This window comes from Bradyrhizobium sp. AUGA SZCCT0169, assembly GCF_018130085.1.
GTDB lineage: Bacteria > Pseudomonadota > Alphaproteobacteria > Rhizobiales > Xanthobacteraceae > Bradyrhizobium.
Map to the genome: position 1 here is coordinate 1 of NZ_JAFCMC010000007.1, position 57,272 is coordinate 57,272.

Annotated in this window: 47 protein-coding genes and 3 pseudogenes; 21 read left to right on the top strand and 29 right to left on the bottom strand. The window is 62.8% G+C overall.

Annotation, left to right across the window (positions count from 1 at the left end; translation table 11 throughout):
• Positions 1-233 (bottom strand): BadF/BadG/BcrA/BcrD ATPase family protein (locus JQ609_RS10805; protein ID WP_283813841.1); only part of this gene is annotated, 233 nt, incomplete at its 3' end.
• A 117-nt stretch (positions 234-350) separates the two neighbouring features.
• On the opposite strand from JQ609_RS10805, the gene nagA reads away from it, so the two are divergent.
• The gene (gene nagA / locus JQ609_RS10810; RefSeq protein ID WP_212273404.1) at positions 351-1,532 is read left to right on the top strand and encodes an N-acetylglucosamine-6-phosphate deacetylase; all 1,182 of its coding nucleotides are present in this window, start codon (positions 351-353) and stop codon (positions 1,530-1,532) included.
• A complete protein-coding gene (locus JQ609_RS10815) occupies positions 1,533-2,735 on the top strand; it encodes an aspartate kinase (protein WP_212273405.1) in 1,203 nt (400 codons plus the stop codon). It abuts the gene before it with no gap.
• 231 nt (positions 2,736-2,966) lie between these two features.
• Here JQ609_RS10815 and JQ609_RS35520 read toward each other — a convergent pair whose 3' ends face one another.
• The gene (locus JQ609_RS35520) at positions 2,967-3,089 is read right to left on the bottom strand and encodes a hypothetical protein (RefSeq protein WP_283813845.1); all 123 of its coding nucleotides are present in this window, start codon (positions 3,087-3,089) and stop codon (positions 2,967-2,969) included.
• Positions 3,090-3,510: 421 nt separating this feature from the next.
• Here JQ609_RS35520 and JQ609_RS10820 point away from each other — a divergent pair.
• The 3 genes and pseudogenes from JQ609_RS10820 to JQ609_RS10830 form a co-directional block, all read left to right on the top strand.
• Positions 3,511-4,006 (top strand): annotated as a pseudogene (locus JQ609_RS10820) (transposase); the annotation flags it as partial.
• A 278-nt stretch (positions 4,007-4,284) separates the two neighbouring features.
• On the top strand, positions 4,285-5,340 hold the full coding sequence (locus tag JQ609_RS10825; protein ID WP_212273406.1) for a hypothetical protein: 1,056 nt from the start codon (positions 4,285-4,287) through the stop codon (positions 5,338-5,340).
• Between the two features lies 1 nt (position 5,341).
• Positions 5,342-8,365 (top strand): response regulator, encoded by a 3,024-nt coding sequence (locus tag JQ609_RS10830; protein ID WP_212273407.1) that lies wholly within the window; start codon positions 5,342-5,344, stop codon positions 8,363-8,365.
• A gap of 962 nt (positions 8,366-9,327) precedes the next feature.
• Here the strand turns inward: JQ609_RS10830 and JQ609_RS10835 are convergent.
• Positions 9,328-10,218: a LysR family transcriptional regulator gene (locus tag JQ609_RS10835; protein WP_212273408.1), complete on the bottom strand. Its 891-nt coding sequence runs from the start codon at positions 10,216-10,218 to the stop codon at positions 9,328-9,330.
• 102 nt (positions 10,219-10,320) lie between these two features.
• Between JQ609_RS10835 and JQ609_RS10840 the strand changes: the two genes are divergently transcribed.
• From JQ609_RS10840 to JQ609_RS10865, 6 genes and pseudogenes are all read left to right on the top strand, one after another.
• A complete protein-coding gene (locus tag JQ609_RS10840) occupies positions 10,321-11,190 on the top strand; it encodes an SDR family oxidoreductase (protein ID WP_212273409.1) in 870 nt (289 codons plus the stop codon).
• A gap of 42 nt (positions 11,191-11,232) precedes the next feature.
• A pseudogene (locus tag JQ609_RS10845) lies at positions 11,233-11,705 on the top strand (AtaL-like protein).
• A gap of 61 nt (positions 11,706-11,766) precedes the next feature.
• Entirely contained in the window at positions 11,767-11,934 is a 168-nt protein-coding gene (locus tag JQ609_RS10850; protein WP_212273410.1) for a hypothetical protein, read from the top strand.
• Between the two features lie 967 nt (positions 11,935-12,901).
• Positions 12,902-14,743: a M48 family metallopeptidase gene (locus JQ609_RS10855; protein ID WP_212273411.1), complete on the top strand. Its 1,842-nt coding sequence runs from the start codon at positions 12,902-12,904 to the stop codon at positions 14,741-14,743.
• 214 nt (positions 14,744-14,957) lie between these two features.
• Positions 14,958-15,614, top strand: a complete 657-nt coding sequence (locus tag JQ609_RS10860) for a L,D-transpeptidase (RefSeq protein ID WP_212273412.1) — start codon at positions 14,958-14,960, stop codon at positions 15,612-15,614.
• Positions 15,611-17,113, top strand: coding sequence for a L,D-transpeptidase family protein (locus tag JQ609_RS10865; RefSeq protein ID WP_212273413.1), 1,503 nt, complete (start codon positions 15,611-15,613; stop codon positions 17,111-17,113). The genes JQ609_RS10860 and JQ609_RS10865 overlap by 4 nt, the downstream gene beginning before the upstream one ends.
• A gap of 30 nt (positions 17,114-17,143) precedes the next feature.
• Here the strand turns inward: JQ609_RS10865 and JQ609_RS10870 are convergent, their stop codons facing one another.
• From JQ609_RS10870 to JQ609_RS10890, 5 genes are all read right to left on the bottom strand, one after another.
• Positions 17,144-17,788, bottom strand: coding sequence for a hypothetical protein (locus tag JQ609_RS10870; RefSeq protein ID WP_249127855.1), 645 nt, complete (start codon positions 17,786-17,788; stop codon positions 17,144-17,146).
• Positions 17,788-18,312 (bottom strand): c-type cytochrome, encoded by a 525-nt coding sequence (locus tag JQ609_RS10875; RefSeq protein WP_212273550.1) that lies wholly within the window; start codon positions 18,310-18,312, stop codon positions 17,788-17,790. The genes JQ609_RS10870 and JQ609_RS10875 overlap by 1 nt, the downstream gene beginning before the upstream one ends.
• Positions 18,313-18,404: 92 nt before the next feature.
• Positions 18,405-20,192, bottom strand: a complete 1,788-nt coding sequence (locus tag JQ609_RS10880) for a PQQ-dependent dehydrogenase, methanol/ethanol family (protein WP_212273414.1) — start codon at positions 20,190-20,192, stop codon at positions 18,405-18,407.
• Positions 20,193-20,354: 162 nt separating this feature from the next.
• Positions 20,355-20,849: a copper chaperone PCu(A)C gene (locus tag JQ609_RS10885; protein WP_212273415.1), complete on the bottom strand. Its 495-nt coding sequence runs from the start codon at positions 20,847-20,849 to the stop codon at positions 20,355-20,357.
• Between the two features lie 204 nt (positions 20,850-21,053).
• Positions 21,054-21,311 (bottom strand): hypothetical protein, encoded by a 258-nt coding sequence (locus JQ609_RS10890; RefSeq protein ID WP_212208559.1) that lies wholly within the window; start codon positions 21,309-21,311, stop codon positions 21,054-21,056.
• 130 nt (positions 21,312-21,441) lie between these two features.
• Here JQ609_RS10890 and JQ609_RS10895 point away from each other — a divergent pair, with 130 nt between their 5' ends.
• Entirely contained in the window at positions 21,442-22,935 is a 1,494-nt protein-coding gene (locus JQ609_RS10895; protein ID WP_212273416.1) for a diguanylate cyclase, read from the top strand.
• A 266-nt stretch (positions 22,936-23,201) separates the two neighbouring features.
• On the opposite strand, the gene JQ609_RS10900 is transcribed toward JQ609_RS10895, so the two are convergent.
• Positions 23,202-24,080 (bottom strand): UTP--glucose-1-phosphate uridylyltransferase, encoded by an 879-nt coding sequence (locus JQ609_RS10900; protein WP_212208561.1) that lies wholly within the window; start codon positions 24,078-24,080, stop codon positions 23,202-23,204.
• Positions 24,081-24,305: 225 nt separating this feature from the next.
• Here JQ609_RS10900 and JQ609_RS10905 point away from each other — a divergent pair, with 225 nt between their 5' ends.
• Both JQ609_RS10905 and JQ609_RS10910 read left to right on the top strand, forming a co-directional pair.
• Positions 24,306-25,730, top strand: a complete 1,425-nt coding sequence (locus JQ609_RS10905; RefSeq protein ID WP_212273417.1) for a lytic murein transglycosylase — start codon at positions 24,306-24,308, stop codon at positions 25,728-25,730.
• 158 nt (positions 25,731-25,888) lie between these two features.
• Positions 25,889-27,628: an SGNH family hydrolase gene (locus JQ609_RS10910; protein WP_212273418.1), complete on the top strand. Its 1,740-nt coding sequence runs from the start codon at positions 25,889-25,891 to the stop codon at positions 27,626-27,628.
• 229 nt (positions 27,629-27,857) lie between these two features.
• Here JQ609_RS10910 and JQ609_RS10915 read toward each other — a convergent pair whose 3' ends face one another.
• Genes JQ609_RS10915 through JQ609_RS10925 form a run of 3 tightly spaced genes read right to left on the bottom strand, consistent with a single transcriptional unit; the run spans position 27,858 to position 29,646 of the window.
• Positions 27,858-28,256, bottom strand: a complete 399-nt coding sequence (locus JQ609_RS10915; protein ID WP_212273419.1) for a CsbD family protein — start codon at positions 28,254-28,256, stop codon at positions 27,858-27,860.
• Positions 28,257-28,315: 59 nt separating this feature from the next.
• Positions 28,316-29,050, bottom strand: coding sequence for an SDR family NAD(P)-dependent oxidoreductase (locus JQ609_RS10920; protein WP_212273420.1), 735 nt, complete (start codon positions 29,048-29,050; stop codon positions 28,316-28,318).
• A 14-nt stretch (positions 29,051-29,064) separates the two neighbouring features.
• The gene (locus tag JQ609_RS10925) at positions 29,065-29,646 is read right to left on the bottom strand and encodes a GNAT family N-acetyltransferase (protein WP_312014835.1); all 582 of its coding nucleotides are present in this window, start codon (positions 29,644-29,646) and stop codon (positions 29,065-29,067) included.
• A 107-nt stretch (positions 29,647-29,753) separates the two neighbouring features.
• Here JQ609_RS10925 and JQ609_RS10930 point away from each other — a divergent pair, with 107 nt between their 5' ends.
• Together JQ609_RS10930 and JQ609_RS10935 are read left to right on the top strand one after the other, a co-directional pair.
• Positions 29,754-30,533 (top strand): SDR family NAD(P)-dependent oxidoreductase, encoded by a 780-nt coding sequence (locus JQ609_RS10930; protein ID WP_212273421.1) that lies wholly within the window; start codon positions 29,754-29,756, stop codon positions 30,531-30,533.
• Positions 30,534-30,738: 205 nt separating this feature from the next.
• Positions 30,739-31,629 carry a TauD/TfdA family dioxygenase gene (locus tag JQ609_RS10935; RefSeq protein WP_212273422.1) on the top strand — a complete coding sequence of 297 codons (891 nt, stop codon included), beginning with the start codon at positions 30,739-30,741 and terminating at the stop codon, positions 31,627-31,629.
• Positions 31,630-31,792: 163 nt separating this feature from the next.
• Here JQ609_RS10935 and JQ609_RS10940 read toward each other — a convergent pair whose 3' ends face one another.
• The 3 genes from JQ609_RS10940 to JQ609_RS10950 form a co-directional block, all read right to left on the bottom strand.
• Positions 31,793-32,728 carry a GTP-binding protein gene (locus JQ609_RS10940; RefSeq protein ID WP_212273423.1) on the bottom strand — a complete coding sequence of 312 codons (936 nt, stop codon included), beginning with the start codon at positions 32,726-32,728 and terminating at the stop codon, positions 31,793-31,795.
• Between the two features lies 1 nt (position 32,729).
• A complete protein-coding gene (locus JQ609_RS10945) occupies positions 32,730-34,220 on the bottom strand; it encodes an amidohydrolase family protein (protein ID WP_212273424.1) in 1,491 nt (496 codons plus the stop codon).
• Positions 34,221-34,556: 336 nt separating this feature from the next.
• Positions 34,557-35,219 carry a YqgE/AlgH family protein gene (locus tag JQ609_RS10950; protein ID WP_212273425.1) on the bottom strand — a complete coding sequence of 221 codons (663 nt, stop codon included), beginning with the start codon at positions 35,217-35,219 and terminating at the stop codon, positions 34,557-34,559.
• Between the two features lie 135 nt (positions 35,220-35,354).
• Between JQ609_RS10950 and JQ609_RS10955 the strand changes: the two genes are divergently transcribed.
• Entirely contained in the window at positions 35,355-36,194 is an 840-nt protein-coding gene (locus JQ609_RS10955; protein WP_212208572.1) for a protein-disulfide reductase DsbD domain-containing protein, read from the top strand.
• Positions 36,195-36,448: 254 nt separating this feature from the next.
• Positions 36,449-37,825: a polysaccharide biosynthesis C-terminal domain-containing protein gene (locus JQ609_RS10960; RefSeq protein ID WP_212208573.1), complete on the top strand. Its 1,377-nt coding sequence runs from the start codon at positions 36,449-36,451 to the stop codon at positions 37,823-37,825.
• A 238-nt stretch (positions 37,826-38,063) separates the two neighbouring features.
• Here the strand turns inward: JQ609_RS10960 and JQ609_RS10965 are convergent, their stop codons facing one another.
• The 12 genes from JQ609_RS10965 to cysG all read right to left on the bottom strand — a co-directional run bounded on the left by JQ609_RS10965 (position 38,064) and on the right by cysG (position 49,557).
• Positions 38,064-38,852: a 3-hydroxybutyrate dehydrogenase gene (locus JQ609_RS10965; protein WP_192736915.1), complete on the bottom strand. Its 789-nt coding sequence runs from the start codon at positions 38,850-38,852 to the stop codon at positions 38,064-38,066.
• Between the two features lie 5 nt (positions 38,853-38,857).
• Positions 38,858-40,036 (bottom strand): DUF3734 domain-containing protein, encoded by a 1,179-nt coding sequence (locus JQ609_RS10970; protein WP_212273426.1) that lies wholly within the window; start codon positions 40,034-40,036, stop codon positions 38,858-38,860.
• Positions 40,037-40,222: 186 nt separating this feature from the next.
• Positions 40,223-40,720: a CAP domain-containing protein gene (locus JQ609_RS10975; protein WP_192736918.1), complete on the bottom strand. Its 498-nt coding sequence runs from the start codon at positions 40,718-40,720 to the stop codon at positions 40,223-40,225.
• A gap of 184 nt (positions 40,721-40,904) precedes the next feature.
• The gene (locus JQ609_RS10980; RefSeq protein WP_212273427.1) at positions 40,905-41,954 is read right to left on the bottom strand and encodes a sulfate/molybdate ABC transporter ATP-binding protein; all 1,050 of its coding nucleotides are present in this window, start codon (positions 41,952-41,954) and stop codon (positions 40,905-40,907) included.
• The gene (gene cysW, locus JQ609_RS10985; protein ID WP_212208576.1) at positions 41,944-42,906 is read right to left on the bottom strand and encodes a sulfate ABC transporter permease subunit CysW; all 963 of its coding nucleotides are present in this window, start codon (positions 42,904-42,906) and stop codon (positions 41,944-41,946) included. The genes JQ609_RS10980 and cysW overlap by 11 nt, the downstream gene beginning before the upstream one ends.
• 7 nt (positions 42,907-42,913) lie before the next feature.
• Positions 42,914-43,720, bottom strand: a complete 807-nt coding sequence (cysT, locus tag JQ609_RS10990; protein WP_283813791.1) for a sulfate ABC transporter permease subunit CysT — start codon at positions 43,718-43,720, stop codon at positions 42,914-42,916.
• Between the two features lie 76 nt (positions 43,721-43,796).
• Positions 43,797-44,798: a sulfate ABC transporter substrate-binding protein gene (locus JQ609_RS10995; protein ID WP_212273428.1), complete on the bottom strand. Its 1,002-nt coding sequence runs from the start codon at positions 44,796-44,798 to the stop codon at positions 43,797-43,799.
• Between the two features lie 110 nt (positions 44,799-44,908).
• Positions 44,909-45,640 carry a phosphoadenylyl-sulfate reductase gene (locus tag JQ609_RS11000; protein WP_212273429.1) on the bottom strand — a complete coding sequence of 244 codons (732 nt, stop codon included), beginning with the start codon at positions 45,638-45,640 and terminating at the stop codon, positions 44,909-44,911.
• Positions 45,637-46,152, bottom strand: a complete 516-nt coding sequence (locus JQ609_RS11005; protein WP_212208579.1) for a DUF934 domain-containing protein — start codon at positions 46,150-46,152, stop codon at positions 45,637-45,639. Before JQ609_RS11005 ends, JQ609_RS11000 begins: the two co-directional genes overlap by 4 nt.
• Positions 46,139-47,794, bottom strand: coding sequence for a nitrite/sulfite reductase (locus JQ609_RS11010; protein WP_212270104.1), 1,656 nt, complete (start codon positions 47,792-47,794; stop codon positions 46,139-46,141). The genes JQ609_RS11005 and JQ609_RS11010 overlap by 14 nt, the downstream gene beginning before the upstream one ends.
• 12 nt (positions 47,795-47,806) lie before the next feature.
• Complete coding sequence (locus tag JQ609_RS11015; protein WP_192737192.1) at positions 47,807-48,124, bottom strand: DUF2849 domain-containing protein; 318 nt, start codon at positions 48,122-48,124, stop codon at positions 47,807-47,809.
• Positions 48,121-49,557 (bottom strand): siroheme synthase CysG, encoded by a 1,437-nt coding sequence (cysG, locus tag JQ609_RS11020; protein ID WP_212273430.1) that lies wholly within the window; start codon positions 49,555-49,557, stop codon positions 48,121-48,123. Before cysG ends, JQ609_RS11015 begins: the two co-directional genes overlap by 4 nt.
• Positions 49,558-49,811: 254 nt before the next feature.
• On the opposite strand from cysG, the gene cysD reads away from it, so the two are divergent.
• Together cysD and cysC are read left to right on the top strand one after the other, a co-directional pair.
• Positions 49,812-50,606: a sulfate adenylyltransferase subunit CysD gene (gene cysD, locus JQ609_RS11025; protein WP_192737217.1), complete on the top strand. Its 795-nt coding sequence runs from the start codon at positions 49,812-49,814 to the stop codon at positions 50,604-50,606.
• 24 nt (positions 50,607-50,630) lie between these two features.
• On the top strand, positions 50,631-52,547 hold the full coding sequence (cysC, locus tag JQ609_RS11030) for an adenylyl-sulfate kinase (protein WP_212273431.1): 1,917 nt from the start codon (positions 50,631-50,633) through the stop codon (positions 52,545-52,547).
• A 164-nt stretch (positions 52,548-52,711) separates the two neighbouring features.
• Here cysC and JQ609_RS35010 read toward each other — a convergent pair.
• A pseudogene (locus JQ609_RS35010) lies at positions 52,712-52,944 on the bottom strand (transposase); the annotation flags it as partial.
• A 154-nt stretch (positions 52,945-53,098) separates the two neighbouring features.
• On the opposite strand from JQ609_RS35010, the gene JQ609_RS11035 reads away from it, so the two are divergent.
• On the top strand, positions 53,099-55,267 hold the full coding sequence (locus tag JQ609_RS11035) for a malate synthase G (protein WP_212273432.1): 2,169 nt from the start codon (positions 53,099-53,101) through the stop codon (positions 55,265-55,267).
• A 62-nt stretch (positions 55,268-55,329) separates the two neighbouring features.
• Here JQ609_RS11035 and JQ609_RS11040 read toward each other — a convergent pair whose 3' ends face one another.
• Positions 55,330-57,018: a methyl-accepting chemotaxis protein gene (locus JQ609_RS11040; protein WP_212273433.1), complete on the bottom strand. Its 1,689-nt coding sequence runs from the start codon at positions 57,016-57,018 to the stop codon at positions 55,330-55,332.
• Between the last annotated feature and the right edge of the window lie 254 nt (positions 57,019-57,272).

Below are 57,272 nucleotides of genomic sequence, written 5' to 3' on the forward strand. Positions count from 1 at the left end.
AGGCCAATTCCGGCGTGCATCCGCGCGAAATCCTCGCCCGTCAGTCCGGCCTGTGCGGCTGCCGCTTCAGTGGCCTCAAAAATGGCCCGCCAGACCTTCTCGGCGCCAATCCGCGTCGCGGCAGGCCCCGAGCTCGCCTCACCGAGCACCCTGCCGCTTTCGTCCTCGATCCGTGCGCGGCACCGGGTTCCGCCCCCATCAATGCCGAGATACGTGGTACCTTTTGCTGCCATGAAAACTTAACGCAAAGGTTCCGCTCCGGGTCCACCCAAAACACCCGGCTGGACATACGAAGTCTTGTAGCGGGCTCGCCTCACGAGGCCGCAACTGTCATTCTCGGATCAATGCTGATGGGCCACGATGGTTCTTCCTCTTTTACGATTGCGGCGCAGCACATCTTTGATGGCACCGAGCTGCGCGGGGCGGGATCGGTCGGAATTTCGAATGGCCTGATTGAAAGCGTTAGCCTAAGTGACGCCGCCTCCCGCGCGTCCATCCAATTGCCGTCAGATGCGATCCTTGCACCCGGATTCGTCGACATCCAGGTCAACGGAGGCGGAGGCGTTCTTCTCAACGACCAGCCAACGGAAGCCGGCGTGCGGCGCATCGTCGAAGCGCATCGCCTGGCGGGGACCACGGGCTGCTTGCCGACCCTCATCAGCGATCGCACCGAGGTCATCGAGCGATTGGCCGCAGTCGCCCAGGCTTGCCTGAAGGTTCCCGGCGTTCTCGGCTTTCATCTGGAAGGACCGGCCCTCAACAGGTCGCGCAAGGGCATTCATCCGGAGGCCGAGATCCGTGTGCCCGACCGGCGCGATCTCGCCGCGCTCAAGAGTTTTGGGGAAGGCGGCCGCTCCGTTGTGACCTTGGCCCCGGAATGCGTGCCTGCATCCATGATCGATGAATTGATCGGCGCCGGATTGCGTATCGCGGCTGGCCACAGCGACGCCACCGCGGCCGAAATCGGACAGGCGGTCGATCGCGGTGTCTCGGGGGTGACCCATCTGTTCAACGCCATGTCGCAGTTGAATGCCCGGGAGCCGGGCCTGGTGGGCGCCGCGCTCGGGGATGACCGGCTGTTTGCAGGGATCATCTGCGACGGCATCCACGTTGACCGCGCCGGCTTGCGTGTTGCCTTCCGCTGCAAGGGCCGCGATCGATTGATGCTTGTCACCGACGCCATGCCATTGGCAGGCACGAACGACCGGCAATTCATGCTTCACGGAAGGCAGATCACATTGCACGAAAATCGCCTGACTGGCCCGAATGGCATACTCGCGGGCGCTCACCTCACCATGATCGAGGCGGTGCGCAACGCTGTTGCGCTGCTCGAAATCTCCCTTGTCGATTCTCTTATCATGGCCTCTCGGACGCCCGCGGCGTTTCTGGGCTTGGACGCCGAGCTTGGACGGATCGCGCCCGGATACCGCGCGGACCTTGTCGCCTTCAAACCGAACTTTGAAGTCGTCGGCACATGGATAGGCGGGGTCTGTTCGATGGGCGAGGCGAGCGAGGATTCCCAGCGAGGTTAGATGCGTAACCATCTCACTATCGTGCAAAAATATGGCGGTGCCTGTCTTGAAACACCGGCGAAAATTCGCGCGGTTGCGCGCAGTCTCGCCGATCTGCGTGGCCGCGGTCATCGTGTTGTGGCGATTGTCTCCGCCATGGGTAAGACCACCGACCAGCTGATTAAGATGGCTTATGAGATAAGCCCTGCTCCCAATCGCCGTGAACTCGACATGCTGCTAACGACCGGCGAACGAATCAGCATGTCCCTGATGAGCATGGCGCTTTCCGATCTCGGTGTGCCCGCGATCAGCTTCACCGGCAGCCAGGCCGGCGTGATGACAGACGGCTCCCATTCCTCCGCACGCATTCTGGATGTACGGCCTGTTCGCGTCCGGGAGGAACTTGATCATGGGCGTGTTGTGGTGTTGGCAGGATTTCAAGGCGTGCACCCGGCGACCAGGGAAATCACCACGCTCGGCCGGGGTGGCAGCGACACCACGGCCGTTGCGATGGCCGCGGCGCTGAAGGCCGAACGTTGTGAAATCATCAAAGAAGTCGACGGAATTTGCTCGGCCGATCCGCGCATCGTGCCTGACGCAAAGCCCCTGCGGCGAGTGGACTTCGCATCCCTGTCCGAAATGTGCTTCTGGGGAGCAAACGTCCTGCATTTTCGCAGCGTAGAGCTGGCGCAAAGTCAGGACGTGCGCCTGGTTCTTAAGCAGTGGGGTGGCATTAAACGCAGCACGCAAGTGATGAAAGAGGTCGCAGGCATGGAAAACGGGAAGGTTCTGGCCGTCAACTCGATGGCTCGCATTGAGCATGTGGAAATCGATTCCAAAGATCTCAATCACGGTTTCGAGAAGTTCGCGCAGCATCTCAAGCAAAACAGCCTGTCCTGGCCGCAGCTGCTCGCCTCAAGCTTCAGCGTGGGAAAAACCAGCATGACCGTGGCATGTGATTCAGAGTGGCTCGACGCACTGTTGCGCACCCTGGAGCGAACCAAGGATCTGCGTCAGCAGCGTGAGGCCTCGAGCTCGGTGAGCCTCACCTGCTTCGGCGGAGCTTCGTCGGAATTGCCGTTCATGGCGTTGCAGGTTCTCGGACATCACGGGATTGTCCCCGACATGTACGTGTTGTCGCCGCATTCGGTCAGTCTGTTTCTACCTGTGGAGGACCGCGAGGCCGCGGTTAAGGCGTTGCATTCGCTTGTCCAGCAAACATAGTTTGAGGAGGGGGAATCGATTCCCTTAGTTTGTTTTTATCTTCGTTGGGCCAAGCGCCCCCACCACTTGGATCTTTGCCGGCCCCAGAATTGGGCGGGCCACCCGTTTATCGACCGCACATGCCACGCCGCACTGGGGACATGCAGATCGACCGCGGACTCATTCAGCAACGCTTCGAGACGGGTGCGATCCGCATCAGCAACTTTAGCAGATACCAACGTGCCGCCGCGTTTATCGCCGCCGACTTTCCGCCAGCGTAATAGCGCCAGCAGCCACCAGGACAATGACGATGACGCTGGCAAGCGCCTCCACCGAGGCCAGGGTGTCGTACCAGTTGTTCCAAAGCTCAAGCATGCGCTGGCCTCTATCGAGCGCGCCACCAGCGATACTCTGTCGAAAGGACGTGCCTTCACGCACAAGAATACAATGCTACGTTTCGTCGCGTGCGTTTTGATCGCGCGGCAACATGACCTATGCCGTACCGGTATTGGGGCCGCGCTACCCTTCGGCCGCCCGCATATCGAGCGAGGTAGATTACGGTCACCGCCCAGTGAGTCGGCCGGACCGAGAACATGATCGTCTTGCCCTAAATCCTGGCATGCTGGCCGAGACTGGTATTGGCACTTTTCGGGCTTGACGCACACGATCGGCGATGTCCGCTGATCGGGGAAGAGCAGAAGTTCGCGGCGCGCTGCCAGAGCGACGCGACTGACCTGGCTGTGTGAAAACGCCGCTGCTTTGCTATGATTCTCTCGTGATTCTGCGGGGGAAGCTGATGCGGCGCTTCGTTGAGCAGGCGGATCGTGGGCAATGGACGCTATTGCCCGAATGCCTTGATGATTTCATTGACGAGAGCAACCCTGTTCGCGTGATCGACGTGTTTGTCGATACGCTCGATTTGGCTGAGATGAGCTTTGAGGGAGTGGAACCTGCGGCGACTGGTCGGCCATCGTACCACCCCTCGGTTCTCCTCAAGCTTTATATCTACGGCTATCTGAACCGGGTGCAGTCGAGCCGGCGGCTCGAACGCGAGGCCGGCCGCAATGTCGAAGTCATGTGGCTGCTGGGTCGGCTCGCACCTGATCACAAGACGATTGCCGACTTCCGCATAAGACAATGGCCTGGCGCTGCGCAGGGTATGTGCGCGCTTCGTCGAACTCTGCCGCGAGATGGGCCTCCTCGCGATGGCGAGTGTTGCCATCGATGGCAGCAAGTTCAAGGCCGTGAACAATCGGGACAAGAACTTCACGCGGGCGAAGGTGGAACGGCGGCGTGCCGGAACTGACAAGCCGAGGGAAATAGGGCGAGCAGAATTGGGTCAGGCTTCCGTAGACCCGCCAGTACAAGTTCGAGCTAGCGCTGGACACTCCCGGAGGGTGTGGCAAAAAATAAGGGCCGCGCCATTTGTTAGAGGCGCGGGCGAATCCGTACTTCCCGCACAGCGGAACCTTCCGGCAAGTAAGGCGTTACCCGCGGGGGCAAACCGTCGGACGGCCCGGCCTTGCCTTGCCCACTTCGGGCCAATGGGCTGCCGCAGGGGGGACCGGGAATGTCGCGCTATCCATCGTACACCACGACCGTGATCGGAGCGCATAGTGTTCCGCGATGGTATGAGCCGCTCGACCGAATGGTTAGCGCCGGCCAATTGACCGCAGCCGATTTTGCCGACGCGCAGCAGCGAGCAACTCAGGCTGCGATCCTAGAGCAGGAAGTCGCGGGTATCGACATCGTGACGGGCGGCGAAATGCACCGCCGTACTCACAACCGGCATTCCCCTCCGAATGCGATGCTTAACCATTTTTGGCACATGATCCCTTCCTTCCAGGGGGAAACCAAGCCAAAGCCCATCACGCCACATGACCCGCACGTTTTTCATCCGGCGGCTATTTGCCGTGGTCCAATTATCGACTCCGTTGACCTTGGCCTCGTTGCAGAATTTAACAATGTAGCGGCCTTCGCCAGAAAGCCGGTGAAGATCACCATGACAGGTCCTCACCTTCTCGCGGCAGTGGCTTACGACGAGTACTATGGTGACACTCAAAGGATGATGGCGGATTTCGGTAAACTCTTGCATCAGAATTTCAGAAAGCTAGCCGCTGCGGGGTGCAAGCATATCCAGATCGATGAGCCATACTTTACGGCTTCTAGCGAAGGGGAAGTCGGCGCCGCGGTCGAAGCCATCAACATGGCTATCGAGGGTTTGCCCGACGACGTGCACGTGATGGTTCACATATGTCAGGGCAACTACGCGGTTGGCCCTGACTATGACGGCCAGATTGGACATCGTTATTTTGATACGGGACGTTACAAGGCCGATCTCATTTGCAAGATCGCCTGCGACGGCTACCTGATCGAACACGACATGACACCGCATTTCGAGCACTGCCTTGGCGACAAGCAACTTGGCGTCGGCGCCGTGGATGTGCAAAGCCCGAATATTGAAACCGGTGAACTCGTTGCAGCACGCATCAAGGCTTACGATTGGCTCGCTCCGGAACAAACGCTGATCACCAGTTCCTGCGGATTTAATCATTTACCTAGACATGTCGCATTCGGCAAATTGCGGGCGATGAGCGAGGCCAAAATTATCCTGTCCGGCGAGTAAAATGATAGAACGTTCGGTGGTAGTAAAAAACGACAGTGAGAACGAGTTTGAACATCGTGCCCGCGCCTTAGAAGACCGCCTCCGGTTTGCGGAAGCCGCTAGTGGAATTGCGACTTTTGATCTCGATCTTCAATCGGGAAACTGGAACTGGAGCCCGCAAGCGGCACTGCTCTTCGGCCTCGACGACGCCACCTTGCACGATTGGGAGCAAACGGTTTTCGCTGACGACTTGCCGAAAGTTCACGTGGCTGCTCAGGCAGCGCCTGAAACGGGCAGTTTTTATGTTGAATTTCGGATACGCCATAAAGACAAGGGCCTGAAGTGGATAGCGGCGCGTGGGCAGGCGACATCGGACAGTGCGCCGCGACTGCGCGGAGCGCTGTTCGAGATCACGGAACGCAAGGCATTAGAAGCCCGTCTATTGGCAATGAACGAAACCCTTGAAGCAAGGGTCGCCGAGGCACGGCTGGAAACGCGCGCTCTTGAGGTTTTAAACAAGGTTGGCGTCACTGTTGCGGCGGAGCACGATCTCGAACGCCTGGTTCAAGCAGTAACCGATGCAGGCGTAGAGCTGAGCCATGCCGAGTTCGGTGCGTTTTTCTACAACGTCCTGAGGGAGGACGGCGAATCGTACACACTTTATACGCTATCCGGTGCTCCACGTGCGGCCTTCGAAAAATTTCCGATGCCGCGCAACACTGGAATATTTGAGCCGACGTTCCGGGGCCGGCCGACGGTGCGGTCTGACGATATTCTGGCAGATCCACGGTACGGCAAAAACCCGCCTTACCATGGCATGCCCGCTGAACATCCTCCGGTGCGAAGCTATGTAGCATCGCCTGTCGTCTCTCGTTCTGGAGACGTTTTGGGAGGATTATTCTTCGGACACTCGCAGCCTGGTGTTTTCACCTTAGGGAGCGAGCGCATCATCGAGTCGTTGGCAGCACAGGCGGCAGTCGCGATTGATAATTCCCGGCTTCACCGGGCGAACCAGCAAGAGATCGCTGCGCGCAAGCGGGTCGAAGCCGATCTTCAGGAGCTAAATGAAGAATTGGAACGACGAGCTGAGGGGCGCGCGCGGGAGTTGGCCCTAAGTTTGACGAAGCTGGAAGATACCGAGCGTCGTTTCGAGCACCTTGTGCAGGGTGTGACGGATTACGCGATCTACATGCTCGACGTTAACGGAAACATCATCAACTGGAATCCCGGAGCGGAGCGGATCAAAGGTTATACGCGGAGCGAAATTATAGGTAGGCACCTTTCTACCTTTTACACGCCCGAAGACCTGAGCCGCGAGGTTCCTACTTTTGCGCTTCGGACCGCGCTCGAAACCGGAAAATACGAAGCCGAAGGGTGGCGCCTGCGCAAGGACGGGTCACGCTTCTGGGCGAGCGTAGTCATCAACGCAATCTTTGGGCCGGACGGCAGGCATATCGGATTTGCGAAAGTCACACGTGACCTGACGGAGCGGCGTGCCGCAGACGAGCGGGCGCGGCAGGCGCAGAAGATGGAAGCTATCGGTCATCTGACCGGCGGCGTTGCCCATGATTTCAATAATCTTCTGATGGTGATTATCGGCAATCTCGAAACGATGCAGCGAAAACTCGGCGAGTCACGGCCAGACGTCGCGCGCTTGCAACGCTCCATGGAAAGCGCAATGCGGGGCGCGCGGCGGGCGGAATCTCTCACTCAACGCCTGCTTGCCTTTTCCCGTCAACAGCCGCTGGATCCAAAGCCGGTTGACCTTGGCCGCATGATTCCCGGGATGTCCGATTTGCTTCGCCGTACGCTTGGCGAACATGTTGTGGTGGAGACTGTCCTGAGCGGTGGGATGTGGCAGGCTCTTGCCGACCAGAACCAGCTCGAACTTGCCGTCCTCAATCTGGCTGTGAATGCGCGCGATGCGATGCCGAATGGGGGCAAGTTGACCATCGAAACAGCAAATGTTTATCTAGACGAAAAATACGCCGCGTCCCAGATTGAAGTCGTACCGGGGCAGTATGTGATGCTCGCCATCACAGATACCGGATCAGGCATGACCGCGGAAGTAAAGGCAAAGGCTTTTGACCCCTTCTTCACCACCAAGGACGTAGGACATGGAACGGGTCTGGGCCTTTCCCAAGTATACGGTTTCATCAAACAGTCGCGTGGCCACATCAAACTTTATAGCGAGTTGGGTGAAGGCACGACGATAAAACTCTATTTGCCCCGCGCGTACGCGGTCTCGCAAGAGGCCGAAGATACCACGGAGAAGTTACTCGCGCGCGGAGCCAAAAACGAAGTTGTTCTGGTCGTCGAAGATGATCCCGATGTGCGGGCATATAGCACCGATACGTTGATGGAATTGGGGTACGACGTCCTCTCTGCTGAGCATGGTGCGGGTGGTCTGCGCATCCTCGAAAGCCATCCTGAGATTCAGGTTCTCTTTACGGATGTCGGGCTGCCCGGTGGCATGAACGGCCGTCAACTGGCCGAAGAAGCACGCAGGCTCAGGCCTGATTTGAAGGTTTTGTTTACGACAGGATATGCCCGGAACGCCATTGTCCACGATGGGCGGCTTGACGCGGGGGTCGACCTTATTACGAAACCGTTTAGCCAAGCTGCGCTTGCTGAGAAGCTGAGGGATGTCCTGGACCACAAAAGAGAGCTTGGGCGCATTCTGCTTGTCGAAGATGAACCACTTATACAGATGCTTGCGGTTGAGTATCTTGAGAGCAACGGGTTCAATGTCCATGTCGCAGGCTCAGCGTCAGAAGCCATGAACGCGCTTGGAAAAATTCCGGGAGGCATTGATGCCGTGGTCGTCGATATGGGGCTTCCCGACCGGCGCGGCGATGCATTGATCAAAGACATCAGAGCACTTCATCCCTTGATGCCCATCGTAATCGCTACCGGCGCGAGCGCGCCGGAACTAGCTCAACTCGAAGGGCAAGGAAGGATCGCCGCCGTTACCAAACCTTACAGTGAGGGGAACCTTGTGGATGCTCTTGCGTCAGTAAACATTCATTCCAAACCGAAAAGCTGATCCATGCAGCAATTAAAACCGCGAACAAATCACTAGAGAGCGGGGCTTGGCGCTGGATCGGCGCAAGCGTGGGGTCAGTCCTAATTTGCGCCGCTGGCGTCGGCTTTTGTCTCGGCCCTCGCTGCAGGGTCCTCAAAAACGGGCGGCGTTGAGCGTGGCGATAGCGCGGCTGCCCGCCTCTCGAGGGCTTGCGAGGCGGGAAACATTCTCGAAACGGCACAAAGGAAACTCGCCGCTTTCTAACGGCGCGAACGCGAGTTTTTCCAACAAGAGGGCTGCTGAGTGCAATACCATACGTTCGCGACAGCGATGTCAGGAACTTAGCATCGGTAGCCGAGTGGGCCGCCTGCCTTGCTCTAAAATTCAGGCGGCCCCGCCGACCATATTAATTGTCCTGCCCCACGGCAGAGGCCATAGCCAGCCAACATGATATGAGCAGTCTTATTTTAAAGTTTTGTGACGGAACCTGCGAGGTTTTGGACTTCGTGGCTGCCGAGGACGTGCCTTCCGAAGGTTGTGACGGGTTACGGGCTTGTGCCCGGTGTGGCATCGACGTTGGAGCGTGGGATCGTGTGCTGCATCTCATGGACGGCAGCACGGTCTACGGAGGTCTGACAGCCTATAACGCCCGGGATACTTCGCCAGTCGCGTGAGTAGTCCAAGCTTCGCGCACAAGCATCTGATGTCTCACGCAGGGGAAAGTGGTAGTTCGAGCCCGCGGAGGGCGGAACACCCCTGAGATGGATTTACACATTCCAGGCCAAGAACAGGCTTACCAAGTTTCTCCTGGCTCTGTTCTTGAACACCCAGTGGAAGGGTTACATGAATGTCTGCTTGGGCAAACGTGGTCAAGCCCTTCTCCAACTGCTGACCGCCCACCCTGTCGACGTGCGCTTTGCCGCGCGTTCGCCTTTTTATCGACTCGGTCGCATTTGTTCTCGGGCGGAGGTTTAGCGCTTATGCTAATCGATGAAGGCGGCAAGCTCCTCGGGCGTCCCCGAGGGGAAGGCCTGCTTGAGAAAATCCAGAAACGCGGATACGCGAGCGCTTAACAGTCGGCGCGACGGGTAGAGCGTCCAAATGGCGATTTCGGGTCCGTCGACATCACCCCAGCGGACAAGCTTGCCGGCGGTCAGGTCGTGACTCACCAGCGACACGGGGAGGCGCGCAGCGCCTACGCCTGCGCGGACGGCATCGCGGACCATGACGATGCCCGTGAGGCGAAGAACCGGATCGATCGTGATCCGCGACTTTCCGCGTGGCGCGACCACTTCCCAGGCGGAGCTCAGATCGCTCGCGCCGCGCACCACGGCCGGAACGGCGAAACCTGCCTTTGGACGGGTCAGGGCAGGGCTCGCCACGACCACAAGCCGGTCGCGCAAGAAGATCCGTCCGACGAGGCTTTCATCCGGATCCGGATTGACCCTTATAACCAGGTCATAGCCTTCCTCAATCATGTCGACCGCGCGGTCTTCCGTCGTGACCTCGAGCCGGACCTCCGGATATTTCAGCGCGAACGCTGCAGCCAACTTACCCATCGCGGTCTGCGAGAAGAGCAGAGGCGCGCTGATCCGCAACCTCCCTTTTGGCTTTTCTCCGCCTGATGCGATCGCCGCCGCCGTCTCGCCGAGCTCGGCGAGCAAAGCTCCGGTCCGCTCATAGAGGGCCCGACCTTCCTGGGTGAGTTTCAGTGCGCGCCCTCCTCGCTCGAACAGGCGCAGATCGAGGCTGCTTTCTAGTTCGGACACCCGGCGGGAGAGCGTCGCTTTCGGACGTCCAGTAGCGCGGGCGGCCCGTCCAAATCCTCCGTGACGGGCAACCAGGTTGAAATCGGCGAGTGCGAGCAAATCCATGTGTTCCACCAATGAGACGGTCTGTCCCAATATAGCGTCTATCGGCGCAAGTGTGGATCACTAATTTGCGAATGTGTCTTCTAACCGAACCGGAGTGATCCCATGACCATCCTCGTTACCGGCGCAACCGGCAATGTCGGCCGCCAAGTCGTCGAACAACTCGTCAAGCGTGGTGCCGACGTCCGCGCTCTCGTCCGCGACCCGTCCAAGGCCAACTTCCCGGCGAGCGTCAATGTCTTGAAGGGCGACCTGCTGGACGTCGACTCTCTTCGGAGCGCGTTCTCAGGGGCCTCGACCCTGTTTCTGCTCAATGCCGTGGTGGCGGAAGAATTCACCCAGGCATTGACTGCGCTCAACCTCGCCCGCGAAGCCGGCGTCGATCGGATTGTCTACCTCTCGGTGATCCACAGCGACCTCTACGTGAACGTGCCGCACTTCGCGGGCAAGTTCGGCGTCGAGCGCATGATCGAGCAGATGGGCTTCAAGGCCACCATCCTGCGCCCCGCCTACTTCATGAACAACGAACTCACGATCAAGGACGTCGTGACCGGATACGGCATCTACCCGATGCCGATCGGCAGCAAGGGGCTCGCGATGATTGACGCCCGCGACATCGGCGAGATCGCGGCCATCGAACTCATCCGCCGGGAGAAGTCCGCCACGCCACTTCCGCTCGAACGGTTCAATCTCGTTGGTCCCGACACGCTGACGGGCACGAGCGCCGCCGCCATCTGGTCGGAGGTGCTGGGGCGTACGATTACCTATTCCGGCGACGACACCGCGGGGTTCGAGAAGAACCTCCGGCAGTTCATGCCGAGCTGGATGGCTTTCGACATGCGGGTGATGAGCGAGCGATTCCTCACCGAAGGAATGGTTCCCGGAGCCGGCGACGTCGAGCGTCTGACCAAGCTCTTGGGCCGTCCCCTGCGGTCCTATCGCGACTTCGTTTCCGAAATCACAGCCTCTGCCTGACGGCAGCGGCAAGACCCAATCACGAAACCAAGGAACACGACCATGATCTATTCGACCGCCACCGTCCCGGTGAATCCGGAAGGCGCTTCACCGCTAACCCGCGCGCAGGCGTGGAAGGGCCTGGTTCTCAAAGCCCGCGACGCGCGGCTATTTCTTCCACCCAACCTCTGCACCCGTTGCGAGGTCGCGGAGGAGGGCGCGACGCACATCGTACGTGAAGCCACGATCGCAGGTGACGATCTGCGCGAGATCATCGCCTTCGAGCTGGAGAAAAGGTCACCTTCTTCCAGGCCACAGGCCCGCGCGAAGGTGCCATCATCAACAAGCTTTTCGAGGACGATGCCGGCGCGCTGCAACTGCGGTTCTATTGCTGCATCGGGCTCCGCGGCAAGAAGCGCTTCGGCCCCGAAGAGCAGGCCCAGCAGGCGCAGTTTGACAGCGAGACGGGCTACAAAGCCGCCCTGCTGTCCACGCTTAGGCGGACCCGCGAGCTAATCGCGGAGGGCAAGCTTTGAATCAACCGGAACCAAAACTGCGGGACGGTGCCTTTACGTCCCGCTATTCAGGGAGGCATCTATGAATCTCACGAACAATGGCGCCAAGAGCGCGCAATCGAAGATACTGGTTCTTGGTGGCACCGGCGGTACCGGCCGTCTAATCGTCGGCCAGGCGCTGGAGCGCGGGCAGCCGGAATCGGGGCCGGCGATAGCGCCGAGCACGGCGGTTTCTTCTTTGACAAAGTAATCCGCTTCTCCTGAAGAAAGTGCACGCAGACAAGAACCGTCAGGGAAGCGATCGTCTCAAACCAGCGGACTTGACTGGATCCTCGTCGTCCCTCTGTCCTGAACGATAGGGCGACCTGGCATTGAACAACTAGTTTTGCATTCAAACCTCGCTCCGGAGCGCCTCGGGCAATACTTAAGCAGGGGCCGTCTCGGCGGGAGAAATCTGGCGGCGCACCCCCATCTTGCCCGCCTTCCAAGGCTGCACGGCGATCGTGCCGACCCGCATGTCACTATAGAAAGCATGCCAACCTTGTCCTTGTTGGCATTTGGCACCTTGCGGACCTCACGCGATGTCCAACTTGAGTCCGGAAGTGCGCACCAAAGCGGACGTCGGGCCCGACCATTCTGAATTTGTGCGTCACGCCTTAATCTCGTGCCTTCTCTAAGGCCCCGGCATAAAACCTTAACTTTGGCGACCCGCGCCAACATACCGCCGTCTCCTCGGCGCAACACCCCTTGTGTTTCATTCGAGGGAAGATAATTTTGGACTCGTAATACGACCCGCTCGATGCAAGATGGAGAAGGCTGGGCGGACTCATTCAGTAAGCAATTAATTTTGAGCCCGGCGCGGCCCGCAGAGCGCGAATGCTCTGCGGGGTGTTTTCTGTGATCAACCTCGATCCCTTCTCTAAACTCGTGGATTGGCGGCACTTTTCGAACCTTCTCCACCGGGCCGATATCATCCGTCCTCGGCGAAGCCCGGTTGCGCTCAGGAACTCTGTTTTTGACCTGTAGCGGACAAGAGCAGCACCGCTGACCCATCGCGGCGAGCCTGCGCCGACGCTAACGTGTCGCAGCTACAGACATTGCTGTCGCCTTGCGGAAAGGACGGAAACGTCTGAAAATTCGGGCCTCTATGGATCCTGTTCCCGCGACCCGTTGAATTCTGGCAGATTTTTTCTCTCCGCCCGATTTTGGAGCCCACCATGGCGACATTCACCCGATCGCAAAGCCTGCTGGTTTCCGTAAGTCTTGCCGCACTGGGCGGCACAGCACTCGCGACGCTGCTGGCCGGGGGCGGTCTTATTCTCGCGGACGCCCGCGCAACCGCCGTGGATGCATCGCTGCCGCTCACCGACGCCGATACTCCGTTCTGCGGCCCGCCGACGGCAACCGTCCGGCCGAACATGATGTTTCGCCTAGTGCAGACGGAAGTGCCGCGCGCCGAGATGAGCGCAGCCAGCCCCGCGCCGGCATTCGCGGACACCGAGCCGCCGCTGTGGACCGACATCGGCTCCACCACCTGGAAGATCACCACCGCGAACGAGCGCGCGCAGGCTTATTTCGATCAGGGCCTGCGTCTCGCCTATGCCTTCAATCACGATGAGGCGCGACGCGCGTTTCGCACGGCGCAAAACCTCGACCCTGACTGCGCCATGTGTTTCTGGGGCGAGGCGCTGGTGCTCGGTCCCAACATCAATCTCCCGATGCCGGAGGACGCGGTCGCGCCAGCCTATGCCGCCGCCCAGAAAGCGAAGGCGCTGGCCGGGAAAGCGAGCCCGCGTGAGCAGGCGCTGATCGGCGCCATCGCGGTGCGCTACGGCAGCGATCCCAAGGCCGCTCGCGCGCCACTCGACGCGGCCTACGCGGCCGAAATGGCGAAGGCAGCAAAACAGTTTCCCGAAGACGACGAGATTGCCACGCTCTATGCCGAGGCGGTGATGGATCTCAGCCCCTGGGACTATTGGAAGCCGGGCGGCCGCGACGCCAAGCCACAAAGCGTGCCGATCGTGCCGACGCTGGAGCGCGTGCTGGCGCGTAATCCCAATCATGCCGGCGCCATTCACCTTTATATTCATGCCGTCGAGGCGTCGGACAGGCCCAAGCGCGCCGAGCCGTATGCCGACAAGTTGCGCGGCGCGGTTCCCGGTGCAGGCCATCTCGTGCACATGCCGAGCCACATCTATTATCGGGTCGGCCGCTATCTTGACGCGCTGGAAGACAACAAGACCGCGGTCAAGGTCGACGAAAAATATCTGACCGAGACCAACGCGCCGATGGGCGTCTACAGGCTCGGCTATTATCCGCACAACGTGCACTTCGTGATGGCGTCGGCGCAGATGGCCGGCGACGGCCCGACCGTGATTGCGGCTGCGGAGAAGCTCGGTCAGCTCATTCCCAGCGAGGCAGCCAAGGGCATTGCGATGGTGCAGCCGGTCAAGGCGGCGCCTTACTTCGCGCACGCGCAGTTCAGCACGCCGGAGACCATTTTGGCGCTGCCGGATCCCGGCGATGCGATTCCCTATGTCAAGGCGATGTGGCTCTACGTGCGCGGCGTCGCGCTGGTGGCGAACCGTGACTTCGCGGGCGCTACTGCCGCAGCCAGCGCCATCGAGACGATCGAGCGCACCGCGGACTTCAAGCTGCTGAAGGATTCGGGCGTCCCGGCGCAGGAGGTGCTCCGCATCGCGCGCACGGTGATCCTCGCCCGCGTAGCGCAGGCCAAGGGCGACTATCGTACCGCCATCATCCGGTTCGAACGGGCGGCGGCATTGCAGGACAACCTAGCCTACACCGAGCCGCCCTATTGGTATTATCCGATCCGGCAGTCGCTTGCCGCCGCCCTGCTGCAGGCCGGCCGTTACGCCGAGGCGGAGCGGCAATTCCAGCGCGCGCTCAGCCGGGCACCCGCCAATGGCTGGTCGTATTACGGGCTCGCGGAACTGCACAAGTCACGCGGTAATGGCTCCGCAGCCCGCAAGGCCGAGGCCGACCTTGCCAGAACCTGGATCGGCGACCGCAAGCTGTTGCAGATTTCGAATCTCTGAAGCGAGCACCTCACTCGTGGCGATGAGATGATCGAATGAGGCGTCCCGGGACGCGAGCTGTTTCTGCACGCAGGTCGTTATCTTCCTTTTTCTGAGCGCGATTGCATGGACAGCCACCTGATCTCGTTATTGCGCGGTTACTTTCCAGCGACGCCTTGATTTCTGCACTTTTTGAGAAGCAGATGGCCAATGTAACGCTTTGGAGGGACAGGCCATGCCGAGGTCCGGGCTGGCGTTGTTGCTTTTGGGGCTGCTCGGGTTTGTGCTCGGCGGCTGCATGCAATCGACGCTCGCGCCGTCGTCAAATGCCGGTTTGACCCCGAGGGACCGGCAGCTGCTGGCCCACACGCCTTATGCGCAGGCCAGCATTCCCGAGACCTATCGCCGGCATATTGTCGATTACATGCGCAAGGAGCAGCCGGGCACCATCCTGGTCGATAGCGAGTCGCGCTTTCTGTATTACGTTCTGCCGGGAGGCAAGGCGATCCGCTATGGCGTGACGGTGGGAGAGGAAGCGCTGGCCTGGTCCGGCGTCGCAACGGTTGGCCGTGTGGCTGAATGGCCGGACTGGATCCCGACGGCGGAGATTCAGGCCAGGCTCGGCCCCTACCCCAAGCGCGTTCCCGGCGGTCCGGCTAATCCCCTCGGCGCGCGGGCGATCTACCTCTACGAGGGCAACAAGGACACCCTGTACCGTATCCACGGCACCAACCAGCCGGAATATATCGGCCACGCCATCTCGTCCGGCTGCATCCGCATGACCAACGAGGATGTCATCGATCTCGTGAATCGGGTGCAGCCAGGCGCGATCGTCGTCGTCCTCCCGCCCGGGCGGACCGCGTGGATGGGCCCTGTCGCGGGACGCGCATGACGTCTCGTTTGAACCCGAAGCACAGGCGGACGCGGCTGCGGCCCGTGTGGCTTGCCGTTGCGGGTCTGGCCGTGCTGATCGCGGCAGGGGACGATGCGCGTGCGAGAGGCGGCGAACGCCCGATCGAGTCCATCGAGACGCGCAGTGCCAGCGAGCCGCTGATCGCCATCGTTTCGCTCCGCGACCAGCGCATCACCGTCTACGACGCCAAGGGGTGGATCCTGCGGGCGCCAGTGTCGAGCGGCTCGAAGGGACGCGAGACGCCCGCCGGGATCTTCAGCGTCATCCAGAAAGTCGAGGAGCATTACTCGAACCTGTATGACGATGCCTACATGCCGCACATGCAACGCATCACCTGGTCGGGTATCGCACTGCATGGCGGTGTCCTGCCGGGGCGTCCGGCGTCCCATGGCTGTATCCGGTTGCCATTCGAATTCGCCGAGCGCCTGTTCGACGCGACCAAGATGGGCATGCGTGTGATCGTGGCGCCAACCGATGTTGCGCCCATTGAGCTTGCCCATCCGCTGCTGTTCCAACCCAAGCCGGGTGCCGGCGCCATGGCCGCCGTCCGCACCGCAGAGGCGCAGGAGGCGGCGAGGAAAGCGGCCCAGGCGAGGCTCGCCGCGGAAACGGCGTTCCGGGAGGCCTCGCGCGCCAGGGAGCCGGTTCGCGCGGCGGAACATCAAAAGCGCAGAGCCGAGGTGCAATTGGCGGCTGCCGAGGCCAGACTCGGCGCTCCCGGCTCGGCGGAGGCAAAGGAGCAGGCTGAGGATGACAAGGCAAAGGCCGCCGTCAGGGTCGCCGAGCTGCAGCTGCAATCGGACGCCGCCAGCGCGGATCTGCAATCGAGGCTCGATGCGGTCACGTCTGCGCGTGAAGCTGCCGCCGCGGCGGAGACGGCGCGGGCCGCGGCAGCCGAGGCGGCCCGCCAGGCCGAACGCGAACTGCAGCCGATATCGGTGTTGATCAGCCGCAAGACCCAGCGGCTTTACGTCCGTCAGGCATTCAAGCCCATCCATGAAAGTGAGGTGACGATCGCGGATCCCGATCGTCCTATCGGCACGCATGTCTTCACCGCCGTCGAGCGCTCGAGCGACGATACCAGGTTGCGATGGAGCGCCGTCTCAATGGGCGGCGGTCGTCCACCCGGCGCCACGCTTGAGCCGGATGACCAGGCGCGTGCGAAGCGTGGTCGCGACGCTGAGCCGGTGCCGACGGACCCCGGCAACGCAAAGGCTGCGCTCGACCGCATCAGCATTCCGCAGGACGCATTGGATCGCATCGGCAACATGACGCCGCGATCTTCCCTGATCGTCACGGACGAGGCGTTGAGCACGGAAACCGGCAAGGGTACGGAGTTCGTGGTGCTGTTGAGCGGCGAGCCCCAAGGCGGCATCAAGAAACGGCGACGCAGTCCGGGGACCGATTTTCGCTACGCGCGCCCACGCAGCTCGCCTTTTTGGGGCTCGCCGTTCGGGAACAGCTTTTCTGCCTGGTGAGACCGTTCTTTGCGCGGCCGAGTTCGCTCCCTACTCCCTGGCTCGCACGATGCTGATCCGGGTTTCGTCGACGAAATTCTTGATGTCCTGATCGGGCCGGCGGAACAGGTTGCGTTCGACGGTGAGCGAACGGCCGCTGACCGTCTTGGTGCAGCGTTCCTTCAGGTAGACGCCGCCGACCGGCTGGTCTCCCGCGTCGGGCTGACCTTCGCTGCAATTCCACCCCTCCGGCCCGTAGCGTGACTTGGCCTGGATCCCGAGCAGGAACGCCTTCTTCCGGATATAGAGCCGCGCCTTCGGATCGGTCTCGATCTGCAGGCCGGCGACATGGCCGCTGTCGTCGATCAGCAGCGTCAGGATCGCCGGATGCCCCGCCACCATCGTGCCGTCGCGGCTGGTAAAGGGATCGTAGCCAAACCGGATCGCCCGCATCGCCTTCGCGTCGGCGGAACAGTCGCGCCAGTTCTTCCACCCGGTCAGCGTTCGCTTCGGATCATCGGCGCAAGCAAAATCGACATAGCCGGCTTCCGGCAGTTCGCCCGCGGACATTCCGAGGCGGATGTCACGCAGGTCGTTGCCGCCGAATTCTTCCGTCCGTGCCGGAGAGTGCGCCAATGCGACCGCCTGCCAGAGCAAGCCCGCAGCAACAACGCCCGATAGCTTCAATCTGTTCATCACTGGCTCTTCCCCGTGTTGGCGGTCGCGTGATCCGGCTTTTGCGCCTCGGCCTTGTAGACGTCGCAGACCCGCGACGAACTCGAGAAGAAGGCGACGCATTCGGCGTAAGTGGGCTCGCCCGCCCCCTTGATGTGGGCGATCACGTAATCGGCGACGGCTTCGATATCTTTCGGCCGCAGGAATGTTCCGCCCTCGGGCGGCATCTGTGGCCCCGCATCCTGGCGGTTCATGTCAAAGCACTTCACCTCATCGTAGGCGCCGCGCACGAAGAACGGCATCCCGGTGCCCGGCCGTCCGCAGCCGACGGTCTCGATGATCTGCTCGCGCGTCAGCTCGGTCCTGCGCAGCGACAGCGCATCGCCGCCGTAGCCGCCGCCGCCATTGCCGTGCCATTTGTGGCAGCCCATGCAGTTGGCGCGACCGAACACCGCCTTGCCCGCGCCGGTCGGATCCGAAACCGTCGCCTGCGCCGACTGGCCATAGGCAGAAAAATTCAGTGCGACGACGCTCACGAGCAGCATGCCCGCCGCCGGGAGTTTGTTTGACATCATCATGGCGTCTCTTGTCGGGGAAGCGGGAGGGCCCACGCGTGGCAGGCCCTCCTTCGGGAATGTCAGAGCGCGAAGACGTAGAGCATCGATCCCGGCTGTATCTTCTTCAGTTCGGGCGTCGAATCGATGAACCACTTGTCCCAGGCGCCGCCAAGGCCGACCAGGATGGCGAGATATTGCTTGCCGTCGACCGAGAACGTCATCGGCGGTGCGTTGACGCCGCCGCCGGTGTTGAACTCCCAGAGCTTCTGCAACGACTTGGCGTCGAGCGCCATCACCTCGCCGGAGGGCTGGCCGGTGAAGACGAGATCTGACGTCGCAAGCATGCCGCCGAGATTCGGGAACGGCGTTTCCAGTTTGCCGGCGATCTTGCCTGTCGTGACGTCGATCGCCGTGACGCTGCCGGTGATCCTGAAGGGCTGGCTCGGGCCGCCGCCGGTCCAGAACTCCCGGGGTTTCAGCTTGTCCGGCGTCATCACCTCAACCTTGATGCGGTTGCAGCTCTCGATGACAGGGATGTACCAGAGCTTCAGGTCCGGATTGTAGGCGGTCGGCGGCCAGTTCTTGCCGCCCATGTTGCCGGGGCAGATGTCGGTTTCCATATTGGTGCGGCTCGGCGTCACCGACGCGATATAGGTCTGCACCGACTTGTTCGGGTCGTACTCGATCGGCTTGCCGCTCTCCGGGTCGAGCCCCTTGGTCCATGTGACCTTGTTGACGAACGGCAGGCCCCAGACGAATTTTCCATTGGTTCGATCGATCGCATAGGCGAAGCCGTTGCGGTCCGCTTCGAGCGCGAGCTTGCGCGGGCCGCTCGGGCCGGGGATATCGACCAGCACGTTTTCCGCCACGCTGTCGTAATCGTAGGGATCGTTCGGCGTGTGCTGATAGTGCCACTTGATCTTGCCGGTATCGGCGTCGAGCGCCAGCGAACTGTCGGTGTAGAGGTTGTCGCCCGGCCGGTACGCGTTATCCCAATCCGGCCCGGGATTGCCGACGCCCCAGATGATGGTGTCGGTCGCGGGATCGTAGGTGCCGGTCACCCAGGTCGAGCCGCCGCCGGCGGCCATCGCATTGTTGTTGTCCTTCCAGGTCTCGCTGCCGGGCTCGCCCTTGCCGGGTATCGTATAGGTGCGCCAGACTTCCTTCTGGGTCGACAGATCGGTGGCGGCGATCCAGCCGCGGATACCGTATTCCGCGCCGGCCACGCCTGTGATCGCCATGTTCTTGACGATCAGCGGCGCGCCGGTGATGACCTCACCCTTGTCCGGATCGGCCACGGAGCGCTGCCAGGCGACCTGGCCGGAATCCTTCTTGGTTGCGATCAGCCGGCCGTCCAGCGTGTGAGAAATCACGAGATCGCCCCACAACGCGACGCCGCGATTATCGACGCCGCAACAGGCGACGGCGCCGGCCCAGTCACGGTCGGTCTTCGGATCCATCTTCCAGATCAGTGCGCCGCGGCCGCCATGCGCATCGATCTTGTAGACCGAGCCCCATCCATCGGTGACGTAGAGAAAGCCGTTCTCGGCAATCGGCGTGCCTTCCAGGCCGCCATGGCTCCAGATGCCGCCGGGCTCGATGCCGCCCAGGTGCAACGTCCAGGCGACCTTCAGGTTCTTCACCGTGTCGCGGTTGATCTCCTTCAGCGTGGAGAACCGGTGACCCGCATAATTCTGATGATGATGAAGCCAGTTGCCGGCTTCCTTGTCGACGTTGAGCAGCCGTTCCTGATTGACCTCGTCCGCGGCAAAGACGGGCGTTACGCCCGCAGCGCCTGCGGCAGCCAATGCAACGGCAAGCAAACAGGCTCGCGTTGACACTTTCGTGGGACCTGAAGATCGCTCCATGATTATTGCCTTCCTTGTTGGCGGGTTGTTGTTGGCATTCTTGTTGGCAGTACTTGCTTGTTGGCAGTTCTTGTCGGCAGTTGTTGTCGGATCAAACGTCCGGCTTGTCCGGGCGTCCCGCCGACGGGCCCTGTTCAGAGCTTCACGGTTGCGCTGTCGCGATCAGGGCGTTCGCGAAATCTGCACCTCCGTTTCCTTGGTGCCGGCCTTCTGGAAAACGATGGTGCAGGTGAAGGCCTCGCCGGGGACGAGCTTCTGCCGCGTCTGCAGCAGCATGACGTGATAACCGTCCGGCTTGAGTTCGATCGTCCTGCCTTGCGGTATGGGTATCGACTTGATCTCGCGCTTTGCGGGCGCGCCCTCGCCGCGATCGACCGTGTGTTTCTCGGAAAAATTTGCAAACGGACAACGGACGCGCAGCAGGGCGTCGGCTTCGGCCGCATCGTTTTTGATCGTCATCAGCAGCGGAAGATTGATGCCGATCTCGTCGGACGCGGACACCCAGGCGTTGGTCACCTGCAGCGCATCACCGGCAGCGGCGAAGCCGGGCGTCAGCCCAAGTTGCAACCCAAGCCCGGCAGCAAGTCCAAGCGCCAGCAGCGGCCAGCGGCGACTTGCAGGCAAGGGATGCCTAAAGGAACAGGCGGTCCGATTCATCGGCGCCATCCTCCCACGATCTTTTCTTGTTTCTTGCGTTTTAGATTACGCCCTTGGGTATTCCAATTCTTCCTAAATTGGGGCGGCGATAGGGCCGCGTGTGGAAAATGATTCCGGCAACTCGCTCGCGTGGCGTACTTCATACCAATCGTGTCGAGATGATCCCTTCAGCCGATAGGCCATCACGAGAATGCGGGCGGCGAGCTATCTCCTCACCTTCATCTTCTTGAACTTCACGCTCTTGCCGTCCGCCTGCCTTGTCGCGATGTAGCCGGCCTCGAGGCAGGCTTCGCGCTGCGGCATCTTCTCCTGCGGGCTACGCTCGGTTTCCCACCACGAGGCCCGGTGCGCCGCGCGCGGCAGCGCGGCGTCGATGATCTCCTCGATCTGTTCGAAGGTCAGCACGAATTCGGGCAGCGTCTGCTTCTTCAGATAGTCCCGCAGCAAATCGTAATCGTTCACCCGTGTCCCCGTAGTTTTGCGCAAAGCCGCCGATCCCGGCAACCAAGCGTTAACCGATCGGCGCATCCTTGTCGCCATTTAAGGCCGCTGCAACGATTCCCGGCGCATTTCAGGGGATTGGGAGCGGACGATGCTGTTCGGACGGCGAAAAGACATGGCCAGAAGGCGCTGGCGGCTATCAGCAAAATTGCTGATTGCCTCCTCCGTGGCCACCGTGATCGGCTTCTCCGCGATCTGCGCCAACGTGATGCTCGACATGCGGCGCGGCGAGGAAGAGCTGGCCCGCCAGATGCTCGAAAACCTCGCCGCCGGCATCGACGCTGATATCGGACGCAACATCGAGCTCTACGACCTGTCGCTGCGCGCGGTCGCCAGCAATCTGGTGATGCCGGAGCTCAAGGACGTCAACAAGGAAATCCGCCATCTGATCCTGTTCGACCGCGCCGCCTCCGCCAAGCATTTCGGCGCGATCCAGGTATTCGACGCGTCAGGGCGATTGTGGATCGATGCGTCCTCGCTCGACCCGCGGCCGGAGAACCGCGCTGATGAGGAATATTTTGCGGTCCATCGGAGCAATCCGGACGAGGGCCTGTTCGTCAGCCGCCCGATGCTGCATCGCGGAGCCTATTCGATCGTGCTGAGCCGGCGCATCTCCGACGCCGAAGGCCGCTTTCTCGGCGTGGCCGCGGGCTCGATCCGGTTCAGCTACTTCCATGAACTGTTCGACCGCCTCAACCTCAGTCCCGACGATACGATCACCGTGCTGCGCCGCGACCGCACCGTCATCATGCGCAAGCCGTTCAACCTCGACATCATCGGCAAGAACCTCGCGACGGTGCGAAGCTGGAGCGCGAACAATCTGAAGCCCACCGGATCCTATGCCGGACAAGGCCCCGTCGACGCTACACCCCGGCTCTATGTCCGGCGCGACAGCAGCGGTCCGCTGTATGTCGTGGTTGGAAAACCGCTCGAAGCCATCTTCCGCGTTTGGCAACGGGAAGTGATCCGGATCGGCGCCATCATGACCGCGCTGATCCTGTTCGTACTTGGCACCACCTTCTTCCTCGGACGCGAAATCAGCCGCCGCGCCCAGGCCGAGGACAGGCTCGAGGAACTCGCCACCACCGACGCGCTCACCGGCTTGAAGAACCGGCGCAAGTTCGATCTCGAGATCGATACGGAGTGGCGGCGCGCGGTGCGCGGCAGAACGCCGGTCGCGCTATTGATGATCGATGCCGATCACTTCAAATCCTACAACGACAATTATGGCCACCAGGCCGGCGACCAGGTGCTGGTCGGCATTGCGATCTGCATCTCCGACTCGGTCAGGCGCGCCGGCGATTGCGTAGCGCGGTTCGGCGGCGAGGAATTCGCGGTGCTGTTGCCGGGGTTCTCGGTCACCGAGGCGCTCGCGGTCGCCGAAAACATCCGGCACAAGGTCGCGCATTGGTCTGACGAAGAAGTCACGACCGTCAGCATCGGCGTCGCCAGCATGATGCCATCAGCCGGGCTGGACTGGCCCGACCTGATCGCGGCCGCCGACAAGGCGCTCTATGCCGCCAAGGCCAATGGCCGCAACCAGACCGTGGTCGCCAACGTTCCGAAACTGGCGATGGTGGCTTGAGGCAAGCCCTATCCCCGTCATTGCGAGCGAAGCGAAGCAATCCATAGCGCCGCAGAGGAAGCATGGATTGCTTCGTCGCAAGGGCTCCTCGCAATGACGGTCGTAACTTGAGAGTTCGTCATTCCGGGATGGTCCGTAGGACCAGACCTCAGGTGCGCAATTGCGCACCGGGGAATCTCGAGATCCCCCGATGTGCAATTGCACATCTGAGGTTCGCATCTTCGATGCGCCCCGGGATGACTTCAAAAGCGCGTGCGCTTTTGAAGTCACTTCTCCAGATACTTCTTCATCTCGGCGCGCAGACCGTCGCGCAGATCGGCGCGGGCCATGCCGTAGGCGATGTTGGCGCGCAGGAAGCCGGGCTTGGAGCCGCAATCGTGCCGCTCGCCCTCGAACTCCAGGCCGTAGAATTTTTGTGTGTTGGCGAGCGCTCGCATCGCATCGGTGAGCTGGATCTCGCCGCCGGCGCCGCGCTCCTGGGTCTCGAGAATCTTGAAAATCTCCGGCTGCAGGATGTAGCGCCCGGTGATCGACAGATTTGACGGCGCGGTGCCTTTGGCCGGCTTCTCCACCATGCCGTCGACCTCGAACATCTTGCCGGTGCGCTTGCCGACGCCGCAGATGCCGTATTGATGGGTCATGTCTTCGGGCACCGCCTCGACCGCGAGCACGTTGGATTTCTCACCGAGCTTGCTGGCGGCCTCGATCATCTGCGCGAGGCAGCCCGGCGTGTTCAGCACCAGTTCGTCCGGCAGCACCACGGCGAACGGTTCGTCGCCGACGATGTCGCGCGCGCACCAGACCGCATGGCCGAGACCCAGCGGCGCCTGCTGGCGGGTGAAACTGGTGGCGCCGGCGGCGGGTTGGTCGCGCGCCAGGATGTCCTGCTCGGCCTTCTTGTTGCCGCGCGCGGCGAGCGTGGTGTCGAGCTCGAACATGCGGTCGAAATGGTCCTCGATCACGCCCTTGTTGCGGCCGGTGACGAAGATGAAATGCTCGATGCCGGCTTCCTTGGCCTCGTCATAGACGTACTGGATAAGCGGCTTGTCGACGATGGTCAGCATTTCCTTCGGCATCGCCTTGGTGGCGGGCAGGACGCGGGTGCCGAGACCGGCGACCGGGAAGACGGCTTTGCGGATTTTCATGGGAATATCGGAAGTCCCTTAAGCGTGAGGAGTATGCGTCTGATGGACGTTGGTAGCCCGTTTGCAGCCGGGAACAAAGGCGGATGTGTGGTGCAACAAAGTCTGCATCCCGCTTTGCGCCCCCTTGCGGCGGAACAGGGAAAGCAACAAATTCCGGCCTCTGTTAAGCTGTTGGAAACTGTGACAGGGCCTTGTGAAACGGGGACGTTGGAGGGCGGAGACGACATGCGTTGGACGGGAACCGCGGTGACCTACCGGACCGCCGCGATCATCATTGCGGTGACGCTGCTGCATGCTGCTTTTTGCACCCAGGCTTTTGCCCAATCATCCGGCAACAACGGCGTCTCGAACTTCCTCGGCAACATCTTCGGCCAGAAATCAGCCACCTCGCCGCAGGCGCAGGCAGCACCTGCCCCGGAAGGCGCCCCCTCCGCGCCATCAGCACCATCCGCACCGCCGCCCTGGAGCGGCGAAGACGGCGGTTCGGGCCATCCACTGATGACCGCAAACGCGATCCGGCAGGCGGCGGCGAATTTTCCCAACTGCGTCGCTTCGATGTGGCCCGATGCCGCACGGCGTCACGTGACGCAAGCGAATTTCGAACGCTTCACCGCGGACCTTTCGCCCGACCTGCGCATCATGGACCTGATGGATTCGCAGCCCGAATTCACCAAGGCGATCTGGGACTATCTCGACATCCTCGTGAATGACAACCGGCTCGCCAAGGGCCGCGAGATCCTCGCCAGGTACAAACCGCAATTCGACGCGGTGGAGAAAGCCTATGGCGTCGACCGCTACGCCATCGCGTCGATCTGGGGCATCGAATCGAATTACTCGACGCAAATGGGCGATCGCAACGTGCTCAATTCGACCGCGACGCTGGCCTGCATCGGCCGCCGCCAGGGCTATTTCAAGGACGAGTTCCTGACCGCGCTGGAGATCCTGAACCGCGGCGACCTGCGTCCCGAACAGATGCGCGGCTCGTGGGCCGGCGCGTTCGGACCGACGCAGTTCATGCCGACCGCCTTCAAGCGCTACGCCGTCGATGCCGATGGCGACGGCCGCCGCGACGTCGTCGACAACCCGGCCGACCTGATCGCCTCGACCGCCAACAACCTCAGGAAGGACGGCTGGCAGTCCGGCCAGACCTGGGGCTATGAGGTCGTGCTGCCCAAGGGTTTCAACTTCATGCTGGCCGACAAGGCCAAGGCGATGCCGATCGCGCAGTGGGAACAGCAGGGCCTCAGACGCGCCGACGGCAAGCCGTTCGGCAATCAAGCCGACAAGGCCTATTTGCTGGCGCCCGCCGGGGCTGACGGGCCGGGATTCCTGATGCTGCAGAATTTTCGGGTGATCATGAAATACAACCCGGCCGAGGCCTATGCGCTGGCGATCGGGCATTTCGCCGACCGCCTCCGCGGCGGCGCGCCGTTCGTACAGCCCTGGCCGCGACAGGAACGGGTGCTGTCGCGGGCCGAGCGGTTGGAGCTGCAGCAACTGCTGGCCCAGCGCGGCTTCTACCGGGGCACCCCGGACGGCCAGTTCGGCGGCATGACCCGCGAGGCGCTGCGCGGCTTCCAGGCCTCTATCGGGGCCCCTGCGGACGGTTTCGCCTCCTCCGACGTGCTGGAGCGGCTGCGGGGGCGCTGAAACGGGGATTTGGCCCGCAAAAGTGACCCTGTAGCGCACATTTTCGTGCCGCCCTTGACGGGGTGGCGGTTGCCCGATTTATGGCAAGGAATATGCCCGCTTGCGGCCTGATTCAGCTATTATAACTGCGCCTTCACCACCCAGTGCGACCGAGCCGGATGCAAAAGCCAAAGTCCTTTTTCCGCGTGTTCACCGAAACCGGTCCGCTGACGGCGGTGGCGGTGGCGATCGCGCTGTTGATCGGGATCGCGGGACCGGCGTCGGCGCAGTTTTTCAATTTCGGCGGCTTCGGCGGTCCGCCGCAGCAGCAGCGGCAGGCACCGCGCAACAATGGCGGCGGCTGGTTCGGCGGCGACTTCTTTGCGCCGTTCCAGCAGCAGGCCCCGCAACAAGCGCCACGCCAGGATTTTTCCAGGGCGCCGGCGCCCGCCAAGCGCGATACCGCTCCGGAACGTAACGTGCTGGTGCTCGGCGATGCGATGGCGGACTGGCTCGCCTACGGCCTGGAAGACGCCTACTCCGAACAGCCCGACATGGGCGTGATCCGCAAGCACCGGACCGTGTCCGGCCTGATCAAATATCAGCCCAAGGGCGAACCGTCGGATTGGGCCGCCGCCGCCCGCAGCATCCTCGCCAACGAGAAGCCGGACGCCATCGTCGTCATGCTCGGCCTCAACGACCGCGTCGCGATGCGCGAGCCCGCGGTCGACAAAACGAAGAAAGACGAGAAGAAAGACGACAAGAAGACCGCCAAACCGGCCGACGCCAAACCCGATGCCAAGCCCGGCGCGAAACCGGAAGGCTCGGCGGAGACCGCCGCCAAGCCGGATGACAAGCCGGCCGATGCCGAAGCCGCCGACGACGCCGACAGCGATGCGCCGCAGACCGCAGCGCCGGAGAAGAATTCGCGCTCGGCGGGCGGGCTCTACGAATTCCGCGACGAGCGCTGGGTCGAGCTCTACGCCAAGAAAATCGAAGAGATGATCGGCATCCTGAAATCCAAGGGCGTGCCGGTGCTGTGGGTCGGTCTGCCAGCGGTGCGCGGCGTCAAGGGCACGTCCGACTCGCTGTTCCTCAATGCGCTCTATCGCGACGCATCAGCCAAGGCCGGCATCACCTATGTCGATATCTGGGATGGCTTTGTCGACGAGGCCGGCCGCTTCCTGCAGAAGGGCCCCGACTTCGAAGGCCAGATCCGCCAGCTGCGTTCCTATGACGGCGTGTATTTCACCAAGCCCGGCGCGCGCAAGCTCGCGCATTATGTCGAGCGTGAAGTCACCCGCCTCCTGGCTTCGCGCTCCGGACCGATCGCGCTGCCGGTCGAACCGGCGACGCCCGACGCCAATGCCGTGCCGGGCCAGCCGGCGCCGCGGCCACTGGCCGGACCTATCTTGCCGCTGGTGGCCTCCTCCGTCGGTACCGATCAATTGCTCGGCGGACCGGGCACGCGTCCCGCCGCGGTCGATGCGCTTGCCGCGAGGACGCTGGTGAAGGGCGAGCCGCTGGCGGCGCCGGCCGGCCGCGCCGATGATTTCGCCTGGCCGCGCCGCGAGATCGGCCGCGAACAGGCCAAAGAACCAGGCAAGGAACCGGGCAAGGAACCAGGCAAGGACCAAGCCAAGGGTGAATCGCCGGTCGCGGCCACCTCACCTGACGGTACGGCCCCGGCAGCCGCGCCCGCCGCGCCGCCGAAACCCCTCGCGCCGAAGCGGCAATTCCGTCCCGCGCAGACCGAACAGCCGGCATTGCGCGATTTCTTCGGCGGCTTCGGTGCGCCGCCGCGCCAGATTGCACCAGCGCCGCCACGCGCGCCTGGACCCATCGCGCCGGGCGTGCCGCGCCCGCCGGGTAACGTCGGACGAGCGGCAGAAGCCCCGGCAGGCGCGTTCACGCGATAGACGCCATTTCCACGCAGATGGACGGTGTGGCTTGGCTCGCACGTCATCCCCGCGCAATGGCTTCGCCATTGTCGCTGGAGGCGCGAGCGAAGCGAGCCTCGAAGATGGGCCACGGGCCGTACTCATCCTTCGAGGCGCGCAAGTCTGCGGCGCAATTGCGCCGCTGAGCGCACCCACGGGTGAACGCAATTGCGTTCATCCCGGGGATGACGGAGCGACAGTGTGAGGCTCAGCCGTAATACCGCCAGCGCGATGGCGGCGGGCGGCGCGGTTGACGGGTCATCAACAGCGCCAGGGCGAATCCGATCCCGCCTGCGACCAGAAGCGCGCCGAGCGGATTGTCCTGCACGGTTTTCGCCATCGCCTTCTGACCGTCGCGGATGGTGTCGCCGCTGTTGTCGTAGGCGTCCTTGACGGTATCCACGGCATCCTTGGCGTAGTTGGCCGCCGCATCGGTGGCGTCGCGCGCGGCATCCTTGGCCTGACCGTACAAATTCTGCACGGTGCCTGCGGCCTCGCGCGCGCGGGCCTCGGCCTGCGTCTTGGCATCGCCCGTCATGCTACCGACAGCGCCTTCGACCTTGCCGGCGAAATCCTTGGCTGAACCTGCAATTCGATCCTTGTCCATCACGATCACTCCCTGTTTCAGAGGAAGTAACCGACGAGACGCGTCGAGGTTCCTGATGCTTAAAGTATGAGCCCGCCATCGACCACAATGGTCTGGCCGATGACATAGGACGCCAGCGGCGACGCCAGGAACAAGGCGGCGCCGGCCATGTCGGCGGGGGTGCCGAGACGCTTCAGCGGAATCCGTTCAAGCGCGCCTTCGAGCCGCTTCGGATTTGCCGTCGTCGCCTTGGTCATCTTGGTGTCGACCAGCCCCGGCGCGATGCCGTTGACGCGGATGCCGTTCTCGGCCCAGGCCTCGCCCAGCGTGCGCGTCAAGCCGACCGCGCCGGTCTTCGAGGCGTTGTAGGCCGGATTGCCCATGGTCGAATGATAGGCCGCGGTCGAACTGACGATGATCAGCGATCCCTTGCTGGCGCTCAGCATCGCGTGAAATTTCGTCGCGCAGGCCATCAGGCTCATCAGATTGACCTCGAGCACCTTGCGAAAGCCATCCATTTCGAATTCGCCGCGCCGGTAGATCACTGCGCCCTGCGCCAGCACCAGCACGTCGAGGCCGTCGAACGACGGCTTGAACTGCTCGATCGCCTGCGCACTGCTGACGTCGAGCTGCGCATATTCGAGGCCTTGAAGGTCCGATCCTTCGCCGGCGAAATAATCCGCCGCTTTGGCGCGGGTGCCGCAGACCGCAACCCGCGCCCCCTTGGCGCGGAACGCCTGCGCGATGCCATTGCCGATCCCGCTGGAGCCGCCGACCACCAGCACCTGCTTGCCGCTGAAATCGAGTTCGTTCATCGCCTGCATCCTTTCTAGCTCGAGCTCTCATCGAGGAAGTTGACCATGAGAACCTCGTCGTAATATCGCCCGTTGTGCTTGAGGGCTTGCTTTTCATAGCCGTATTCGACGAAACCCATCGCGCGATAAAGTTTTCGCGCGCTTTCATTCTCGCTCACCACAGTCAGCTGCACCAGCTCCACGCGCCCGCGCGCATGGTCGAGCACCGCCGCAACCAGGCTTTTTCCAAGCCCCATGTTCCGCGCCGACGCCCGGACATACATGGTCCAGAGGCGTCCCTTGTGCGCTTGCTTCAAATTTTCCTGCGCGGAATATCCGGCTATTCCGGCGAGCGTGCCATCGAGGAACGCAGCGAAAATATCCGCAGCCCCGAGCCTCGCCTCGAACCAGGACAGCGGCTCTGCGCTTTCGCGTCCGAACGTGCTGCCGAAGGCTTCAGGATTTTTCTGCAGCGCCTCCAGCCGGATGTCCCGGTAAAGCGCGGCGTCCGAAATCTGCAGGCGGCGAATTTGCAGTCCGGGAATATTGGCCAACGTTGCACCTGTTACTGCAGAATCTTGTTTTGACGCGTTTTCTTCACGCGAACCGGAGTCCACTTCGCTGGAAAACGCTCTGGTTTGACCTGTCTGCGGATCGGTGCCAGCCTTGTCAATCCTGCAACGCAATGCACAAATTCCGCGAACATTTTAGGTCAGAATCCGCGATGTCAGATTTCAGAGAGCTCAGCCGTTCGGTCAAGGGCCTGACCGTTCTCGTCACCGGCGCCGCCAGCGGCATGGGCCGCGCCACCGCGCTGGTGTTCGCCGCCGAAGGCGCCAATGTTGCCGTCACCGACATCAACGCCGAGGCCACGCAGGCCGTCGCCGATGAAATCAAGGAAAGAGGCGGCAGCGCCAAGGCCTGGACGCTCGACGTCGCCAGGGCCGATGACATCATCAAGGTCGTCGGCGCCATCGCGGCGCATTTCGGCGGCCTCGACATCCTGATCAACAATGCCGGCCTGTCGCTGCGATCCGCGATCGACGCGGACGGCTATGACGAGGCGTGGACCAAGGCGCTGGCGGTTATGCTGACCGCGCATCCCCGCATCATTCGTGCCGCGCTGCCGCATTTGCGCCGATCCAAATGCCCGCGCATCGTCAACATCGCCTCCACTGAAGCGCTCGGTGCCACCGCAACGAACAGCCCGTACGCGGCCGCCAAGGCCGGCGTCACCGGCCTGACCCGCGCGCTCGCCGTGGAACTCGGCCGCGAGGGCATTACGGTGAACTGCATCTGCCCGGGGCCGATCCGGACCGGGATCACCGAGCGGATTGCGGAGGAGCACAAGACCATCTTCGCCAAACGCCGCACCGCACTCGGCCGCTACGGCGATCCCGAGGAAGTCGCCCATATGACGTTGAGCCTGTGCCTGCCGGCCGCTTCATACCTGACCGGCGTGGTTATTCCGGTAGACGGCGGGTTGATGGCGCGGAATGCGTGATGCCACTTTGTCATTGCCGGGCTTGACCCGGCAATCCATCCCCTTCGAAAGGCATTTATGAAGATTGATGGATGCCCGGATCAAGTCCGGGCATGACAGCTGTGCGCTCGGCAAGCGCTGGAGAACGTTGACTTGGGCCCGTCACGGAGTAGTTTTTTACAAAACGAAGCGGGACAACCGCCCGCCGCACTATGGAGAAAACGCCATGACGGTCACGATCCGGCAGCTGGGTAAGCACTTCTTCGGCGAGGTTTCCGGCGTCGATCTGCGCAAGCCGCTGACGCCGCAGGAGGCCGCCGACATCGAAGCCGGCATGGACAAATACGCCGTGCTGCTGTTTCGCGGCCAGGACGTTACCGACGAGCAGCAGATGGCGTTCGCGCTGAATTTCGGCGAGCGGGAAAATCCGCGCGGCGGCAGTGTCGTCAAGCCGGAGGATTCTCGGCTGGCTCAGACCGGGCTCAACGACGTCTCCAACCTCGGCAAGGACGGCAAGCCGCTGCCGCGCGACAGCCGCATCAACCTGTTCAACCTTGGCAATTGCCTGTGGCATTCCGACTCATCGTTCCGTCCGATCCCGGCAAAATTCTCGCTGCTGTCGGCGCGGGTGGTGAACCCGAAGGGCGGCAACACCGAGTTTGCCGACATGCGCGCGGCCTATGACGCGCTCGACGACGAGACCAAGGCCGAGATCGAGGACATGATCTGCGAGCATTCGCTGATGTATTCGCGGGGATCGCTCGGCTTTCTCGACTACACCGATGAAGAGAAGGAATTGTTCAAGCCGGTGCTGCAGCGGCTGGTGCGCACCCATCCGGTACACGGCCGCAAATCGCTGTACCTGTCGTCGCATGCCGGCGCCATCAAGGGGATGACCATGCCGGAAGCGCGGGTCCTGCTGCGCGACCTCAACGAGCACGCCACGCAACCCGAATTCGTCCACGTCCATAAATGGACGCTGCATGACCTCGTGATGTGGGACAACCGCCAGACCATGCATCGCGTGCGCCGCTACGACCAGTCGCAGCCCCGCGACATGCGCCGCGCCACGGTGGCGGGAACGGCGCCGACGGTGGCGCAACAGGCGGCGGAGTAGATTACTGTCGTCCCGGCCTTGAGCTCAGATGTGCAATTGCACATCGGGAGACCCATACGCCGCGGCCCATCGGTTAGATCGCCGGCGTTAGTGACCTTCTGAAACAACGACTGCCGCGGAGTATGGGTCCCGGCTCGAGGCCGGGACGACGCTGTGAGTGTGGTTACGCCTGCCCAGCCTCGATGCATCCTTCCATGATCCCATCGATCTCGGCGCGCGAGAGCACGCCGATCTCCGCAACGAACACCATCCGGGTCCGCGGCATTCCAGCGGCCGGCGGCCCGCCAGGGGCCAGCGTCGCCCGTCCGCCGGCGAACTGAAGCAACATCAACCTGCCGGGCTGCTCCACGGATTCGAACAGCCCCTTCGCCCGCGCCAGCTTCGGCGCGAGCCGATTGATCGCCGCCTGCAATCGGGCCAACGACAGCGGCCGTTCCGACGTCCAGCTCAGCGCCTCGAAGCGATCCGTTGCTGGCCGTCGCTGCCCCGGCTGGCGTGGCACCGGCGCTCGATCCGGATCCGAAGGGAAGAGCAGCGCCATCGGAACCTCGCCGTGCGGCGCATCGACCAACACCGCAGCCGGACGGATCGAGCGGATCGCATCGCGCACCGGCGTGTGGCTGGCCGCGTCCGCGAGGTCCACCTTGCTCAGCGCGATCACATCGGCCGCCCGTATCTGGGACCGCAGCAGGGCGTCGTCGAACCTGGCGAGCGAAGTCGTGGCGTCCACGACGCAGAGCACCGTTTCGAGCGGCGCCTCGCGCCAGATCACTGGATCCATCAGGTTGCGCACGATGTCCTGGGGATCGGCGACGCCGCTGGTTTCGATCACGATGAATTCCGGCCGCGGATCACGCCGCAACAAGCCGGCCAGCGTGCGCAAGAGATCGCCTTCGAGCGAGCAACAGATGCAGCCATTGCTGAGGCTCACCACGCCGTCGGCGGCGCCGGTGATCAGTTCCGCATCGATATTGATCGCGCCGAAATCGTTGACGACGGCGGCAATCCGCCTGCCCCCGGCATGTGCCAAGAGATGGTTCACGACCGTGGTCTTGCCTGCGCCGAGGAAGCCGGCCACGAGCACGACCGGGACCGCCACCTCAGCCTCCGGTAACGGGCCGGCGCACCGGCTGCCCGGGCCGCGCCGCCACATCGAGCACGCCGTCTGATATTAGCGGCTGGCCGCTGACCACCAGATGACGCACGCCTTCCGACGGGCGGTTCATCGCAGAGAATGTCGCCCGGTCGCTCAGCGTTTCGTAATCGAACACGACGATGTCGGCATCCGCCCCCGCCTGCAGCCTGCCTTTCGCGCGCATCGCCGGCGTAGAGGGGCCAAGAATTTCCGCGGGGATCAGCGCGCATTTCCGGATGCCTTCGAGCAGCGACACTTTGCGGCGCTCGCGCACCCACTCGCGGAGGAAGCGCGTGAAGCAACCCGCCGAGCGCGGATGCGAGGTCGCGTCGTCAGGCAGCGGCCAGGCGTCGCCGGTGTAGGCGCGGCCGTCCGTCAGCGTCCAGGGCATGGCGTCGGAGGCGATCGCGCCGCCAGGATAAAGCACCGCCATGTCGAGGAGGTCGCGATGATGCGCGTTATTGTCGATATCCAGAACGTGCCACAGAACCAGCGTGGAAGGTTCGGCGGCCTGTGCCGCCATCAGTTCCTGCCGGTCGCGGAAGCGATGCCCGTCGGTCACCCGCTGCACCGAATCATAGCCGAGGCCGTTGCGCGCCTCGAATTCGGGGTCGCTGAAGAACGCCGCCGCCAGCACCGTCGAACCGGTACCGTAGGGATAGGCTTCGACCGTGATGGGCAACCCTTGCGCCTGCGCCTTGGCGATCAGCGCGACGCAACGCTCGATGTCCGTCTTGCTGGAAGAATTGAAATGGCAGATGTGCATGTGCGCGCCGGTGGCGCCGGCATAGCCGATCAGGCGGATATAGGCTTCCGCAGCGCTCTCCGGATCGATGCGCGACATATAGGCGACATGGGTGAAGGTCGGCACCTCGCGCGCCGCCGCCAGCTGGCACACGGCGGTCAGTTCCTGCACCCCGGCGCCCGGGGCATAGGCGTTGAGGATGCCGATGCCCATGCCACCCTCGCTCAGCCCGCCCGCGATGCGCTCGAGAATGCCGGCCACTTCGGTATCGCTGGCCACGTTGTCGATCCAGCGGCGGTCGCGCATCGCATTGCCGAACGCCTCCAGCGAGCTTTCCGCGTTGGAGCCGGTCATCGCGCCAATGCGCGCGAACGCCCAGTTGACCGCGGCGCCGTAGTTCAGCACGCGGCCCTTCTCGGCCTGGCGGCGATACCAGGATGCGACCGGCAAGACTCCCGCTTCGAGGTCGAGCGATGTCGTGACGCCGTCGAACGCCTGCATGCGGTCGGCCGGGATCGACTGGCCGTGCGCGTGCAAATCGATAAAGCCGGGGGCGATCACCAGTCCGGTGGCGTCGATGGTGCGCTCGGCGCTGCCAAGCCCGGTGCCGACGGCGGCGATCTTGCCATCGAGCACCGCCACATCGCCGATGGCGTCCATGCCGCTGGCCGGATCCACCACCCGGCCGCCCCTGATTACCAAACCAGCCATCTCGTCACTCCCGCGTACTGAAGACCTGTTCCCTGCGAAGCCGGCTCAGCTTCGAAGGCGCGCAGACTGGCGAATAAGGGCCGTCGCGACCCCATAGAGGCAGATTTTCGGACGGGCAACAACCTCTGCCGGCGGAGGGCACGCATCCGCGAGTGGCGCAATGGAGTTGCGCCCGCGCTTCAGCACGCAACTCGTCATACGCGGGCTTGACCCGCGTATCCATCAACTGCGCAAAATGTCTTTCTTGGGGGATGGATTGCCGGGTCATAGGCGAGCGGAAGCGACGCCGTCCTTCAGACGGCTATGCCCGGCAATGACAGCCAAGGGCAATGACAGTCAGGCGTGGCCGGCTTCGTTCGACAGCATCGCCAGATCGATCCCGATCTTGCGCAGCGCACGCTGGTATTTCTCGTCGACGTCGTCGCCGAAGATCAGGTCCGCGTCGGCGGCGCAATGCAGCCAGCCATTGTGCTGGATTTCGTCCTCAAGCTGCCCCGGCGCCCAGCCGGCATAGCCCAGCGCCAGGATTGCGTGCTTGGGTCCCGAGCCCTTGGCGATCGCTTTCAGGATATCGACGGTCGCGGTCAGGCAAATGCCGTCGTCGATATTGAGCGTGGCATCCTTGATGAAGAAATCGCTGGAATGCAGCACGAAGCCGCGGCCGGTATCGACCGGACCTCCCTTGAGCACCTTCATGGTCTCGGCGTTTTCCGGCAGCGTGATCTGATCTGCGGTCTTGATGATATCGAGCTGTACCAGCAGCCCGGGAAAATCGATGCTGCCGGCCGGGCGGTTGACGATGATGCCCATCGCGCCTTCGGACGAATGGGCGCACATATAGATGACCGAGCGTTCGAAGCGCGGGTCGCCCATGACCGGCATGGCAATCAGCAGCTGGCCGTCCAGATAGCCCTCATTGGGCGAATTGTGGCCAATGCCGCCGACTTTGCGGCGAGCAGTCTTCGGTGCCGTCTTCGGTGTCTTGCCTTCAGGGCTCATCCGCAAAGGCCTCTCTTGCTGATTCATATCCTGATATCGGGTGGCGGTTCTGTCAATCAAGCCGCGCGTTGTATTCGATCGCGGATCACAAGCAATTCAATGGTTTGCGGCCAAACTTGCCTGTAAAGACGTTTCATGACCGTCATAGTTCCCATGCGGGCCGCGTTCGGCATTGCTGCCACTTTGGCTGTCGCATGCGCGGCCATCGAGGTTCGCGCCGAGGATGCCTCGCCCTGGCAGCGCGACACCCATTCCGCGATCCGGCTGCTGGCGGGATCGCGCAGCGGCGCGGTGCTGCTCGGCGGTATCGCTATCCAGCTGCAGCCGGGGTGGAAAACCTATTGGCGGACGCCCGGCGATTCCGGCGTTCCGCCCCGCTTCGACTTCTCCAAGTCCGACAATGTCGAGGCGGTGACGGTATTGTGGCCGGCGCCGATGAAGTTCGATGACGGCGCGGGCGGCTTCTCGCTCGGCTACAAGCAGCAGGTCGTGCTGCCGCTGCGGATCGTCGCCAAGAACACCGACAAGCCGGTGACGCTGCGCGCCGACATCAACTATGCGGTCTGCGACAAGCTCTGCATCCCGGTCGACGCCAAGGCGGAGCTGGCCTTTGCCAGTGTGGCAAGCACCGAGGACGGCAATCTGTCCGATGCACTCAACGCGGTGCCGAAGCCGGCCAATGTCGGCGATCCCAATCCCCTCACCATTCGCGACGTCAGGCGCGAGGGCAAGGCCAACGTGCTGGTCGACGTCACCGCGCCCGGCGGCAAGGAGGTCAGCCTGTTCGCCGAAGGTCCGACGCCGGACTGGGCGTTGCCGATTCCGAAGCTGATCGAGGGCGGTCCGCCCGGCGTCAAACGCTTTGCCTTCGAACTCGACGGCCTGCCGCCGGGCGCGAGCGCCGACGGCGCCGCGCTGAAACTGACGCTGGTCGGCGGCGACCGGGCTTATGAGTTCAATGTGAATTTGCAGTAGCTTCGCCCCGGCGAACGCCGGGGCCCATACGCCGCGGCGGGTGTGTTGAAACACGGCGGTAGACACCTTTTTCCAACAACCACCTCCTGTGGTTATGGGTCCCCCGATGCGCAATTGCGCATCTGAGCTCAAGGCCGGGACGACGCGGAGATTGACGCCCGCGCCCCCACCCAACCGAATCTTAACGAATCGTTGATACATCGGAGCATCGCCGCCGCCTCGCGGCCTTTCGAGGATGCCTTGCTGTGGCCGTGATGGACACCGAATCCGCCTCCGCTTCGCCCGCCGGCCCGATCGCGCGCCTGCGCTCGCTGCTTCGCGGTCTCTTTGGTGGTTCGGGCGAAGCGTCGCTGACAAAGCGGCTGGCCGGCACGATCTTCATCATCCGCGTCGTCAGCGCCGCGCTCGCCTATTTCTCGCAGATCCTGCTGGCGCGCTGGATGGGCGGTTCGGACTACGGCGTCTATGTCTATGTCTGGACCTGGGTGCTGCTGCTGGGCAGCATGATGGATTTCGGCATCTCGGCGTCGGCGCAAAAGATCATTCCGGAATACCGCGCCAGCGGCCAGCACGCGCTGCTGCGCGGCTTCCTCTCCGGCAGCCGCTGGATGACGTTCGCGGTTTCATCGCTGGTCTCGCTGGCGCTGGCGGGTGTGGTGAAAACACTGTCGCCGTGGATGGAGCCCAACACGGTTGTGCCGCTCTATATCGGCTGCCTGACCCTGCCGGCCTTCGTCGTTGCCAACACCCAGGACGGCATTGCGCGCTCGCATGACTGGATGCGGCTTGGCCTGATGCCGCAATTCATCGTGCGCCAGTCGCTGATCATCGGCCTCACTGCCGGCGCCTTCGCGCTCGGTTTCAATCTCGGCGCCACGGTGGCGATGCTGGCTAGCGCCGCCGCGGTCTGGCTTGCGATGATCGGCCAGATGGTGGTGCTGAACCGAAGGCTCGCCGGCCACGTTGAGGCCGGCGCGAAAGCCTATGATTTCCGCGGCTGGCTGGCGGTCTCGCTGCCGATCCTGCTGGTCGAGAGTTTCTATCTGCTGCTCTCCTACACCGACGTGCTGATGCTGCAACAATTCCGTTCCTCGGAGGAAGTCGGTGTCTATTTCGCGGTCGTGAAGACGCTGGCGCTGGTTTCCTTCATCCACTACGCGATGTCGGCCACGACAGCGCACCGCTTCGCGGAGTATCATGCGCTCGGCGACAAGGCGCGGCTGTCGGCCTATGTGGCGCACGCGATCCAATGGACGTTCTGGCCCTCGCTCGCGGCCACCATCGTTCTGCTGGCGCTGGGCAAGCCGCTATTGTGGCTGTTCGGACCGCAATTCGTGGTCGGCTACGACATCATGTTCATCGCCGCTGTCGGCCTCCTGGTGCGTTCGGCGATCGGCCCGGTCGAGCGGCTGCTCAACATGCTGGGTCATCAGCACATCTGCGCGCTGGCCTATGCGCTCGCCTTTGTCATGAACGTGGTGCTGTGCCTGCTGCTGGTGCCGGGCTACGGCGGCCACGGCGCCGCGGCCGCAACCACGATCTCGCTGGCGTTCGAGACCGTGCTGCTGTTCTGGATCGTCCGGCAGCGGCTCGGCCTGCACGTGCTGGCGTTCGGGAAGCGTGGAGCTTAGTAATCCGTCGTAGCGATTGGAGTACGAACCCTCGCGTGTTATCGTTCTACGATGGCGACGGAGAAATCGAACGAGACTAGGCGACGGGGCAACGATTATGTTGCCACCCCCGACGAGTTGCGGATCATCGATGCCGCCATGGCATCCATCGACGCTGGGGAAACTGCGACCGCCGCAGAGATACGCGCAGCTTTCGCCAAATTTCGATCGATGCCCCGCTTTCGCGGGGCATGACGGTTCACTCCGCGGTCCAGCCGCCGTCGATCGAGAGGTTGGCGCCGGTGATCTGGGCGGCATCGTCGCCGCACAGGAACAGCGCCAGTGCGGCGACCTGCTCGGAGGTCACGAATTCCTTGGTCGGCTGGGCGTCCAGCAGCACGTCGCGGATGACCTGCTCCTTGGTAAGGTTGCGCGCCTTCATCGTCTCGGGGATCTGATGCTCGACCAGCGGCGTCCAGACATAACCTGGCGAGATGCAGTTGCAGGTGATCTTGTGGGTCGCGACCTCCAGCGCCACCGTCTTGGTGAGGCCGGCAATGCCGTGCTTGGCCGAGACATAGGCCGACTTGAACGGCGACGCCACCAGCGAATGCGCCGAAGCGGTGTTGATGATGCGGCCCCAGCCGCGCTTCTTCATGCCGGGCACCGCGGCGCGGATGGCATGAAATGCCGACGACAGGTTGATCGCGATGATCGCATCCCACTTTTCGATCGGGAATTCCTCGATCGGCGACACGAACTGGATGCCGGCATTGTTGACCAGGATATCGACCGAACCAAAGGTCTTCTCGCCGAGCGCGATCATTTCGGCGATCTCGGCGGGCTTGGTCATGTCGGCCGACGAGTAAAGGGCCTTGACCTTGTAGTCGGTCTCGATGCCGGAACGCTCTTTCTCGATGTCGGCCGGTGCACCAAAGCCGTTGATGACGACATTGGCGCCGGCGGCGGCGAAAGCGCGCGCGTAGGCCAATCCGATGCCGCTGGTCGAGCCTGTCACGACGGCGGTCTTGCCCTTCAAAATACCCATTCTGGTCACTCCTGTTTCTTGCTTTCGGGGGCGCTGGAAACGTCCCTCGTGAGATCGTAGGTCACCATGGTCTCCCCGGACTGCGGCCGTTCTAGCCATTCTTTGTGACGCATCGACAAATGCACGTCCCGGGCACCCGCATTCCAGTGCTCGACCACCCCGACATGCGAGAAATCGTAATCCTTGGACGAGGATTCGTAGTTCTTGCTGCGGTAGATCAGGTGCACCACCGTGACGGTGTTTTCCTTGACCGCGTTGCACAGGACCGCCACCGACGGATCATTCTTGAGATCATCGGGCAATTTGGCGACCAATTCACGGAGCGCCTTGCGCGTGTTGTGTACCTGCTTGTTCTTGTCGGTGTTCATCCGGGTACGGCTGGAAAAGCGGATGTCTTTCTCGCGCTCGGCGGCCTCCAGCAGCGTGGCCGGCAGATCGCCGCGCGCGCTGAACAGGTCGACCTGGAAGATCAGGAGATCGCGGTCGCTTTCCTCATCCAGCACGAAATCGAGCGGCGTGTTGGAGGCGATGCCGCCGTCCCAGTAATGCTCACCGTCGATGAGGATGGAAGGAAAACCCGGCGGCAGCGCGCCGGACGCCATGATGTGCTCCGGCCCGATCTTCTTGCCGAGCTTCTTGCATTCGACATTGTCGAAATATTTGAAATTGCCGGAGGTCACGCCGACGGCGCCGACGGAAAGCCGCATCTTCAGATCGTTGATGCGGTCAAAGTCGACCAGTCTTTCCAGCGTCTTCTTCAGCGGCGCGGTATCGTAATAGCTCAGCGATTGCGGGCTGCCCTGCGGCCACAGCGGCGCCGGCGGAAGCCGCGGCGTGAAAAATCCGGGCACACCGAAGGTCGCGATCAAAGCGGCGCTGGTCTCGTTGAACAGCGACCGCGCGCGATCACCCGGCGTAATCGGATTCCACGACACCGGCGACGATACCATGTCCCAGAATTCCTTCAGGCGATCGACGCGTGTCGCAGGGTCGTTGCCGGCAATGATCGCGGCATTGATCGCGCCGATCGAGATGCCCGCTACCCATTCCGGCTCGAAGCCGGAGCGGCACAGCGCCTGGAAGGCGCCGGCCTGGTAAGAGCCGAGCGCGCCGCCGCCCTGCAGCACCAGCACGCGCTGTGCATCAACGGGCTTCGTCGCGGGCGCGGAAACGGATGTATCCATCGTGACCGTCAATCAGAGGGCAATGATTTTAATACCGTGGCGGCAGTTCGCGACGGCGTCAATCAGCGAGATATCTGCAAGGATCACGCCGAGTTTATCGCGGCGCTATGTTTTTGTTTGCGCATGATCTTTTGGGAAAACCCGTACCCACTTGCGCCGGCAGGCCCTGCGGGTCCGGATCATGCGCTAGGTTGACGCCAGAATGAGTGTCCAGAACACCTTGTATTTGGTGTTGGGAGCATAAATCGCCGCGATGCCCAATTTTGTGACACCGTTCTTGAGCATGTTGGCCTTGTGCGGCGGCGAGTCACGCCAGCCCGAGAACGCTTCCGCCAGCGTGTGATAGCCGGCCGACACGTTTTCAACCGCGAGCTTGGCCGGATATCCGGAAGCGCCGAGGCGCTTTTCCAGCGGGCCCTTGACGTCATGATCGAGCTTGTTGCGCTTGGCCATCGCCTGCGATTGCGCTTCGGCGAGCTTCATCAGGTCCGGGTCAACCGCCACGGCGGCAAGGCCGTTATTCTGGCGGTAGAGCGAAATCATCGAGGCCGCAGCCTGCGGATCCAGCGTAGCGCCGCCATTAGCCATGCTGAGATACATGGTCGGCTGGTCCGGCGCCCTGGCGGTGTCCGCCATGCAGCCGCCCAGCAACAAAAGTCCAGCTATCGCGGCCGCGGCGCGCATGAATCAACCCCCGTGATGTCACGCAGTTGTTGCATACCAACCGTGGCTGAATGGTGAACGTGGGGCTAAATCCAGCCGTCATTCCGGGATGGTCCACTAGGACCAGACCCGGAATCTCGAGATTCCCCGATGCGCAATTGCGCACCTGAGGTTCGCTTCGCGCCCCGGAATGACGACTTCGTCGTCAATCCTGGGCCGCAAAAATACGGTAGCGGCGGGGCTGCAGGCTGACGATTTCGCCGGCCTGGAGTTCCCGGTCGCGGGGGGCGTCGATCTCGATGATGGTCTTGCCCTCGCCGTCGGACAGCGCCACCTCGGCCCGCTGAATCGGACCGAACGAACGGACATGGCGCACCGCGCCTTCCAGCGATCCGGACCCGGCGGGCCCGATCTGCATGTCATGTCGCCGGACGAACAGTTTCGAGGCCCCCGAAGCCGCGCCATTGGCGGCGATATTGAGCGGCCGGCCGCCGAGCCGCACCGAGCCGCCGCTGACATCCACCGGCAGCACGATCGACTCGCCGATGAAGCCATGCACGAACGCGGTCGCCGGGTGATCATAGACCTCGCCGGGCGTGCCGATCTGCTCGATGCGGCCCTTGTCCATGACGACGACACGGTTGGCGACTTCGAGCGCCTCTTCCTGGTCGTGGGTGACGAAGATCGAGGTGACGTGGATTTCCGAATGCAGCGAGCGCAGCCATTGCCGCAATTCCTTGCGCACCTTGGCGTCGAGCGCGCCAAACGGCTCGTCGAGCAGCAGGATGCGCGGCTCGATCGCTAGCGCCCGCGCGAGCGCGATGCGCTGCCGCTGGCCGCCGGACAACTGGCTGGGGTAGCGGTCGGACAGCCAGTCGAGTTGCACCAGATCGAGCAATTCCTTGACGCGGGCGCGGATGGTGGCCTCGTCCTTGCGAATGGCGCGCGGCTGCACCCGCAGGCCAAAGGCGACGTTTTCGAACACCGTCATGTGGCGGAACAGCGCGTAATGCTGGAACACGAAACCGACATGGCGCTCGCTCGCGCCGCGCGCCAGCGCGTCCTCGTCGTCGATCAACACCTCGCCGGCATCCGGCCAGTCTAGCCCGGCGATGATCCGCAGCAGCGTGGTCTTGCCCGAGCCGGAGGGGCCGAGCAGCGCCAGCAATTCGCCCTGGTCGACTTTCAGGTCGACATTGTCGAGCGCAGCGAAGCTGCCGAACTTCTTGACGATGTTTTTGACTTCAATGGTCACGCGGTTCCTGTCCTTCGTCCAGACGTCGCTCGAGAACGGTCTTCACGACCAGCGTGATCAGCGCCAGCATTGCCAGCAATGACGCAATCGCGAACGACGCCACGAATTGGTATTCATTATAGAGGATTTCGACCAGCAGCGGCATGGTGTTCGTCTCGCCGCGGATATGGCCGGACACGACAGACACCGCACCGAACTCGCCCATGGCGCGCGCGTTGCACAGCAAGACGCCATACAGCAGGCCCCATTTGATATTGGGCAGGGTGACGCGGAAGAAGGTCTGCAGGCCTGACGCACCGAGCGAGATCGCCGCCTCTTCCTCCTGGGTGCCCTGCTCCTGCATCAGCGGGATCAGCGCACGCGCGACGAAGGGGAAGGTCACGAAGATGGTCGCCAGCGCGATGCCGGGCACGGCGAACAGGATGTGAATGTCATGCGCCTGCAGCCATGTGCCGAAAAAGCCCTGCGCGCCGAACAACAGCACGAACACGAGGCCCGAGATCACGGGGCTGACCGAGAAAGGCAGATCGATCAGCGTGATCAGGAAAGTCTTGCCGGTGAAATCGAACTTGGCGATCGCCCAGGCCGCGATGACGCCGAACACCAGATTGAGGGTGACCGAGATCGCCGCCACCAGCAGCGTCAGCTTGATCGCCGCCAGCGCCTCCGGCTCGCCCAGCGCCGCCAGATAGGCGCCGATGCCTTTGGAAAAGGCGCTTGCGAACACCACGACCAGCGGCAGCACGACGAACACGGACAGGAAGGTGACCGCGAGGGTGATGATGATGAAACGAACCGGCCCAGGCTCGGTACGCAGATTGTCCGGCGATGTCCCGGTGCGCGGGCGCGCACGCTCGATGCGGGAGGGCGGCGGAGAAACGGTGAGATCCGCCGTCGGGGCATAGGCCCGCAGCTCGGTCGCTGACGTCACCACACTCGATTGCGTCGACATCAGTTCCTCAATGCGCCGGAATACGGGTTTGGGCCCAGCGCTGCAGGCGATTGACCGCGAAGATGATCAGGAACGACGCCAGCAGCATGACAACCGCAATCGCGGTCGCATCGGCGTAGCGGAACTCGGAGAGCCGGATCACGATCAGGAGAGGCGCGATTTCCGACACGTTCGGCAGATTGCCGGCAATGAAGATGACGGAGCCGTATTCACCGACCGCGCGCGCGAACGCCAGCGCAAATCCGGTCAACAGCGCCGGAATCAAACTCGGCAGGATCACCCTGAACACGGTGTGCCAGCGGTTGGCCCCGAGGCTCGCCGCCGCCTCCTCGATCTCGACGTCGAGATCGATCAGGACGGGCTGCACCGTCCGCACCACGAAGGGGATGCCGATGAACACCATGGCGATGAAGATCCCGATCGGCGTGAACGCGACCTTGATGCCCAGTTCAGCCAGCGGCGCTCCGAGCCAGCCTTTTTGGGCGAACAGTTGCGTGAGAGCGACGCCGGCGACCGCGGTCGGCAGCGCAAAGGGGATGTCGACGATGGCATCGAACAGCCGGCGGCCGGGAAAGCGATAACGCACCAGCGCCCAGACGATGATGGTCCCCATCACCAGATTGACCAGGGCGGCGAGAAACGAAAGCCCGAACGAAATCTTCAGCGCATTGAGTGTGCGGCGGCTGGTGATGATGCCCCAGAACTGATCAAGGCTGAGCTCGAACGTCTTGAGAAACAGGCCGGCCAGCGGCAACAGGATAATAATGGAGAGCCATGTCAGGGTCAGCCCCATGGTGAGACCAAACCCCGGCAAGCTGCTCCGCCGTGCCACCGCTATGCTCACAAGTCCCCCTGATTGCTCGGTAAATTGCCCAGATCCGTTCTAGAGCTCAGTTCTTGTAGATCTGGTCGAAGATACCGCCTTCGGCAAAATGTTCCTTCTGCGCCTTTGCCCAACCACCGAAAACGTCGTCGATCGTGAAAAGTTCGACCTTGGCGAAAGATTTTTCGTATTCCCGGGCGATCTCCGAATCGCGCGGACGGTAGGAATTGCGTGCGGCGATTTCCTGACCTTCCTTGGTATACCAGTATTTCAGGTAGGCTTCAGCCGCCGCGCGGGTGCCTTTCTTGTCGGCCACCTTGTCGACGACGGAGACCGGCGGCTCGGCCAGGATCGACAGCGGCGGCGAAACGATCTCGAACTTGTCCTTGCCGAATTCCCGCTGCGCCAGGAACGCCTCGTTCTCCCATGCCAGCAGCACGTCGCCGACACCGCGCTCGACGAACGTCACGGTCGAGCCCCGCGCGCCGGTATCGAGCACCGGCACGTTCTTGAAGAGATCGCCGACGAATTTTTTGGCCTTGTCGGACGAACCGAATTTTTTCTCGGCATAGCCCCATGCCGCCAGATAATTCCAGCGCGCGCCGCCTGATGTTTTCGGGTTCGGCGTGATGACGCTGACGCCGGATTTAATCAAATCGTCCCAATCCTTGATGCCCTTGGGATTGCCCTTGCGCACCAGAAACACGATCGTCGACGTGTAGGGCGAGGCGTTGAGCGGCAAGCGCTTCTGCCAGTCCGGCGCCACCAGGCCCTTGCCGGCGATCGCATCGATATCATAGGCCAGCGCCAGCGTGACCACATCCGCCTGCAATCCGTCGATCACAGAACGCGCCTGCGAGCCGGAGCCGCCATGCGACTGCTTGATCTCGACGCTCTTGCCGGTTTCCTTACTGTAAGCGGCAATGAACGCCTTGTTGAAATCGGCATAGAGCTCGCGCGTCGGATCGTACGACACGTTGAGCAGCGTTACATCGGCAGCGAGCGCAGAACCTGCCCACAGCAGTCCCGCGACGAGGGGCAGAAGACGACGGAACATCTCAATCTCCATTCGGCCTGGTGAAGGATATCACCGGAACACGCGGGACATAACTCGCGGTGAAGTGGCCTTTAGTCAACGAAACCGCTTTTCATTGTTTGCGGCGGTGCAGCGTCATTGTCCTATGAAGTCTTGATCGTGTGGATGCCGCATTCTGTCTTGGCTCTTCCGCGCCAGCGACCGGCACGCGCGTCTTCATCAGGCGAGGTCCGGCTGCTGCACGGCATGCATCCGACCGACAGGTAGCCCGACGCCACCAGCGGATGCGGCGGCAATTTCGCAAGCTGGTAGATCGCCTCGATGTCTTCGCGCGCGACATTGGCGAACGGGTTGAATTTCAGCCTGGCGCCGTCGTCCTCGACGACCGCCATCTCGGCGCGCAGGCCGCCCTGGAAACGCTTGCGGCCGTTGATCCAGGCCGAGAACGGCGCCAATGCCCGCGCCAGCGGCTCGACTTTGCGGATACGGCAGCACGCGTCGGGATCGGAGAACCACAATTCACGATCCGGATCCTCGCGCGACAGGGTTTCGTCGAGCGGCTTGATCGAGCGGACGTCACGCAGGCCCAGCGTTGCGATCAGCGTGTCGCGATAGGCCAGCGTCTCCTCGAACAGCCAGCCGGTGTCGAGGAAGATCACGGGAATCGCCGGATCAACGTCCGCCATCACCTTGAGCAGTGCGGCCGACTCGGTACCGAACGACGAGACCACCGCCAATTTATCGCGGCCGACGGTCTTCAACGCCGCTTCAATGACTTCCGCTGATGAGGCGCTGCGCAGCGCGCGATCGAGCGCCTGCGCCGCCGACAGGTCCAAAGCTTTCTCTATCACGGCCTGGGGTACGAGCGCGTTCACTGGCCGGCACTCTCCGAATGACGCAGCTGCATCCGCCGATGCAGCGCGGTGAGGCGGCCGTCGCCGGTCGGCTGGTAGAACACCGAATAGCTTTTTGCGGTAGAAGCAAACGCCTCGGCGTCGCTGTTCTTCTTCACTTCGAACGTGTCGAAACCGGCGCGCAGCATGAACACGAACTGATCGCGCAACACCTGGCCGGTGGCGCGCAGTTCGCCGTCGAAGCCGTGACGTTCGCGCAGCAGGCGCGCCTGGCTGTAGGCGCGGCCGTCGCGGAACGAGGGAAACACCAGCGCCACCGCGGCCAGCCGGCCGAGATACGGTACGAGATCGTCGAGGTCGCGGTTGTTCGGCCAGATCACGCCGACCTTGCCCGCGCGCTTCAGCAGCGCTTCCGCATCCTCGAGGAACCGCGCCGCCGGAAGGAGGATCGCGCCGTCGCCGGGCAACTCGGCGCCGTCGGCCACATGGACGAACAGATCGGTGGTGATTCTACCCTGCTTAACGAGTGGCATAGACCCGCTCCTTGAATGGCTCGACACCCAGGCGCTTTACCGCATCCACGAACAATTCCTCGGGGCGATCACGCAGTGCGAGATAGGCTTCGACGATATCCTCGATCACGTCGGCGACTTCCGCATAGGGAATCGCCGGACCGATCAGCGTACCCATCTGCGCGCCCTCGTCGGCGCGGCCGCCGATCGTGATCTGGTAAAACTCCTCGCCGTTCTTCTCGACGCCGAGAATGCCGATATGGCCGACGTGGTGATGTCCGCAGGCGTTGATGCAGCCGGAGATGTTGATGTGCAGCCGGCCGATCAGCTCGGCGGTGTCGTGATTGGCGAACCGACGGGTTAGCTCCTGCGCGATCGGGATCGAGCGCGCATTGGCCAGCGAGCAATAGTCCAGCCCGGGGCAGGCGATGATGTCGGTGACCAGATTGACGTTCGGCGTGGCGAGCCCGATCCGGTCGAGCGCCTTCCATAGTTGCGGCAGGTCGCGCTTGGCGACATGCGGCAGGCACAGATTCTGTTCGTGGCCGACACGGATTTCGCCGAAGGAGTAGCGGTCGGCGAGATCGGCGACCGCATCCATCTGGTCGGAGGTGGCGTCGCCGGGCGGTGCGCCCACCGGCTTCAGCGAGATCGTCACGATCGAATAGCCCTGGACCTTGTGCGGGAACACGGAGTTCCTGCGCCAGCGTTCGAACAGCGGATCATGCGCGGCCTGTTTCAGCTCGTCCGGCATGTGCGGCAGCTTTTCATAGGCCGGATAGGAGAAGCGCGAACGCACCTCCTCGATGACGGAATGGTCGAGCGTCAATCCGACGTCGCCCATCTGCTTCCATTCCTCGTCGACCTCGCGCGCGAATTTCTCGATGCCGAGCTCGTGCACCAGGATCTTGATGCGCGCCTTGTAGATGTTGTCGCGACGGCCGTACTGGTTGTAGACGCGCAGGATCGCCTCGACATAGCTCAGGATGTCGCGGCCGTGCACGAACGGCTTGATGGTCTTGCCGATGAACGGCGTGCGGCCGAGACCGCCGCCGACCAGCACTTCAAAGCCGGTCTCGCCTTCCGCGTTCTTGTACAGGCGCAGCCCGATGTCGTGCACCTTGATCGCCGCGCGGTCGTGCTCGGATGCCGTGATGGCGATCTTGAACTTGCGCGGCAGGAAGGAAAATTCCGGATGCAGCGTGGTGTGCTGGCGCAGGATTTCCGACCAGATGCGGGGATCCTCGACCTCGCCCGGCGCGACGCCGGCCCATTGGTCAGAGGTGACGTTGCGCATGTTGTTGCCGGACGTCTGCATCGCATGGATGCCGACCTCGGCAAGGTCCGCGAGCGCGTCCGGCAATTCGGCGAGCTTGATCCAGTTGAACTGGATGTTCTGCCTTGTGGTGAAATGGCCATAGCCGCGGTCGTAGCGGCGTCCGACACGGGCCAGCGCGCGCAGCTGCTTGGACGACAGCGTGCCGTAGGGGATCGCGACGCGGAACATGTAGGCGTGCAGCTGCAGATAGACGCCGTTCTGCAGGCGCAGCATCTTGAATTCGTCCTCGGTGAGCTCGCCGGAGAGGCGGCGCTTCACCTGGTCGCGGAATTCAGACACGCGTTCGTTGATCAGCGTGCGATCGAGTTCGTCATATGCGTACATGATGGATATGCCTTACGCCGGAACCGGAAGCAGATCGATGGTGAGGCCTTCCGACCGGATATGTTCGCGGAGATTGCCGGGCTTGATCTCGCCGCCGTCCTTGAGTTCGACCGGCGCGATATAAGGGCCGATCGCGCCGACGTCATCGGCGGTGGCTTCGCCAAGCAGTGTTCGCGCCTCATCCGAGGTGCGCACGATCGCGGCATCCGACAGGTTCGCCGACCAGCCTTGCTGCGCGGTGCGATAGATCACGACGCCATCCCAGGTGCGGTTGGCGGTGACCATCGAGGGTCCCGTGATCTTGATTTTTTGTTGTAACGGAGAAGTCATTCTGCAGCATCCCTCAATTCGGAGATCACTTGATCGAGATCTGATTGGCGCCACGGTGCGGAATGCGCGACCACGTCACCGATGATGAGAACGGCGGGACCGCCGTCGATTTGATCGACCAGCGCCGGCAAATGTTCGAGCGTGCCGACCACCGCCTGGGCGTCCGGCCGCGTCACCCGCGCGAACACGCCGACCGGCGTTTGCGGCAAGCGTCCGGCGGCGAGCAGGCCCGCACGGATCGCGGGTGCGGCGGTCATGCCCATGTAGACCACGATGGTCATCTTCTTGTCTGTCAGGACCGACCAGTCGACGGTCTCGGCGTCCCTCGCCTTGTGGGCGGTGAGGAAGGTGATACGCAGCGCCTCGTGGCGATAGGTCAGCGGCGCTTCGAACTGCGCCGCGGCGCCCAACCCAGCGGTGATGCCCGGCACCACCGAATAGGCGACACCGGCCGCGCGCAACACTTCGATTTCCTCGCCGCCACGGCCGAAGATGAAGGGATCGCCGCCCTTCAGCCGCACCGCGCGTTGTCCTGATCTCGCTGCCTCGATCAGCAGCTTGTTGATCGCATCCTGGCCGATGCCGGGCTTGCCGACGCGGCGGCCGACCGGAATGCGCGAGGCATCGCGGCGCACGCGATCGAGAATTTCCGGCGATACCAGTTCGTCATAAAAAACGACGTCGGCATCCTGCAGCGCGCGCAGCGCCTTGATGGTGAGCAGGTCCGGATCGCCGGGCCCGGCGCCGACCAGCGTCACCCGGCCTTCGGCCTTGCCCTGATCATTGGCACCGGCGAAAGCGGAAGGGTTCGCGATCGCCTGCAGTTGCTTCGCGGCTTCGTCCTTGCGCCCGGCCAGAACCAGCGCGCCCATCGGGCCGTCGATCACGCGTTCCCAGAAACGGCGGCGCAACGAAAATTCGGGGATCCGCGCATGCATCGCTTTGCGAAAGCCGCCGATGAAGCTGGCGAGGTCGCCGATCCGCGCCGGCAGGACAGCCTCGATAGACTCTCGCACGCGGCGCGCCACGACAGGCGAAGTGCCGCCGGTGCCGACGGCAACGACGACGTCACCGCGATCGACGATGGCGGGAAAGATGAAAGTCGAATGGACGAGGTCATCCATCACATTGACGGGTAGTCCGACCGCCTTGGCGCGTACCGACATCGCCACGCCGATGTCGCCGGCCCCGGCGCAGAGGATCGCGATCACCCCAGCCAGATCGGCGGTGAGCGGATCACCGGCATCAGGCTCGATCCGCGCCACGTCGTCGGCGGCGAGGCCGGAGAGGTCCTGATCGCCGTCGGTCGCGAACCAGCGGACCTGCGCGCCGGCAGCGGCGAGCAAGCGCAATTTGGCGCGCGCGAGGTCGCCCGCTCCAACGAGCAGCACCTTGCCGCTTTGCAGATCCAGAAACACAGGCAGATAGCGCATCAGATACTCGCTTCCCCAACTTGGGGGTTGACTGAAATTATTTTCTATTTATCTCTCGATCAAGGCCCGCAAAGAGAAAATTATTTCTTCTCTATTGCGGTGCAACTTTAGAATTTTTCCACTCTCAAGTCCAAGGCCAAGAGATGCATCTTCTCAACAAGGAATCCGGCGGACACGGGTTGCAGCCCGCGGCCCTCAACCAGGCCTCATCCGCGCCCAAAATTCTGGCCCATGGGCAGCTGCCGCCGCCCTCGATGGACCACCTCGACGAGCTCGAGGCGCAGAGCATCTACATTCTGCGCGAAGCCTTCGCGCGGTTGAAGAAGCTGGCGCTGCTGTGGTCGCTGGGCAAGGATTCCAACGTCATGATCTGGCTGGCGCGCAAGGCCTTCTTCGGCCGCGTGCCGTTCCCGGCCTTGCATGTCGACACCGGCAAGAAATTTGCCGAGATGTATGCGTTCCGCGATCGCTTCGGCAAGGAATGGGAGCTCGATCTCAAGATCGAGCCCTGCCCTCCGATCGACGCCGTCGATCCGACACTGCCGCCGGCCGCGCGTTCCGCTGCCCGCAAGACCGAAGGCCTCAAATGGGCGCTGACCAAATACGGCTTTGACGGATTGATCGCCGGCATTCGCCGCGACGAGGAAGCCACCCGCGCCAAGGAGCGCGTGTTCTCGCCGCGCGGCCTCGAAGGCGGCTGGGATGTGCGCGATCAGCCCCCGGAATTCTGGGACCATTTCAACGCCTCGCCGCCGCAAGGGGCGCATTTGCGCATCCACCCGATCCTGCATTGGACCGAGGCCGACATCTGGGCCTACACCAAGCGCGAGAACATTCCGATCATCCCGCTGTATCTGTCGAAGGACGGCAAGCGCTATCGCTCGCTGGGCGATCAGGACATCACCAATCCGGTGGCGTCGACCGCCTCCAGCATCGATGAGATCCTGACCGAACTCGACGGCACCAAGGTGCCGGAACGTGCGGGCCGCGCGCTCGATCACGAAACCGAGGATGCCTTCGAGCGGCTGCGTGTCGCCGGTTATCTCTGACGGACATTAGGTGTGAGTGCTGCGATGAACATGATCCTCCCCTCAAGCGTATCGGCGACACCCAACGGCACCACGCGGCCGCAGATTCGCATCGTCATCGTCGGCCATGTCGACCATGGCAAATCCACCCTCGTCGGCCGCCTGCTGCATGAAACCGGCAGCCTGCCCGAGGGCAAGCTGGAAATGCTCAAGGCGGTCAGCGCGCGGCGCGGCATGCCGTTCGAATGGTCGTTTCTCCTGGATGCGCTGCAAACCGAACGCGACCAGGGCATCACCATCGACACCACGCAGATCCGCTTCCGCACCCGCTCGCGCGACGTGGTCCTGATCGACGCGCCCGGTCACGCCGAATTCCTGCGCAACATGATCACCGGCGCCTCGCAGGCCGACGGCGCAGTGCTGATCATCGACGCGCTGGAAGGCGTGCGCGACCAAACGCGTCGGCACGGCTATTTGCTGCATCTGCTCGGCATCAAGCAGGTCGCCGTCGTCGTCAACAAGATGGACCGCGTCGATTTCAGCGCCGATCGCTTCAAGGAGATCAGCGACGAGATTTCTTCGCATCTGACCGGCCTCGGCGTGACGCCGTCTGCGGTGATTCCGATTTCCGCGCGCGACGGCGACGGCGTTGCCGAACGCACGCCGCGGATCTCCTGGTACCAGGGGCCGAGCGTCGTCGAGGCGCTCGATGCGCTCGAACCGGCACGGCCGCTGGAGCAGCTGGCGCTGCGGCTGCCAGTGCAGGCGATCTACAAATTCGACGATCGCCGCATCGTCGCCGGCCGCATCGAATCCGGCAGTCTCAGCGCCGGCGACGAGATCGTCATCATGCCTGCCGGCAAGATCGCGAAGATCAAGGCCGTCGAGAGCTGGCCGGTAACTCCTGTCAACGGCAGCCACGGCGCCGGCCGCTCGGTCGGCATCACGCTCGACCGCGAATTGTTCATCGAACGCGGCGACGTGATCGCCCATGCCGGCGCGACCCCGCGCGATACGCGACGGATTCGCGCCCGGATTTTCTGGCTCCACGACAAGCCGCTCGCCAAGGGCGAGCAGATCCTGATCCGCCTCGGCACCCGCGAAAGCCGCGCCCACGTGGTCGCGATCGAGAAGGCGGTCGATCCCGGCGAACTCTCCAACGAGGAGACCAAGTCGATCGCGCGCAATCACGTCGGCGAAATCGATATCTCGCTGGCGCAGCCGGTCGCGGCCGACCCCTATCAGGACAATCCGCGCACCGGACGGCTGGTGATCGAAGTCAATGGCCGCATTGCCGGCGGCGGCCTCGTGCTGTCGGTCGATGCCGGACAACGCGCCGTTCCCATCGACGTCGTTCCCGTGGAATCCGCGCTGCGTCCCGAAGAACGCTCGGCGCGCTATCGCCACAACGGCGCGGTGATCTGGCTGACCGGCTTGCCCGGTTCGGGCAAATCGACGCTGGCCCGCGCACTGGAGCGCCGGCTGTTCGGCAATGGCGGTTCGCCCATCCTGCTCGACGGCGACACGCTGCGCGCCGGCCTCAATGGCGATCTCGGTTTCTCGGCGCAGGATCGCACCGAAAATATCCGAAGGCTCGCCGAAGTCGCAACCCACCTGGCGCGCAATGGCCACATCGCCATCGTCGCCGCGGTTTCCCCCTCGGCCGATGATCGCGCCGCGGCACGCCGCATTGCCGACGCCGCATTCCGCGAAATCTATGTCGCAACACCGGCCGAAATCTGCGAAAGCCGCGACCCCAAGGGTCATTACGCCAAGGCACGCGCAGGCACGCTGCAATCCTTCACCGGGATCGGCAATGACTATCAGCCGCCGACCCAGAGCGAGCTGCGGATCGACACCTCGAGCGGTTCGGTTGCCGATGCCACCGATACGATCGAGCGGATGCTGGCGGAGACCGGCGTTCTGTTCGACGAACTGGTCGATCTCGCGGCCAATATCTAAAGCGCTGTCTGTAGGATGGGTTGAGCTCTTGCGAAACCCATCCTTTCGGCTCGAGCAGATTGATTGATGGGTTTCGCAAGGGCTCAACCCATCCTACGCGCTGCACGCCTAGGCCGTAGGATGGGTTGAGCCCTTCGCGAAACCCATCATCTTGCTCCGTGGGTTTAATCCCGTTCGCCAAACCTGCCGTCGTTTTCGGGCTCATGCACGTCGCCAGCCCAATCCTCCGGATAAACCCCAAGCTTCACCATGCGATGGAACGACGAAAACGGCCAGCCCCGCGCTCGCGTCACCAATCCATGCTGACCGGATTGATATGGATGTAATCGACGTGACGCGAGAAATCCCTCTCGTCGCGGATCGTATGCCCCCAGTAGCGCCGCTGCCAGATGCCACGCTAATCGGCCAATATCTAGGCTTTTTGGGGCCTTCTCATCGACCCGGCTTTAGGGCTAAAAGGGCGGCCGACGCTGCCGCTTTTGGCGCGCTTTTTGCTGTTTTCACACTGAAAACGCCCTCCTGTTCGCCGTTTCCACCCGAGAAAGCCCATCATGAATCGTGTCGATGCCCACGGATTGAAGATCGCCCCCGAACTGTTCGATTTCATCGCCAAGGAGGCGACCCCCAAGACAGGGATTTCCCCCGACGCATTCTGGGCCGGGCTTGCCGCCATCATCGCCAAACTGGGACCGAAAAACCGCGAACTGCTGGCGGTCCGCGACGCGCTGCAGGCCAAGATCGACGGCTGGCACCGCGCCAACAAGGGCAAGGCGTTCGACATGAACGCCTACACGGCGTTCCTCAAGGAGATCGGCTACCTCTTGCCGGAGCCCGCCACCCACAAGGTCGAGACCGCCAATGTCGATGAAGAAATCGGCAAGATCTGCGGACCGCAGCTCGTCGTTCCCCTGACCAACGCCCGGTATGCGCTGAACGCAGCGAATGCCCGCTGGGGCAGCCTGTATGATGCTTTCTACGGCACCGATGCGATCCCGCACGATCCGAGCGAGGCTGGCCGCGGCTACAACAAAGCGCGCGGCGACAAGGTGATCGCCAAGGCCAAGGCATTCCTCGATGCCGCCGTGCCGCTCGCGACCGGCAGCCACACCAATGTGACCTCCTACAGCGTGATCGCCGGCCAGCTCTCGGCCAAGCTGAGCGGCAACGCCACCGCGCTGAAGTCGGCCGAACAGTTCGCCGGCTATCAGGGTGATCCCGCCGCGCCGACCGCGATCCTCTTGGTCAACAACGGCATGCACGTCGAAGTGAAAATCGACCGCAACAACACCATCGGCAAGGACGATCCGGCCGGCGTCGCCGACATGATCCTGGAATCGGCGGTGTCCACCATCCTCGACATGGAAGACAGCGTCGCCGCCGTCGATGCCGAGGACAAGGTGCTGGTTTATCGCAACACGCTCGGCCTGATGGACGGCACGCTGTCGGCGGATTTCGAAAAGGGCGGCAAGACGCTCAAGCGCTCGCTCAACCCTGACCGCATCTACAAGACGCCCGACGGCAAGGACCTGACGCTGCACGGCCGCAGCCTGCTATTGATGCGCAATGTCGGCCATCACATGTTCACCGACGCTGTGCTGGATTCAAAGGGCGAGGAAAGTCCGGAAGGCCTGCTCGATGCCGCGGTCGCCGGCCTGCTGGCGATCCACGATCTCAAGGGCTCTTCGAAGACGAAGAACAGCCGCACCGGCTCGGTCTATATCGTCAAACCGAAGATGCACGGCCCCGACGAGGTCGCGCTGACCTGTGAGCTGTTCGGCGAAGTCGAGAAGATGCTGTCGCTGCCGGAAAACACCATGAAGGTCGGCATCATGGACGAGGAGCGCCGCACCACGGTCAACCTCAAGGCCTGCATCCAGAACGCCTCGAAGCGGATCTGCTTCATCAACACCGGCTTCCTCGACCGCACCGGTGACGAGATCCACACCTCGATGGAAGCGGGTCCGATGATCCGCAAGAACGACATGAAGGCGCAGCCCTGGATCAAGGCCTATGAAGACTGGAACGTCGACATGGGCCTGATCGACGGCCTGCCCGGCCATGCCCAGATCGGCAAGGGCATGTGGGCCGCCCCCGACAAGATGGCCGACATGCTGACGCAGAAGATCGGCCACCCGCAGGCCGGCGCCACCACCGCCTGGGTGCCGTCGCCGACCGCCGCTACGCTGCATGCGCTGCATTATCACCAGATCAACGTGCAGGCGCGCCAGCAGGAGCTCGCCAAGGGCGGTCAGCGCGCGAAACTCTCCGACATCCTCACCATCCCGGTGTCGCAGTCGAACTGGGCGCCTGATGATGTGAAGCAGGAGATCGACAACAACTGCCAGGGCATTCTGGGCTATGTCGTGCGCTGGATCGACCAGGGCGTCGGCTGTTCCAAGGTGCCCGACATCCACGACGTCGGCCTGATGGAAGACCGCGCGACCTTGCGCATTTCCAGCCAGCATCTGGCCAACTGGCTGCATCAGGGCGTCATCACCAAGGATCAGGTGATGGAATCGCTGAAGCGCATGGCGGTCGTCGTCGACGGCCAGAACAAGGGCGATGCGCTCTACAGACCGATGGCCCCCGGCTTCGACGGCATCGCCTTCAAGGCGGCGTGCGACCTGGTGTTCAAGGGCCGCGAGCAGCCGAACGGCTACACCGAATACATCCTCACCGCCCGCCGCCGCGAAGCGAAGGCAAGCCAAAGCGGCGAATAGGGAGTGGCGAGTGGCGAATGGAAATTCTATTCGCTACTCACCATTCGCCATTCGTGCCTTCTTCAGGCCGCGCGTATCGTCTGCAGGAATTTTCCGACCTCGAGTTTGAGGCAATTGCCTTCCTGCGAGAGCGAACGGGCGGAACTATGAACCTGTTCGGCCGCCGCCTGGGTGTCGGCCGAACCGCGACTGACATCCGCGAGGCAGCCGCCGACCTCGATGGCGCCCTGGGCGGCTTGCTGGACGTTGCGCGCAATCTCCTGCGTCGCGGTGCCCTGTTGTTCGACCGCGGCGGCGATCGCCGTTGAAATCGCGGAGATCTGCCCGATCGTGCCGCCGATCGCCTTGATCGCGGACACCGACTGCTCCGTTGCCGACTGCATCTGGGTGATCTGGGCGCCGATTTCCTCGGTCGCCTTGGCGGTTTGGGCGGCAAGCGCCTTGACCTCGGAAGCAACCACCGCAAAGCCCCGCCCCGCCTCGCCGGCGCGCGCCGCTTCGATCGTCGCATTGAGCGCCAGCAGATTGGTCTGCTCGGCCACCGCCGCGATCAGCTTGACGACTTCGCCGATGCGGCCGGCCGCCTGCGACAGTTCCGCGATCCGCTCATTGGTCTGCTCGGCCTGACGCACGGCGGCATGGGTGATGTCTTCCGATTGCTTCACCTGACGGCCGATTTCGGTCACCGAGGAAGCCATCTGCTCCGAAGCGGCGGCCGCCGATTGCGCATTGGCCGATGAACGGTCGGAAGCGGATGCCGCCTCTGCCGTATGCTTGTGACTGGTTTCCGCCGTCCTGGTCAGGCTGCCGGCGGCGAGTTCGATCTCGGAAGAGGCCGTTGAGACGGCCTCGATGATCTTGCCGATCGCCTGCTCGAAGCCGTCGGCGACCTGGCTCATCGCCAGCTTGCGTTCTTCCTCCGCCTTGAGCTTGAGACCGGCCTGCTCGGATTCCATGGCCTGAACGCGCAGCGCGTTTTCCCTGAACACCTGGACCGCGCGGGCCATGGCGCCGACTTCATCCGTCCGTTTGAGGGACGGTATTTCAATATCCAATCCACCGCCGGCGAGCCGTGCCATCACGCCGGTCATGCGGGTCATCGGCCGGATCACACCGAGGCCGACGCCGACAAGGCCGCCGCCAATGATCAGGAACACCAGGGCCGAGATGCCCCACAGAATAACGTTGAACGTGCCGACACGCTGGGTCGCGGCCGTTTCGATGGCCGCGTTGTCGTCAGTGGTCTTCTTGACGATTTCGTCGATCAGGGCGCGGTGCGCCAGATAGGCGGCCGAGATTTCCGAATACGCCTTTGCCGAGGCGGCGGCGTCTGCCTTGGCCAAGGCCGGCAGGAACGCCTGCTCGATGGCGGTCCAGAAGCGCTGCACCTCGCGATGCGAATCCACAACGAACTTCGCCTTCACCATTGGCTCCAGGTCAGACTTCACCCAGAACTCGTGGCGCTCGTCATATTCCTTTTTCAATTGCTTCAGCCGCTCGCGACGGTTGGCGAGTTCAGCCGGATTGTTCAGCGCAAGGGTGGCTTCGAGATAGGATTCGATCACATATTCCGGCGGCGGCAGGATGTCGGCGATCAGATCGTTGCCGAGCTTGAGTTTGTTGTAGAGGGGTCCGCCGACCTTGACCTCGCCGAGCGCGAAGATGCCGGTGAACACCACGGCCCCCAGGCCGATTGCCGTGACAAGGCCGAACAGGACTATGGCCCGCGTGATCGTCAAACGAAGCTTCATTGCCAACGTTTCCTCAATATCGATCCGGTTCCGCTCTTGGTGAGCCGAACTTAAATTCGCTTGAAACGCGAAGATTATTGCCTACTCGCGTTAACGTTCAGTTTGCCGTCGCATACAACCGCAGTTTCTGCAGCCGGGCCCCGTTCAAATACGGGAGGTGGCGCGCGATCTGTCGCAGGGCTGGTGCCGCTTTGCCGCACCGCAGGAACGTTTGGATCGTGCGCCCGTTGAGAATTCATCCCAACTCACATGGA

What these genes read in the sequence shown, in the direction of transcription:
- JQ609_RS10815 (WP_212273405.1), top strand. Translation starts at nt 1,533, where the DNA reads ATGCGTAACCATCTCACTATCGTGCAAAAATATGGCGGTGCCTGTCTT.
- JQ609_RS10860 (WP_212273412.1), top strand. Translation starts at nt 14,958, where the DNA reads ATGCCGAGGTCCGGGCTGGCGTTGTTGCTTTTGGGGCTGCTCGGGTTT.
- JQ609_RS10855 (WP_212273411.1), top strand. Translation starts at nt 12,902, where the DNA reads ATGGCGACATTCACCCGATCGCAAAGCCTGCTGGTTTCCGTAAGTCTT.
- JQ609_RS10945 (WP_212273424.1), bottom strand. Translation starts at nt 34,220, where the DNA reads ATGGCTGGTTTGGTAATCAGGGGCGGCCGGGTGGTGGATCCGGCCAGC.
- JQ609_RS10895 (WP_212273416.1), top strand. Translation starts at nt 21,442, where the DNA reads ATGCTGTTCGGACGGCGAAAAGACATGGCCAGAAGGCGCTGGCGGCTA.
- JQ609_RS10865 (WP_212273413.1), top strand. Translation starts at nt 15,611, where the DNA reads ATGACGTCTCGTTTGAACCCGAAGCACAGGCGGACGCGGCTGCGGCCC.
- JQ609_RS10995 (WP_212273428.1), bottom strand. Translation starts at nt 44,798, where the DNA reads ATGGAGATTGAGATGTTCCGTCGTCTTCTGCCCCTCGTCGCGGGACTG.
- cysC (WP_212273431.1), top strand. Translation starts at nt 50,631, where the DNA reads ATGAACATGATCCTCCCCTCAAGCGTATCGGCGACACCCAACGGCACC.
- cysW (WP_212208576.1), bottom strand. Translation starts at nt 42,906, where the DNA reads ATGTCGACGCAATCGAGTGTGGTGACGTCAGCGACCGAGCTGCGGGCC.
- JQ609_RS10920 (WP_212273420.1), bottom strand. Translation starts at nt 29,050, where the DNA reads ATGAACGAACTCGATTTCAGCGGCAAGCAGGTGCTGGTGGTCGGCGGC.
- JQ609_RS10900 (WP_212208561.1), bottom strand. Translation starts at nt 24,080, where the DNA reads ATGAAAATCCGCAAAGCCGTCTTCCCGGTCGCCGGTCTCGGCACCCGC.
- JQ609_RS10935 (WP_212273422.1), top strand. Translation starts at nt 30,739, where the DNA reads ATGACGGTCACGATCCGGCAGCTGGGTAAGCACTTCTTCGGCGAGGTT.
- JQ609_RS10965 (WP_192736915.1), bottom strand. Translation starts at nt 38,852, where the DNA reads ATGGGTATTTTGAAGGGCAAGACCGCCGTCGTGACAGGCTCGACCAGC.
- JQ609_RS10970 (WP_212273426.1), bottom strand. Translation starts at nt 40,036, where the DNA reads ATGGATACATCCGTTTCCGCGCCCGCGACGAAGCCCGTTGATGCACAG.
- JQ609_RS10840 (WP_212273409.1), top strand. Translation starts at nt 10,321, where the DNA reads ATGACCATCCTCGTTACCGGCGCAACCGGCAATGTCGGCCGCCAAGTC.
- JQ609_RS10955 (WP_212208572.1), top strand. Translation starts at nt 35,355, where the DNA reads ATGACCGTCATAGTTCCCATGCGGGCCGCGTTCGGCATTGCTGCCACT.
- JQ609_RS10825 (WP_212273406.1), top strand. Translation starts at nt 4,285, where the DNA reads ATGTCGCGCTATCCATCGTACACCACGACCGTGATCGGAGCGCATAGT.
- cysD (WP_192737217.1), top strand. Translation starts at nt 49,812, where the DNA reads ATGGACCACCTCGACGAGCTCGAGGCGCAGAGCATCTACATTCTGCGC.
- JQ609_RS10915 (WP_212273419.1), bottom strand. Translation starts at nt 28,256, where the DNA reads ATGGACAAGGATCGAATTGCAGGTTCAGCCAAGGATTTCGCCGGCAAG.
- cysG (WP_212273430.1), bottom strand. Translation starts at nt 49,557, where the DNA reads ATGCGCTATCTGCCTGTGTTTCTGGATCTGCAAAGCGGCAAGGTGCTG.
- JQ609_RS10885 (WP_212273415.1), bottom strand. Translation starts at nt 20,849, where the DNA reads ATGAATCGGACCGCCTGTTCCTTTAGGCATCCCTTGCCTGCAAGTCGC.
- JQ609_RS11040 (WP_212273433.1), bottom strand. Translation starts at nt 57,018, where the DNA reads ATGAAGCTTCGTTTGACGATCACGCGGGCCATAGTCCTGTTCGGCCTT.
- JQ609_RS10975 (WP_192736918.1), bottom strand. Translation starts at nt 40,720, where the DNA reads ATGCGCGCCGCGGCCGCGATAGCTGGACTTTTGTTGCTGGGCGGCTGC.
- JQ609_RS10950 (WP_212273425.1), bottom strand. Translation starts at nt 35,219, where the DNA reads ATGAGCCCTGAAGGCAAGACACCGAAGACGGCACCGAAGACTGCTCGC.
- JQ609_RS10830 (WP_212273407.1), top strand. Translation starts at nt 5,342, where the DNA reads ATGATAGAACGTTCGGTGGTAGTAAAAAACGACAGTGAGAACGAGTTT.
- JQ609_RS10870 (WP_249127855.1), bottom strand. Translation starts at nt 17,788, where the DNA reads ATGAACAGATTGAAGCTATCGGGCGTTGTTGCTGCGGGCTTGCTCTGG.
- JQ609_RS10960 (WP_212208573.1), top strand. Translation starts at nt 36,449, where the DNA reads ATGGACACCGAATCCGCCTCCGCTTCGCCCGCCGGCCCGATCGCGCGC.
- JQ609_RS10930 (WP_212273421.1), top strand. Translation starts at nt 29,754, where the DNA reads ATGTCAGATTTCAGAGAGCTCAGCCGTTCGGTCAAGGGCCTGACCGTT.
- JQ609_RS35520 (WP_283813845.1), bottom strand. Translation starts at nt 3,089, where the DNA reads ATGCTTGAGCTTTGGAACAACTGGTACGACACCCTGGCCTCGGTGGAG.
- JQ609_RS11005 (WP_212208579.1), bottom strand. Translation starts at nt 46,152, where the DNA reads ATGCCACTCGTTAAGCAGGGTAGAATCACCACCGATCTGTTCGTCCAT.
- JQ609_RS10850 (WP_212273410.1), top strand. Translation starts at nt 11,767, where the DNA reads ATGAATCTCACGAACAATGGCGCCAAGAGCGCGCAATCGAAGATACTG.
- JQ609_RS10875 (WP_212273550.1), bottom strand. Translation starts at nt 18,312, where the DNA reads ATGCTGCTCGTGAGCGTCGTCGCACTGAATTTTTCTGCCTATGGCCAG.
- JQ609_RS10910 (WP_212273418.1), top strand. Translation starts at nt 25,889, where the DNA reads ATGCAAAAGCCAAAGTCCTTTTTCCGCGTGTTCACCGAAACCGGTCCG.
- JQ609_RS10880 (WP_212273414.1), bottom strand. Translation starts at nt 20,192, where the DNA reads ATGGAGCGATCTTCAGGTCCCACGAAAGTGTCAACGCGAGCCTGTTTG.
- JQ609_RS10905 (WP_212273417.1), top strand. Translation starts at nt 24,306, where the DNA reads ATGCGTTGGACGGGAACCGCGGTGACCTACCGGACCGCCGCGATCATC.
- JQ609_RS11010 (WP_212270104.1), bottom strand. Translation starts at nt 47,794, where the DNA reads ATGTACGCATATGACGAACTCGATCGCACGCTGATCAACGAACGCGTG.
- JQ609_RS10835 (WP_212273408.1), bottom strand. Translation starts at nt 10,218, where the DNA reads ATGGATTTGCTCGCACTCGCCGATTTCAACCTGGTTGCCCGTCACGGA.
- nagA (WP_212273404.1), top strand. Translation starts at nt 351, where the DNA reads ATGGGCCACGATGGTTCTTCCTCTTTTACGATTGCGGCGCAGCACATC.
- JQ609_RS11035 (WP_212273432.1), top strand. Translation starts at nt 53,099, where the DNA reads ATGAATCGTGTCGATGCCCACGGATTGAAGATCGCCCCCGAACTGTTC.
- JQ609_RS11015 (WP_192737192.1), bottom strand. Translation starts at nt 48,124, where the DNA reads ATGACTTCTCCGTTACAACAAAAAATCAAGATCACGGGACCCTCGATG.